The 51132-nt window shown below is 73.2% G+C and carries 53 protein-coding genes; 39 read left to right on the top strand and 14 right to left on the bottom strand.

Annotation, left to right across the window (positions count from 1 at the left end; genetic code table 11):
* Window positions 1–124: 124 nt before the first annotated feature.
* On the bottom strand, window positions 125–1381 hold the full coding sequence (locus tag ACFXGA_RS14330; RefSeq protein WP_378087802.1) for a DUF445 domain-containing protein: 1257 nt from the start codon (window positions 1379–1381) through the stop codon (window positions 125–127).
* Between the two features lie 29 nt (window positions 1382–1410).
* Here ACFXGA_RS14330 and ACFXGA_RS14325 point away from each other — a divergent pair, with 29 nt between their 5' ends.
* Window positions 1411–2583, top strand: coding sequence for a pyridoxal phosphate-dependent aminotransferase (locus tag ACFXGA_RS14325; protein WP_378087800.1), 1173 nt, complete (start codon window positions 1411–1413; stop codon window positions 2581–2583).
* Here the strand turns inward: ACFXGA_RS14325 and ACFXGA_RS14320 are convergent.
* Window positions 2572–4500, bottom strand: a complete 1929-nt coding sequence (locus ACFXGA_RS14320) for an NACHT domain-containing protein (protein ID WP_378087798.1) — start codon at window positions 4498–4500, stop codon at window positions 2572–2574. The two genes, ACFXGA_RS14325 and ACFXGA_RS14320, sit on opposite strands and share 12 nt — an antisense overlap.
* A gap of 73 nt (window positions 4501–4573) precedes the next feature.
* Between ACFXGA_RS14320 and ACFXGA_RS14315 the strand changes: the two genes are divergently transcribed.
* Complete coding sequence (locus tag ACFXGA_RS14315) at window positions 4574–5032, top strand: zf-TFIIB domain-containing protein (RefSeq protein ID WP_378087796.1); 459 nt, start codon at window positions 4574–4576, stop codon at window positions 5030–5032.
* 101 nt (window positions 5033–5133) lie between these two features.
* Here the strand turns inward: ACFXGA_RS14315 and tgmC are convergent, their stop codons facing one another.
* The gene (tgmC, locus tag ACFXGA_RS14310) at window positions 5134–6258 is read right to left on the bottom strand and encodes an ATP-grasp peptide maturase system methyltransferase (protein ID WP_378087794.1); all 1125 of its coding nucleotides are present in this window, start codon (window positions 6256–6258) and stop codon (window positions 5134–5136) included.
* 111 nt (window positions 6259–6369) lie between these two features.
* On the opposite strand from tgmC, the gene ACFXGA_RS14305 reads away from it, so the two are divergent.
* The 5 genes from ACFXGA_RS14305 to ACFXGA_RS14285 all read left to right on the top strand — a co-directional run bounded on the left by ACFXGA_RS14305 (window position 6370) and on the right by ACFXGA_RS14285 (window position 9096).
* On the top strand, window positions 6370–6780 hold the full coding sequence (locus ACFXGA_RS14305) for a helix-turn-helix domain-containing protein (RefSeq protein WP_378087792.1): 411 nt from the start codon (window positions 6370–6372) through the stop codon (window positions 6778–6780).
* 5 nt (window positions 6781–6785) lie between these two features.
* Complete coding sequence (locus tag ACFXGA_RS14300; protein ID WP_378087790.1) at window positions 6786–7475, top strand: hypothetical protein; 690 nt, start codon at window positions 6786–6788, stop codon at window positions 7473–7475.
* Window positions 7476–7591: 116 nt separating this feature from the next.
* Window positions 7592–7876, top strand: a complete 285-nt coding sequence (locus tag ACFXGA_RS14295; RefSeq protein WP_378087826.1) for a DUF2516 family protein — start codon at window positions 7592–7594, stop codon at window positions 7874–7876.
* Window positions 7870–8532: an alpha/beta fold hydrolase gene (locus ACFXGA_RS14290; protein ID WP_378087789.1), complete on the top strand. Its 663-nt coding sequence runs from the start codon at window positions 7870–7872 to the stop codon at window positions 8530–8532. Before ACFXGA_RS14295 ends, ACFXGA_RS14290 begins: the two co-directional genes overlap by 7 nt.
* 9 nt (window positions 8533–8541) lie before the next feature.
* Window positions 8542–9096 (top strand): type 1 glutamine amidotransferase domain-containing protein, encoded by a 555-nt coding sequence (locus ACFXGA_RS14285; protein ID WP_378087787.1) that lies wholly within the window; start codon window positions 8542–8544, stop codon window positions 9094–9096.
* A gap of 54 nt (window positions 9097–9150) precedes the next feature.
* Here the strand turns inward: ACFXGA_RS14285 and ACFXGA_RS14280 are convergent, their stop codons facing one another.
* Window positions 9151–9909: a TipAS antibiotic-recognition domain-containing protein gene (locus tag ACFXGA_RS14280; protein ID WP_378087785.1), complete on the bottom strand. Its 759-nt coding sequence runs from the start codon at window positions 9907–9909 to the stop codon at window positions 9151–9153.
* 71 nt (window positions 9910–9980) lie between these two features.
* Here ACFXGA_RS14280 and ACFXGA_RS14275 point away from each other — a divergent pair, with 71 nt between their 5' ends.
* The gene (locus ACFXGA_RS14275) at window positions 9981–10529 is read left to right on the top strand and encodes a YbaK/EbsC family protein (protein WP_378087783.1); all 549 of its coding nucleotides are present in this window, start codon (window positions 9981–9983) and stop codon (window positions 10527–10529) included.
* On the opposite strand, the gene ACFXGA_RS14270 is transcribed toward ACFXGA_RS14275, so the two are convergent.
* From ACFXGA_RS14270 to ACFXGA_RS14250, 5 genes are all read right to left on the bottom strand, one after another.
* The gene (locus tag ACFXGA_RS14270; protein ID WP_378087781.1) at window positions 10526–11593 is read right to left on the bottom strand and encodes an LOG family protein; all 1068 of its coding nucleotides are present in this window, start codon (window positions 11591–11593) and stop codon (window positions 10526–10528) included. The two genes, ACFXGA_RS14275 and ACFXGA_RS14270, sit on opposite strands and share 4 nt — an antisense overlap.
* Before the next feature lie 169 nt (window positions 11594–11762).
* Window positions 11763–12641, bottom strand: a complete 879-nt coding sequence (gene purU, locus ACFXGA_RS14265) for a formyltetrahydrofolate deformylase (protein WP_378087779.1) — start codon at window positions 12639–12641, stop codon at window positions 11763–11765.
* A gap of 12 nt (window positions 12642–12653) precedes the next feature.
* Window positions 12654–13394 (bottom strand): maleylpyruvate isomerase family mycothiol-dependent enzyme, encoded by a 741-nt coding sequence (locus tag ACFXGA_RS14260; RefSeq protein WP_378087777.1) that lies wholly within the window; start codon window positions 13392–13394, stop codon window positions 12654–12656.
* 10 nt (window positions 13395–13404) lie between these two features.
* Window positions 13405–14208 carry a class I SAM-dependent methyltransferase gene (locus tag ACFXGA_RS14255; protein ID WP_378087775.1) on the bottom strand — a complete coding sequence of 268 codons (804 nt, stop codon included), beginning with the start codon at window positions 14206–14208 and terminating at the stop codon, window positions 13405–13407.
* On the bottom strand, window positions 14187–14681 hold the full coding sequence (locus tag ACFXGA_RS14250) for a DUF2505 domain-containing protein (RefSeq protein WP_378087773.1): 495 nt from the start codon (window positions 14679–14681) through the stop codon (window positions 14187–14189). The genes ACFXGA_RS14255 and ACFXGA_RS14250 overlap by 22 nt, the downstream gene beginning before the upstream one ends.
* Here ACFXGA_RS14250 and ACFXGA_RS14245 point away from each other — a divergent pair.
* Window positions 14680–15789, top strand: coding sequence for a UDP-N-acetylmuramate dehydrogenase (locus ACFXGA_RS14245; protein ID WP_378087771.1), 1110 nt, complete (start codon window positions 14680–14682; stop codon window positions 15787–15789). The two genes, ACFXGA_RS14250 and ACFXGA_RS14245, sit on opposite strands and share 2 nt — an antisense overlap.
* Window positions 15790–15931: 142 nt before the next feature.
* Entirely contained in the window at window positions 15932–16930 is a 999-nt protein-coding gene (locus ACFXGA_RS14240) for a hypothetical protein (protein ID WP_378087769.1), read from the top strand.
* On the opposite strand, the gene ACFXGA_RS14235 is transcribed toward ACFXGA_RS14240, so the two are convergent.
* The gene (locus ACFXGA_RS14235) at window positions 16881–17615 is read right to left on the bottom strand and encodes an SDR family NAD(P)-dependent oxidoreductase (RefSeq protein WP_378087767.1); all 735 of its coding nucleotides are present in this window, start codon (window positions 17613–17615) and stop codon (window positions 16881–16883) included. The two genes, ACFXGA_RS14240 and ACFXGA_RS14235, sit on opposite strands and share 50 nt — an antisense overlap.
* A 91-nt stretch (window positions 17616–17706) precedes the next feature.
* On the opposite strand from ACFXGA_RS14235, the gene ACFXGA_RS14230 reads away from it, so the two are divergent.
* The 9 genes from ACFXGA_RS14230 to ACFXGA_RS14190 all read left to right on the top strand — a co-directional run bounded on the left by ACFXGA_RS14230 (window position 17707) and on the right by ACFXGA_RS14190 (window position 27653).
* Window positions 17707–18855 (top strand): Ig-like domain-containing protein, encoded by a 1149-nt coding sequence (locus tag ACFXGA_RS14230; RefSeq protein ID WP_378087765.1) that lies wholly within the window; start codon window positions 17707–17709, stop codon window positions 18853–18855.
* 402 nt (window positions 18856–19257) lie between these two features.
* Window positions 19258–20055 (top strand): alpha/beta fold hydrolase, encoded by a 798-nt coding sequence (locus ACFXGA_RS14225; protein WP_378087762.1) that lies wholly within the window; start codon window positions 19258–19260, stop codon window positions 20053–20055.
* Window positions 20052–21305: a D-inositol-3-phosphate glycosyltransferase gene (mshA, locus tag ACFXGA_RS14220; RefSeq protein WP_378087761.1), complete on the top strand. Its 1254-nt coding sequence runs from the start codon at window positions 20052–20054 to the stop codon at window positions 21303–21305. Before ACFXGA_RS14225 ends, mshA begins: the two co-directional genes overlap by 4 nt.
* Complete coding sequence (locus ACFXGA_RS14215) at window positions 21302–21784, top strand: YbjN domain-containing protein (RefSeq protein WP_378087759.1); 483 nt, start codon at window positions 21302–21304, stop codon at window positions 21782–21784. The genes mshA and ACFXGA_RS14215 overlap by 4 nt, the downstream gene beginning before the upstream one ends.
* Window positions 21785–21848: 64 nt before the next feature.
* Window positions 21849–22724 (top strand): DUF4349 domain-containing protein, encoded by an 876-nt coding sequence (locus ACFXGA_RS14210; RefSeq protein WP_378087757.1) that lies wholly within the window; start codon window positions 21849–21851, stop codon window positions 22722–22724.
* 394 nt (window positions 22725–23118) lie between these two features.
* A complete protein-coding gene (locus tag ACFXGA_RS14205; protein ID WP_378087755.1) occupies window positions 23119–24681 on the top strand; it encodes a 4-coumarate--CoA ligase family protein in 1563 nt (520 codons plus the stop codon).
* 242 nt (window positions 24682–24923) lie between these two features.
* Window positions 24924–26306, top strand: coding sequence for a pentapeptide repeat-containing protein (locus ACFXGA_RS14200; protein ID WP_378087753.1), 1383 nt, complete (start codon window positions 24924–24926; stop codon window positions 26304–26306).
* Between the two features lie 236 nt (window positions 26307–26542).
* Window positions 26543–26791 carry a hypothetical protein gene (locus ACFXGA_RS14195; protein ID WP_378087751.1) on the top strand — a complete coding sequence of 83 codons (249 nt, stop codon included), beginning with the start codon at window positions 26543–26545 and terminating at the stop codon, window positions 26789–26791.
* 115 nt (window positions 26792–26906) lie between these two features.
* Window positions 26907–27653: a phosphoglyceromutase gene (locus tag ACFXGA_RS14190; RefSeq protein WP_378087749.1), complete on the top strand. Its 747-nt coding sequence runs from the start codon at window positions 26907–26909 to the stop codon at window positions 27651–27653.
* Here ACFXGA_RS14190 and ACFXGA_RS14185 read toward each other — a convergent pair.
* A complete protein-coding gene (locus tag ACFXGA_RS14185; protein WP_378087747.1) occupies window positions 27650–28285 on the bottom strand; it encodes a DNA-binding response regulator in 636 nt (211 codons plus the stop codon). The genes ACFXGA_RS14190 and ACFXGA_RS14185 overlap by 4 nt on opposite strands.
* A gap of 99 nt (window positions 28286–28384) precedes the next feature.
* On the opposite strand from ACFXGA_RS14185, the gene ACFXGA_RS14180 reads away from it, so the two are divergent.
* The 13 genes from ACFXGA_RS14180 to ACFXGA_RS14120 all read left to right on the top strand — a co-directional run bounded on the left by ACFXGA_RS14180 (window position 28385) and on the right by ACFXGA_RS14120 (window position 39856).
* Window positions 28385–29167 carry an oxidoreductase gene (locus ACFXGA_RS14180; protein ID WP_378087824.1) on the top strand — a complete coding sequence of 261 codons (783 nt, stop codon included), beginning with the start codon at window positions 28385–28387 and terminating at the stop codon, window positions 29165–29167.
* 108 nt (window positions 29168–29275) lie between these two features.
* Complete coding sequence (locus ACFXGA_RS14175) at window positions 29276–30475, top strand: sensor histidine kinase (RefSeq protein ID WP_378087745.1); 1200 nt, start codon at window positions 29276–29278, stop codon at window positions 30473–30475.
* Window positions 30472–31152: a response regulator gene (locus ACFXGA_RS14170; protein WP_378087742.1), complete on the top strand. Its 681-nt coding sequence runs from the start codon at window positions 30472–30474 to the stop codon at window positions 31150–31152. Before ACFXGA_RS14175 ends, ACFXGA_RS14170 begins: the two co-directional genes overlap by 4 nt.
* Window positions 31153–31179: 27 nt before the next feature.
* Window positions 31180–32190: a hypothetical protein gene (locus ACFXGA_RS14165; RefSeq protein ID WP_378087741.1), complete on the top strand. Its 1011-nt coding sequence runs from the start codon at window positions 31180–31182 to the stop codon at window positions 32188–32190.
* Window positions 32190–33401 (top strand): hypothetical protein, encoded by a 1212-nt coding sequence (locus tag ACFXGA_RS14160; RefSeq protein ID WP_378087739.1) that lies wholly within the window; start codon window positions 32190–32192, stop codon window positions 33399–33401. The genes ACFXGA_RS14165 and ACFXGA_RS14160 overlap by 1 nt, the downstream gene beginning before the upstream one ends.
* Window positions 33398–34183 (top strand): sugar phosphate isomerase/epimerase family protein, encoded by a 786-nt coding sequence (locus ACFXGA_RS14155; RefSeq protein ID WP_378087737.1) that lies wholly within the window; start codon window positions 33398–33400, stop codon window positions 34181–34183. Before ACFXGA_RS14160 ends, ACFXGA_RS14155 begins: the two co-directional genes overlap by 4 nt.
* A gap of 147 nt (window positions 34184–34330) precedes the next feature.
* Window positions 34331–35251 carry a proline dehydrogenase family protein gene (locus ACFXGA_RS14150; protein ID WP_378087735.1) on the top strand — a complete coding sequence of 307 codons (921 nt, stop codon included), beginning with the start codon at window positions 34331–34333 and terminating at the stop codon, window positions 35249–35251.
* A gap of 8 nt (window positions 35252–35259) precedes the next feature.
* Window positions 35260–36066 (top strand): thioesterase family protein, encoded by an 807-nt coding sequence (locus ACFXGA_RS14145; protein WP_378087733.1) that lies wholly within the window; start codon window positions 35260–35262, stop codon window positions 36064–36066.
* 121 nt (window positions 36067–36187) lie between these two features.
* Window positions 36188–37000: a pyrroline-5-carboxylate reductase gene (gene proC / locus ACFXGA_RS14140; RefSeq protein ID WP_378087730.1), complete on the top strand. Its 813-nt coding sequence runs from the start codon at window positions 36188–36190 to the stop codon at window positions 36998–37000.
* 120 nt (window positions 37001–37120) lie between these two features.
* Window positions 37121–37324 carry a helix-turn-helix domain-containing protein gene (locus ACFXGA_RS14135; RefSeq protein ID WP_053722699.1) on the top strand — a complete coding sequence of 68 codons (204 nt, stop codon included), beginning with the start codon at window positions 37121–37123 and terminating at the stop codon, window positions 37322–37324.
* A 122-nt stretch (window positions 37325–37446) separates the two neighbouring features.
* Window positions 37447–37548 carry a 30S ribosomal protein bS22 gene (locus tag ACFXGA_RS14130; protein WP_015105422.1) on the top strand — a complete coding sequence of 34 codons (102 nt, stop codon included), beginning with the start codon at window positions 37447–37449 and terminating at the stop codon, window positions 37546–37548.
* A 208-nt stretch (window positions 37549–37756) separates the two neighbouring features.
* The gene (locus ACFXGA_RS14125; RefSeq protein WP_378087727.1) at window positions 37757–38794 is read left to right on the top strand and encodes an NAD-dependent epimerase/dehydratase family protein; all 1038 of its coding nucleotides are present in this window, start codon (window positions 37757–37759) and stop codon (window positions 38792–38794) included.
* Window positions 38795–38839: 45 nt separating this feature from the next.
* Window positions 38840–39856, top strand: coding sequence for a lysophospholipid acyltransferase family protein (locus tag ACFXGA_RS14120; RefSeq protein WP_378087725.1), 1017 nt, complete (start codon window positions 38840–38842; stop codon window positions 39854–39856).
* 141 nt (window positions 39857–39997) lie between these two features.
* Here the strand turns inward: ACFXGA_RS14120 and ACFXGA_RS14115 are convergent, their stop codons facing one another.
* From ACFXGA_RS14115 to ACFXGA_RS14105, 3 genes are all read right to left on the bottom strand, one after another.
* Window positions 39998–40882, bottom strand: coding sequence for an HAD family hydrolase (locus ACFXGA_RS14115; RefSeq protein WP_378087723.1), 885 nt, complete (start codon window positions 40880–40882; stop codon window positions 39998–40000).
* Between the two features lie 39 nt (window positions 40883–40921).
* The gene (locus tag ACFXGA_RS14110; RefSeq protein WP_378087721.1) at window positions 40922–42010 is read right to left on the bottom strand and encodes a DUF5667 domain-containing protein; all 1089 of its coding nucleotides are present in this window, start codon (window positions 42008–42010) and stop codon (window positions 40922–40924) included.
* A gap of 103 nt (window positions 42011–42113) precedes the next feature.
* Window positions 42114–42767, bottom strand: coding sequence for a sigma-70 family RNA polymerase sigma factor (locus ACFXGA_RS14105; RefSeq protein WP_378087719.1), 654 nt, complete (start codon window positions 42765–42767; stop codon window positions 42114–42116).
* Window positions 42768–42938: 171 nt separating this feature from the next.
* Between ACFXGA_RS14105 and ACFXGA_RS14100 the strand changes: the two genes are divergently transcribed.
* From ACFXGA_RS14100 to ACFXGA_RS14070, 7 genes are all read left to right on the top strand, one after another.
* Complete coding sequence (locus ACFXGA_RS14100) at window positions 42939–44414, top strand: AMP-binding protein (protein WP_378087717.1); 1476 nt, start codon at window positions 42939–42941, stop codon at window positions 44412–44414.
* A gap of 5 nt (window positions 44415–44419) precedes the next feature.
* Window positions 44420–44656: a glutaredoxin family protein gene (locus tag ACFXGA_RS14095; RefSeq protein ID WP_197289301.1), complete on the top strand. Its 237-nt coding sequence runs from the start codon at window positions 44420–44422 to the stop codon at window positions 44654–44656.
* Between the two features lie 60 nt (window positions 44657–44716).
* Window positions 44717–46213: a molybdopterin-dependent oxidoreductase gene (locus ACFXGA_RS14090; protein WP_378087715.1), complete on the top strand. Its 1497-nt coding sequence runs from the start codon at window positions 44717–44719 to the stop codon at window positions 46211–46213.
* 248 nt (window positions 46214–46461) lie between these two features.
* Window positions 46462–47247, top strand: coding sequence for a redox-sensing transcriptional repressor Rex (locus ACFXGA_RS14085; RefSeq protein WP_378087713.1), 786 nt, complete (start codon window positions 46462–46464; stop codon window positions 47245–47247).
* Window positions 47248–47281: 34 nt separating this feature from the next.
* A complete protein-coding gene (locus ACFXGA_RS14080) occupies window positions 47282–48604 on the top strand; it encodes a glutamyl-tRNA reductase (RefSeq protein WP_378087711.1) in 1323 nt (440 codons plus the stop codon).
* Window positions 48601–49542, top strand: coding sequence for a hydroxymethylbilane synthase (gene hemC, locus ACFXGA_RS14075; RefSeq protein WP_378087709.1), 942 nt, complete (start codon window positions 48601–48603; stop codon window positions 49540–49542). Before ACFXGA_RS14080 ends, hemC begins: the two co-directional genes overlap by 4 nt.
* A 14-nt stretch (window positions 49543–49556) precedes the next feature.
* A complete protein-coding gene (locus ACFXGA_RS14070) occupies window positions 49557–51089 on the top strand; it encodes a uroporphyrinogen-III synthase (RefSeq protein WP_378087707.1) in 1533 nt (510 codons plus the stop codon).
* Window positions 51090–51132: the final 43 nt, after the last annotated feature.

The following is a 51132-nucleotide window of genomic DNA, read 5'->3' as shown; positions in this document are numbered from 1 at the left end:
TGAGGGGCGCGCGGACCCGCGGGCCCCGGGGCGTTCGACACACGGGACCCCAACGCAGGACTCTCGCGTGAGTCCTACGTTCGGGACGCGCGTGTCCTGCGTTCGGAACACCCGAGTTGAACGCTCAGGTCAGCAGCTGGCCGACGGTGTAGATCGCCAGGCCCGCCAGCGCGCCCACCACGGTGCCGTTGATGCGGATGAACTGCAGGTCGCGACCGACCTGCAGTTCGATCTTGCGCGAGGTCTCCTCGGCGTCCCAGCGCTCGACGGTGTCGGTGATCAGCGTGGTGATCTCGTCGCGGTAGTTGGTCACCACGTACCCGGCCGCGCCCTCCAGCCACCCGTCGACCTTGGCGCGCATCGACTCGTCCTCGACCAGCCGCGTGCCGAACGACATCAGGCCCTCGCGCACGCGCCTGCGCAGCTCCGACGACGGGTCCTCGGCCGCGTCGAGCAGCATCTTCTTCGCCGTGCCCCACGCCGAGTCGATGAGCCGCTGCACGTCCGGGTGGTGCACGAGCTGCTGCTTGACCTGCTCGGCCCGCTGCATGGTCGCCGGGTCGGTGCGCAGGTCGTTCGAGAACTCGATCAGGAACTGGTCGACCGCGAGCCGCATCGGGTGGTTGACGTCGGTCTTCACCGCCCAGGCGAAGTTCAGCAGCTCGGTGTAGACCTTGTCGCCGAGCAGCGAGTCGACGAACTTCGGCGACCACGACGGCGCGCGGTCCGACACCACGCCCATGACCTTGTCGTAGTTGTCCCGCACCCAGTCGTAGGCCCGGTCGCACAGCAGGTCCACGAGCTTGTGGTGCGCGCCGTCGGTCAACACCTGACCCAGCAGCTTGCCCAGCGGCGGTCCCCACGGCCGGTCGACCAGCCGCCGCACCACGGCCTGCTCGATCACCGCCTGCACGTCCTCGTCCCGCAGCACGGTGACCGCGCCCTTGACCACGTTGGCCAGCTCGGACGTCACGCGCTCGGCGTGCTCCGGCCGGGCCACCCACTCGCCGAGCCGCCTGCCGATGCCCGCGCGGCGCAGCTTGTCCCGCACCACCGACTCGGACAGGAAGTTCGTCCCGACGAACGAGCCCAGCGCGTCACCGAAGCTGTCCTTGCGCGTCGGGATGATCGCCGTGTGCGGGATCGGCAGGCCCAGCGGCCTGCGGAACAGCGCGGTGACCGCGAACCAGTCGGCCAGCGCGCCCACCATGCCCGCCTCGGCGGCGGCGCGGACGTAGCCCACCCACGCCGGGCCGGAGTCCTCGAACAGCAGGGCGACCAGGAAGATCGCGGTCGCGGCCAGGAAGAACCCGGTGGCCACGAGCTTCATCCGGCGCAGCCCCTGGCGCTTCAGCAGGTCGGCGGGGGTCAGTTGCTCCACGCCGCCATTGTCCGTGAAGATGCGGGCTTGTGCGGGTACCAGCGCTAGTCCCCAGGATGAGGCCGTTCACCTCGACGATCTTCGCGGAGATGACCGCGTTGGCGAACCGGACCGGGGCGGTGAACCTCGGGCAGGGCTTCCCGGACACCGACGGCCCGGCCGGGATGCTGGAGGTCGCCAAGAACTCCATCGACGCCGGGATCAACCAGTACCCGCCGGGGCCGGGCATGCCGGAGCTGCGCCAGGCGATCTCCGAGCACCGGGCGCGGTACGGCACCCACTACGACCCCGACACGGAGATCCTGGTCACGGTCGGGGCCACCGAGGCCATCGCGGCGACGTTGCTCGCGCTGGTGGAGCCGGGCGACGAGGTCGTGCTGGTCGAGCCCTACTACGACTCGTACGCGGCGTCCGTGGCGCTGGCCGGCGCGACCCGCCGCACGGTGGGCCTGGTCGAGGAGCCGGGCACCGGGCGGCTGGGCCTGGACGTGGCCGCCCTGCGCGCCGCCATCGGGCCGAGGACCCGGGCGTTGCTGCTCAACTCGCCGCACAACCCGACCGGCACCGTGCTCAACCGCGACGAGCTGGCCGCCGTGGCCGCGCTGTGCGTGGAGCACGACATCGTGGCGATCACCGACGAGGTGTACGAGCACCTGGTGTTCGACGGCCTGGAGCACGTGCCGCTGGCCACGTTCCCCGGCATGGCGGAGCGGACCGTGACGATCTCCGGCGCGGGCAAGTCGTTCAACTGCACCGGCTGGAAGATCGGCTGGGCGTGCGGGCCCGCCGAGCTGGTCGGCGCGGTGCGCGCGGCCAAGCAGTTCCTGACCTTCGTGGGCGGCGCGCCGTTCCAGCCCGCCGTGGCGCACGCGCTGCGGCACGAGCTGGGCTGGGTCGAGGACCTGCGGACGTCGCTGCAGGACAAGCGGTCGCGGCTGGCCGACGGCCTGACCGACGCCGGGTTCGCGGTGCGGCCCAGCGAGGGCACCTACTTCATCACCGCGGACGTCCGGCCGTTGGGCTTCACCGACGGCGCGCAGCTGTGCCGCGAGCTGCCCGGCCGGATCGGCGTGGCGGGCGTGCCCGTGCAGGTGTTCACCGACCACCCGGACCGCTGGCGGCACCTGGTGCGGTTCGCGTTCTGCAAGCGCGACGAGGTGCTGGACGAGGCGATCGGCCGGCTGCGCAAGCTAGGCGTCTGAGGTCACCTGCGACGGGCGGTCGCCCGCCAGCCGGTCCTGCACCAGCGGGTGCCGGAACTGGTAGGCGGCGCCCGCCTGCCGCAGCACGCCGAGCTTGCGCGCGTCCTCCAGGAACACCATCAGCTCCCACGGCAGCCTGCCCCGGGCCGCGAGCCAGATCCGCGCCACGGTGAACCACCACCAGCGCAGGTGCAGCACGGACAGCGTGAAGCCGAGCAGCAGCCCGCAGGTCAGGCCGAGCCCCACCATGCCCGACTGGGTCGGCCCGAACACCAGGCCGGCGGCCGCGCCGAACACCACGGCCAGCACCAGCGACCCCGTCCACACCGCGATCCGGTCCCGCGCCATCGTCCACTTCGGACTCGACGGGTGGGTCAGCTCGGCGGTGCTGCCGAGGCCGAACCGCAGCGCCACCGCCACCGCGCTGCCCAGGCCGACGACCAGGCCCGCCGACAGCCCGTACAGCGCGCCGAACACCAGGCCCGCCGCCGTGCCGAGCACCCCGCTGACCACCACCAGGCTGCGCCACACGCCCAGCCGCGGCTTCGGCACGCGGCTCCCGGACGCGTGCAGGGCGGCCGCCGCCACCGCGAGGCCGGCGGCCAGCCCGGTGATCGGGGCGAGCTTCGGCGTGCTCGCGTAGGCCATCAGCCAGCCGACGCCGAACCCGCCGATCGCCCCCAGCGCGACCGCGCCGAGCAGCGCCAGCCAGGTGTTGGCGACCGAGCGGCGCAGGTCCCACCAGGCCAGCTCGCGCACGCCGCGCCGACGCATCTCGCCGGCCAGGAACGCGAGCCAGCGGGCCGCCTTCTCGCGCGGCCACACCTGGCTCGCGCGGGCCTGGTGCGCCACGCCGCGGTCGCCGAACGCGCCGTTGACCAGCAGGTCCGCCAGGTGGTTCTCGACGGCGTAGCGGTCCGGGAACCGCGACCGGTCGAGCAGCTCGCTCGGCTCGCCCGCGCCGTAGACCACGCCCGCGAGCCACACCGCGAGCGGCGTGGACAGCGCCTCGGCGAGCCGGCCGTCCGGCTCGTCGCGCAGGTGCAGGAAGACCGGTTCCCAGCGGGCCGCCGTGACCGGGTCCGACGCCGCGCGCAGGTAGCCGGCGACCTCCTCCACGTCCAGCGGTTGCAGGCACAGCACCTGCGCACCCGCCACCGGCCTGCCCAGCGCGGCGAACTCGTCCGACCGGCTGGTGAGCACCAGCGGCTGCGAGCCGGGGAACGCGCGGTTGATGCGGTCCAGCGCGGCGGCGCGCCGGTCCGGCGGGATCTGGTCGAGCCCGTCGAGCACCGGGAACACCCGGCGTTGCTCGACCAGCAGGTCCGCGGCGTAGCTGCCGTACAGCTCGGTGTTGCGCAGCGCCGGGTGGTCCTCGTAGAGCCGCCGGGTCATCCACGTGCGGACGTCCTCGACCTCCGGGTTCCACGTGGACAGCGGCAGCAGGAACGGCACCGGGCCGTCCGCGCGCCGGTCGAGCAGGCCGATGGTGAGCAGCATCACGGTGGTGCTCTTGCCCGCGCCCGGTTCGCCGACGAACACCATGCGCGGGTTGCGGCCGAACGCGCGCACCACGCCGTCGCTGTGCCCTGGTTCGCCGACGGCCGCGCTCCAGTGCAGGTCCAGGACGTTGTCGTGGAGGCCGCGGGCGCGGCACTCCTCGTTCCACTGGGCGTGCAGGGCGCGGGCGAGGGCGCTCTGGGCGGCGTCCAGGTTGTCGTCGGTGGCCAGGCCGGCGGCGCGCCTGCGGTGCAGCCACGGGTCCAGCGCGGCGAGCAGCGCCAGGAAGCCGAGGGCGAGGCCGGTCAGCCACAGGTCGGGGTCGATGCCGTAGTCGGTGACGAAGAGGCCGGCCGCGGCGAGCACGGCGGCCAGCACGCACCCGGTGAGCACGGCCCGCTGGCGGAATCTGGACACCACCGCATCATGACGGACCGGTCACGGTTGGTGGTGACACGGTCACCCCTGTGTCGTGCGTACCCTCGGGTATGTGATCTGTCCGAAATGCCAGGACCTCATGCGGACCATCAGCCGGGGCTCCGTGCACATCGAGCAGTGCGACAACTGCAAGGGCGTGTTCCTCGACGGCGGCGAGCTGGAGCAGATCATCGCCGCCGAGCGGGCGCACTACGCGCAGCCGTACCGGCCGGAGGGCGTGCCGGCGCCCGTTCCGGTCGTCGAGCCGACGACGGCCGTGCCCGTGGCGGACGTCGCGGCGGACGGAGAGCAGTCGACGCAGGTCACGCCCGCCGCGGGCCCGCCGCCGCCCTACCAGCCGCCGCCCGGCACGCAGCCCGCCGGCGCGCCGCCGCCGTACCAGCCACCGCCGGCGTACCAACCGCCGCCGGGCACGGTCGCGCCCGTGCCGCCGCCGGTCTACCCGCCGGGGTACTACGAACCGCACTACCCGCGCCGCAAGCGCAGCTTCCTGGAGGAGCTGCTCGACTGAACCGGCGGTTCCGAGCGTTGAATCCGGGTGTTCCGAACGTAGGACACACGTGTTCCGGACGTAGGACACGCGCGTTCCGGACGTAGGACACGCGCGGTCGCTCACGGGAGTGGCCAGGTCAGGGTGGTGCCCTCCAGGGCGAAGTGCTGCTCGGTGCGGGTGGCGGTGAAGGTGAACCGGTGGCGGCGCGGTCGGCCCAGCGCCTGCCACTGCCGGTAGGCGGCTTCGGCGACGTCCCACAGCGCCCGCGGCCCGCCCTGGTCCACGACCGCGCCGCGGTGCCGCACCCAGGAGCCGTCGGGGTGCGCCAGCCGGACCGGGTCGCCCGCCACCGCCACCCCGGGCAGCGCCAGCCCGGCGAAGAACTCGAACGCGCCGGCCGGGTCCAGCACGGCCCGCGCCGGCAGCAGCGTCGTGCGGGACGTCGTCGGCTCGGCCGTCAGGGCGGCCTCCAGCGCGTCGTCGGCCCACGCCTGGCGGTGCGCGCGCAGCGGCATGAACCGGCCGTCCTCGGCGAGCACCCGGCCGGTGGCCTGCCCGTCGCGGACGGTCAGCCGCAGCAGCCCGGCCCCGATGGGCCGGTTGAGCGTGGTCACGATCAGCCCGCCGGGGGCCGTCTGGTCGAGCCACGCCGTCGGCACGCGGGACACCGCGCACGTGCCGAGGATCCGGTCGTAGGGCGCGTGCGGCGGGCACCCCTGCTCGCCGTCGCCCGCCACGCACGTCGGGTGGTGGCCGGCCGCGCCCAGCCGCTCGCGCGCCCGCGCGAGCACGCCCCGGTCGACGTCGATCGAGGTCACCAGCGCGTCACCGAGCACGTGGCAGAGCAGGGCGGCGTTGTAGCCGGTGCCCGTGCCGACCTCCAGCACCCGGTCGCCCGGCGCGACCGACAGCGCCTCCAGCATGATCGCCATGATCGTCGGCATGCTCGACGAACTCGTGGGTACTCCCGTCACGGCCCCGGTGGCGAGTGCTTGCTCCCACACCCGGTCGTCGTGGTCGAGCTGGGTCACGCACACCTCGTCGCGGTAGACCAGGTCGAGGTGGTCCGGGTGGTCGGAGGTCACCGGCTCCCAGGCGCCGTCGGGGCGCTGGACGAAGCAGCCCGGCACGAACACGTGCCGCGGCACCTGCCGAAACGCCTCGACCCAGCGCGGGTCGCGCAGGACGCCCGCGGCCGGCAGCGAGTCCGCCAGCCGTGCCCGGAGGTGCGCCGCATGGTCCACCGGTCCACCGTAGCCCTGTGGGCGAGCCCACGTCCGGAACGCTAGCAGCGTGCTTGCAACTGCTAGCACCCACGCGTACCGTCGGAAGCGGATCGAGGAGGTGCCGCGAAGGTGGACAAGTCCGTCGACGAGGCGGTGGCCGATCTCGGCCGCGACATCGGGGAGTACATCCGCCGGCAGCGCAACACGGCGAAGATCTCGCTGCGGCAGCTGGCGAAGCTCGCCGGGGTCTCCAACCCGTACCTGAGCCAGATCGAGCGGGGCCTGCGCAAGCCGAGCGCGGAGATCCTGCAGCAGATCGCGAAGGGGCTGCGGATCTCGGCGGAGGCGTTGTACGTCGAGGCCGGGATCCTGCGGCAGCGGGAGGGCGGCGCCCTCGCCGACGCCATCGTCACCGCCCCCGACCTGACCGAGCGGCAGAAACAGGTGCTGCTCGACGTCTACGAGTCGTTCCGGCGGGAGAACACCGCCGGCGGAGCCGGTAATCCGACGACCGCCACCCAGCACACAACGGAGGAGTGATCTCCATGCCGAACCTGCCCACCACCGAGGAACTGCGCAAGGCGGGCGAGCAGGCCGTCGCCGCCGCCCGCACGCCGCTGCTGGCCGCCCTGGGCGCGGGTGACCTGGCCGCCAAGGCCGTCATCGAGGCGCTGAACAAGGCCCGCGAGCGCGCCGAGTCGGCGCGGACCGCTGCCGAGTCGGGCGACCTGCGCAAGGACCTGCGGGACCGGCTCGACCCGGCCGAGCTGCGCAAGGTCGTGGACGCCTACACCCAGTCCGCGCTGAACCTCTACCAGTTCCTCGCCCAGCACGGCGAGGAGGCGCTGGAGAAGCTGAAGACCCAGCCCGGCCTGCAGAAGGCGCTGCACCAGGTCGAGGAGGCCGTCGAGACGGCGCAGAAGCGCACCGGGTCGGCCGCCGCCGACGCCCGCGTGCTCGCCGACGACGTGCTCGGCAAGGTGACCCGCCGCACCCGCGCGGTCGGCGAGAAGGTCGCCGACGACGTGGACGACGCGAGCGAGAAGCTGGCCGAGGCGGTCGTCGAGGTCGGCGGCGACGTCGCCGCCGAGGTGCGCAGCACCGCCCGCAAGGCCGCCGCGCCGCGCAAGCCGGCCGCGACCAAGCCCGTCGCCACGGCCAGGCCCGCGGGCGGCGCGAAGGGCGCGACGACCCGCGCGACCACGGCGAAGAAGACCGGCGACGACGCCAGGTGACGGCACCGGCGCGGGGCGTCCCACCAGGGACGCCCCGTTTCCGCTGTACCGCGACGTCGCGACGCACGTAGGCTGGAGGCGTGTTGCCAACGTTCCCGGAGTTCAGCCCCCTCTACCTGGACGCCTGGGTCATGTTCGCGGCGTACTACGCCGCGCTGGTCATGGGCGTGTTCGCGTTCGCCCACGCGCTGTCGCAGCGGGCCGACGCCTACACCGCGGCCGAGCGCATGACCAAGCCCGCGTGGCTCGGCATCACCGGCGGCGGCGCGTTCGCGCTGCTGCTGTTCCACCCGTTCTCCGCCGGCGGCATGTTCTGGCTCGCCGGGCTGGTCGCGGTCACGGTGTACGTGGTCGACGTCCGGCCCCGGCTGATCGAGGTCCAGCGCGGCCCGCGGTGGTGACGCACCGGGGCTTCGGCTCCGGCGACCCCGTCACGCTCGTCGGCCACGGCCTCGGCGCGACAGCGGGTGAGGCCCGCCTGCCCACCTCCGGGCTGCCGGGCACGAAGGTCGTGGTCACGCTGCCCTCGCACGGCGACGCGCCCGACGCGCCGCCCGGCTACTGGGACTACCGGCGCATCGCCGCCGACCTGCGCGCCGTCGCCCGGGAGACCGGCGCGACGCGGGCGATCGGGGTGTCCCTGACCGCCGGCGCGCTGCTGGCGCTGCTCGCCGACGAACCCGACGCGTTCGACCGGGTGGCCCTGCTGCTGCCCGCCGTGCTGGACGAGCCCGGACGCGCGCTCGGCCGCGAGGAGACCATCGCCGCCGTCGGCGGACCGCCCGCCTACCAGGCGGAACGGCGGCGCGCGTTCGCCCGGCTCGACGGCGCGCTGGCCGAACTGCCCGGCCGCGTCGCGGTGCCCGACCCCGCGGTGCTGGCCCGGGTCACCGCCCCCGTGCTGGTGGTCGGCGCGACCGAGGACCCGCTGCACCCCGGGGACGTGGCCAAGCGGGTCGCGGCCGCGTTCCCGAACGGCAGGCTGGAGCTGGTGCCGTCGTGGCTGACCCACCGCGCGGAGGTCCGCGGGTGGTTGCTCGACTTCCTGGCCGGGTAGCCGAAGGGCATGGCCGAACAGAAGAAGATCGCATTCCTGGTCGACACGGAGGGCATCGAGCAGGTCGAGCTGACCGAGCCCTGGCAGCACGTGGAGAAGGCAGGCGCGGTGCCGAGGCTGCTCGCGCCCAAGCTGGGTCAGGTGCAGGCGTTCGACCACCTGACCCCGGCCGACAGGTTCGACGTGGACGTGCCGTTCGCGCACGCCGACCCGATGGACTACGACGGCGTGGTGATCCCCGGCGGGGTGGCCAACGCCGACTTCCTGCGCATGGACCGCGACGCGGTGCGGTTCGTCAAGCAGCACGTGGCCGCGGGCAAGCCGGTCGCGTCGATCTGCCACGGGCCGTGGCTGCTGGTCGAGGCCGACGTGGTGCGCGGCAAGATGCTCACCTCGTTCCCGAGCCTCGCGACCGACATCCGCAACGCGGGCGGTGACTGGGCCGACGAGGAGGTCCGGGTCTGCACCATGGGCGGCTGGACGCTCGTGACCAGCCGCAACCCGGACGACCTGCCCGCGTTCAACCGCGAGGCGATGAAGGCGTTCGGGCTGCACGACGTGTGACGGCGACCGGGTCCACGGGGATGTGCACCTCCCCGTGGGCCTGCGGGGCCGGCGTCAGAGCCGGGCCGACGCGTAGGCCGCGATGGCGTCGCGGACGTACTCGGCGAACCCCTCGGCGTGCGCGTCGAACTGCGCCTTGAACTCCGGCGAGTCGACGTACAGCCGCCCGAGCCCGGTGTAGGACTCGCGGTCCGGCGTCCAACTGCGGTTGATCCAGCGGTGGTGCCGGTCCGTCACCTCCAGCGCCCGCGGCGAGTCGACCGCGACGCCCGCGTCGAACAGCCCGGCGTAGGCGTCGGTGATGGCCCGCCACTCCGCCTGGAACTCCGCGGCGTCCGGCTTGGACCAGCCGCGCACGCGGCGCTTGCTCTCGTCCACGTGCTCCCGGACGCCCTCGCCGAACCGCTCCACCAGCTCCGCCTCGTAGCGGGCCTGGCGGTCGGCGTCGAAGCCGTCGAACAGCTCTTCCAGCTTCACCTCGTCACCTCCTTCCAGTTCCTCGATCGTGCGGGAGACGGTCCGCGCCAGCTTCGCCAGCCGCTCCTGCTCGGCGGCCAGCCACCGCGCGTGGTTGCGCAGCACGTCGACCTCCCGGTGCCGCCCGTCCAGGACCTCGGCCACGGTGTCGAGGCCGAGCCCGAGGTCGCGCAGCAGCAGGATCCGCTGGAGCCGCAGGAGCTGCTCGCGCTCGTAGTACCGGTAGCCGTTGCCGCCGATCCACGCCGGTTCGAGCAGGCCGATCGCGTCGTAGTGCCGCAGCGTCCGCGACGTCACCTTCGACATGCGCGCGACCTGCGCGATCGACCAGGCCATGACCGTGCTCCCTCCCTGTGCCGACCACGGTAGGGGTTGACGCTACGTCAACGTCAAGGCGAGCCGGCAGGATGGTTCCCGTGTGGACCATCGCTGGAACCCTGACCCCCGTGCCCGCCCTGGACCGGCTGGACCTGGTGGCCGACCCGGTCGCCGCCGCGCTGCGGTCGGTGGCGGACGCGTCCCGGTTCGCGGTCGCCGAGATCGACCCGTCGCTGGCGGACACGGCCGAGTTCTGCGCGCACTACGGCTCGCCGCTGGAGGCGTCGGCGAACTGCGTCGTCGTCGCGGGCAAGCGGGGCGACACCGTGCGGTACGCGGCGTGCGTCGTGCTCGCCACCACGCGCGCGGACGTGAACGGCGTGGTGCGGAGGCGGCTGGACGCGCGCAAGGCGTCGTTCGCGCCGATGGACGACGCGGTGTCGCTCAGCGGCATGGAGTACGGCGGCATCACGCCCGTGGGCCTGCCCGCCGACTGGCCCGTGCTGCTGTCGCCCGAGGTGGCGGCCGCGCCGGAGCTGGTGATCGGCAGCGGCGTGCGGGGCAGCAAGCTGCTCGTGCCGGGCGAGGTGCTGGCGAAGCTGCCGGGTGCGGAGGTCGTCGAGGGCCTGGCCCGCTAGGCCGCGTACGCCCGCAGGAAGCCGACCGCCTCGTCGGTGTCGTCGGTCACCAGGATCCAGCGCTCCGCCTCCCGGCCGCGGGCGAGCCGCCGGACCAGCGGCGCGGCGGGCACCTCGTCCACCCAGAACCGCTCGCCCAGGAACACCATGGGCGCGGCCGGGCCGACCGAGCCGTAGTGGTTCTGGCAGTAGTCCTGGAACACCTCCTGCACGGTGCCCGCGCTGCCCGGCGTGTAGATGATCCCGCCGGTGGCGACCGTGAGCAGGCCCTCCTCGCGGACGGAGTTGGCGAAGTACTTGGCGTGCAGCTCGCACGCCGGGTTGGGCGGCTCGTGGCCGTAGAACCAGGTCGGGATGCCGATCGTGCGCGGCCGGTCGCCGGTCGGCAGGTCCGTCGGGCACGCCGCGAGCCAGCGGCCGATGGACTCCGCGTCGCCGCCGAACCCCGGCGCGGCGGCCAGGTCCTTCAACGTCGGCTCGTCCACGCCGATCCGCACGCCCAGCGGCACGGCCTCCATCACCCCCGGCCCGCCGCCGGTCAGCACGGTGAACCCGGCCTCGCCGAGCGCCGCGCCCAGCTCCACGGCCCGCCGGTAGCCGTCGGTGTCGCGGCCCAGCGCGTGCCCGCCCATCACCGCGACCGGGCGTTCGGGCAGCACGTCCGCCAGCGCCTCGGTGATCGCGTGGTCGTGCAGGCGTTCGGCCAGCGCGTGCAGCGGGTCGGGGTTGTGGCCCTGCGCGCGGCTGTGCCGGTAGATCCGGGCGTCCGGGGTGTCGGCGTAGGTGGTCGGGTCGTCCGGGTCGAACCCGGCGAACAGCTCCGCCGGCGTGTAGAGGCGGGACCGGTACACGTCGTAGGGCAGGCCGGGGATCGCCGGGAACACCAGCGCGCCCGCCGCCGCGGCACGGCGTTGGGCGACCGGCGAGAGCGTGCAGCCGAGGAACAGCGCGCCGTCCATCGGCACGCGCAGCTCCTCCTCGCCCAAATCCAGCCCGACGAGGACGGCGTCCCGCAGGTCGGTCGCCGCGCGGACCCGGTCGAGGTCGGTGAACTCGGTGCGCACCGGCGCAGCCTACGTGCCACCCCGCGCCCCAACGCCGAATCCGCCAGACCCGAGCGTTCGACACACGGGTCCGGAGCGTTCGACACACGGGGCGCGAACGTAGGACTCTCGCGTGAGTCGTACGTTCAGGCCCCGAGAGTCGAACGCTCGGGACCCGTGAGTTCGACGTTCAGAAGATGACGGTCTGGTTGCCGTGCACCAGGACGCGGTCCTCCAGGTGCCACCGCAGGCCGCGCGCCAGCACGACCTTCTCGATGTCCCGCCCCTTACGCACCATGTCGTTGACCGAGTCGGTGTGGTCCACCCGGATCACGTCCTGCTCCACGATCGGGCCCTGGTCGAGGTCCGCGGTCACGTAGTGGCACGTCGCGCCGACCAGCTTCACGCCCCGGCTGTGCGCCTGGTGGTACGGCCGCGCCCCGACGAACGACGGCAGGAAGCTGTGGTGGATGTTCAGCGCCCGCCCGGCCCAGTCCGCGCACAGCTCCGCGGGCAGGATCTGCATGAACCGCGCCAGCACCACCGCGTGCGGCTCGTGCGCGTCCACGAGCTGCCGCAGCTGCGCGAACGCCGCCGCCTTGCCCTCCGGGTCGTTCGCCGGGAACGGCACGTGGTGGAACGGGATCCCGTGCGCCCGGGTGATCCCGGCCAGGTCCGCGTGGTTGCCGATGACCGCCGCCACGTCCACGTCCAGCTCGTGCGAGGCCACCCGGCCCAGCAGGTCGTACAGGCAGTGCCCCTCCTTGGACACCAGGATCACCACGCGCCGGCGCTCGCCCGAGTCGGTCACCCGCCACGAGCCGGGGTGCGCGCCCAGCTCCCGGGCCACCTCGGCGAACCGGGTCCGCAGCTCGTCCACGTCGAACGGCAGCGAGTCCGCCCGCACCTCCTGGCGGGTGAAGAACCAGTTGGTGGCCGGGTCGGTGTGGTAGGCCGCCTCGACGATCCACCCGCCGTGCTCGGCCAGGAACGAGGCGATCCTGGCCACGATGCCGGTGCGGTCGGGGCAGCCGAAGGTGATCACGTAGCGTCGTTCAGGCAGAGGCACGACGGGAAGTATCTACGGTCGGGGCAGCCCGTCCACCAGTGACCTGTCACCTGATGTGATGGCCCCGCTCGGCCTGCCCCACGCGGCCCGGTACAGCGCGTCCGCGGTGCCCGCCACGGTGGCGTCCTCGTCGGTCGCCGAGGCCGAGCCGCTGATCGGCCCCACCTCCGGCGGCTGCCCCGGCGTGAGCCGCAACTCCCAGGCGCGGCCCGCGTCGGCGGCGTGGAACAGCACCCGGCCGGCCCGCTCGACCGGCCTGCGCCGGGTGGTGTTGGTGAGCATCCAGGTCAGGAACTCGTCCACGCCGTCGGCCGCGAACTCCACGTCGAACAGCAGCGACGGCACGTCCGCGCCGTGCCGCGCGTGCTCGGCGTCCAGCCGGTGGATCGCCGTCTCGTGCGCCTGCCGGCGGGACCAGAACGCGAAGGTCTTCGGCCCCACGAACGTCCACGCGGGCGTGTTCGACGTGGTGCCCGCCAGCGTGTCGGCCAGCTCGGCGAACGTCTTCTCCGACCACACGAGCAGCTCGTCCCAGTCGGCGGGCCGGTCGTCGGGCCGCGGCCGGTCGCCGTCCACCGGGGTGTGCAGCGCGCGCAGCGCCCACGAGTGCGTGCGGCCCAGGTGGTCGACCAGGTCGTGCACCGTCCAACCGGGACAGGTCGGCACCGGCGCGTCCGGGCCGGCGGCGATCGCCGCGGCGCGCAGGGCGGCGTACTGGGTCCTCAGGTGCTGCACGAAGTCGGCGTGGTCCACCCCGCACACCCTAGGGACTCACGACGTCCCAGCGAAGCGTGATCTCCCCCAACCGCCACCGCTTCCGGTCGTCCAGCACGGGCCAGCCGCGCTCGGCCAGCAGCCGCACGGACTCCACCCACCGGGCCCGCGGCCCGTAGGGCGCGAACGGCGCGCACGTCGCCCAGCACGCGTCCAGCTCGCCGAGCAGGGCGTGCACCTTCTCGCCCGGCACGTTGTGGTGGATCAACGCCTTGGGCAGCCGCTCGGCCAGGTCGCTCGGCGTTTCCAGGTCGGCGGGCAGGCACGACATCGTGAACGTCCGGGGTCCCTCGGCGGTCAGCGCGACCCAGCAGCACCGGCGGCCGATCTCGTCGCACGTGCCCTCCACCAGCACGCCGCCGGGCGCGAGCCGGCCGACCATGGTGTCCCACGCCTCCGCCGCCTGCTCCTCGGTGTACTGCCGCAGCACGTTGAACGCGCGCAGCAGCAGCGGGCGCGCGCCGGCCAGCTCGAACCCGCCGCGCCGGAAGTCCAGCCGCGGCGGGTCGGCGACCTCCTTGCCCGCCGCCACGCGCTCGGCGTCGAGTTCCAGGCCCAGCACGCGGACGTCCGGGTTGACCGCGCGCAGCCGCGCGGCCAGCTCCACCGTGGTGACCGGCGACGAGCCGTAGCCGAGGTCGACGACCAGCGGTTCCGGCGCGGACAGCAGGTCGCGGTAGGTGTGCGCCACCCACCGGTCGACGCGGCGCAACCGGTTCGGGTTGGTGGTGCCCCGGGTGGGCAGGCCGAGCGCGCGGGCCCGGCCCGCGGCTAGGCGCGGCGTGCGAGCCATTCGGCGGTGAACTCGGTTTCCTTGTCGAGCAGCAGGGCGACCTGTTCGGCGATCAGCGCCTCCAGCTTGCCGCCCATGATCGGGATGCCCACCTTGACCTGACCCGTGAGGGTGAGTTCGCTCCCACCCGCGGTGTCGGCGAGCGTGATCGTGCCGTCCAACCGGCCCGGCACGCCGTTCAGCGTCACCTCCACGGTGCCCGCGTACCCGGCCTCCGTCCACGACTCGGCGCGGTCGATGACGAGGTCGCCGCCGAGCAGGCCGCGCGCGACCGACGGCAGCCGGTCCGCCGGGACACCCTGCCTGAGCTGGTAGGACGTGCTCTGCTCGGTGGTGGTGAAGGCGACCAGCTCGGGGTCGGTGCCACCGAGGGCGGCGAGCCGGTCGCGCAGGTACGACCGGTCCACCAGCGCGGCGTACACGTCCCGCGCGGGCCAGCGGGACGTGGTTCGGTGCTCGATGCGGCGTGCCATGGCGCGGAGGCTACCGTTCTCGGTCGTGACCACCCCGCCCTCCAGTGCCCGTGTGCCGCTGGCCGAGTGCACCACGCTGCGGCTCGGTGGCCCCGCGAAGAGCTTCACGCGCGCCACCACCGCCGCCGAGCTGGTCGAGGTCGTGCGCGAGCTGGACACGGCCGGCGAGCCGCTGCTGCTGCTCGGCGGCGGCTCGAACCTCGTGGTGTCCGACGCCGGCTTCCCCGGCACGGTCGTCGCGGTCGGCACCACCGGCCGCCGGCTCGACCCGCTGGGCGACGGCCTGGTGCAGCTCACCGTCGAGGCGGGCGAGGACTGGGACTCCGTGGTCGCCGAGGCGGTGGCGCAGGGGCTGGGCGGGCTGGAGTGCCTGTCCGGCATCCCCGGCCTGGTCGGCGCGACGCCGGTGCAGAACGTCGGCGCGTACGGCGTCGAGGTGGCGCAGGTGCTGACGTCGGTGGACCTGCTCGACCGCCGCACGGGCCGGGTGCACCAGGTGCCCGCCGAAGGGCTCGGGCTGGCCTACCGGACGAGCGTGCTGAAGGGCACCGACCACGCGGTGGTGCTGCGGGCGCGGTTCGCGCTGACCGCGGGCGGGCAGTCCGCGCCGATCCGGTACGCCGAGCTGGCCCGCGTGCTGGGGGTCGCGCCGGGCGACCGGGTGCCCGCCGACGCGGCCCGCAAGGCGGTGCTGGAACTGCGCCGCGGCAAGGGGATGGTGCTGGACGCGGCCGACCACGACACGTGGAGCGCGGGCTCGTTCTTCACCAACCCGCTGCTGGACGACTCCACGCTGGCCGGTGTGCTGATCCGGATCGCGGAACGGCTGGGGCCGCACGTGGACGTGCCGACCTACCCGGCGGGGCCGGGGCACGCGAAGCTGTCGGCGGCGTGGCTGATCGAGCGGGCCGGGTTCGGCCGCGGGCACCGCGGTCCCGGCGGCCGGGTGGCGTTGTCGGGCAAGCACACGCTGGCGCTGACCAACCGCGGCGGCGCGTCCACGGAGGACCTGCTCGACCTCGCGCGCGAAGTGCGCGACGGGGTGCGGGCGGCGTTCGGGGTGGAGCTGCGGCCGGAGCCGGTGCTGGTCGGGTGCGACCTGGGCTGACGCCGGGCGCTCGCGGCCTCCGCGGTCGGGCGGCCGGACCCGGCCCGCCACCGCGGGACAGGACGGCCGAACGGGTGACTCCGTGTGACGAATCCTCACTGCGCGCGTTTCATGGAGGTAGAGGCACCCGTTGGAGGTCGTCATGGCCTACCCCTACGACGATCGCGCGGCCGCCAGGCCGATCAAGAAGCTGGTCGAGGACGATTTCCTGAGCCGGCCCGGTGTGGTGGGTGTCGACCTGGGCGAGAAGACCGTGCGCGGCCGGGTGACCGGTGAGCTGGCGATCGTCGTGTACGTCCGCCGCAAGGGTCCCGCCGCCCAGTTCGCCATCCCGCCGGACGTGCTCGGCCTGCCGACCGACGTGGTGGAGGACACGTTCTGGCCGCACCACACCATCGCGTCGCCGGAGGGCGTGAGCGGGGCGGAGCGGCACGAGTCCCTGGCGGGCGGCATCGGGATCGGGCCCAGCCGGGCCGTCCGGCTCGTGCCGCCGGACGTGTCCGAAGCGGACGACTACGTGGTGGCCGGGACGCTCGGCGCGCTGGTCACGCCGCGCCGCCGGCACCTGGTGATGGCTCTCACGTCGTTCCACGTGGCCTGCGTGGACGACGCCTGGTCGGTCGGCGACCCGATGGTCCACCCGTCCCGCGTGGACGGCGGGCACCCGGTGCACGACCGGGTCGGCGCGCTGTCGCGGGCGGCGCTGTCGAGCCGGGTGGACGCCGCCGCGATCATGCTCACCACGCCGCGGGTGCGGCCCGAGGTGGTCGGCCTCGGGCCGATCACCGGCCCGGCGCGGGCGCGGGTCGGCGACCGGGTGCGCAAGCGCGGCCGGACCACCGCGGTCACGGTCGGCGTGGTGGCGTCCACCGACGCGGCGATCACGCTGGACTTCGGCGTGGGGCTGGGCGTGCGGACGCTGCACGACCAGATCCGCATCGAGTCGCCCCGGTTCGCCGACCACGGCGACTCCGGCGCGGTGCTGCTGGACGACGCGAACCGGGTGGTCGGGCTGTACTGCGGCGGCAGCCCGGACCGCGGGTTCGCGAACCCGATCGGCCCGGTGCTCGATCAGCTCGACGTGGAGCTGCTCACGTCGTCCGGTGCACCCGGGACGCCGACGCCTGCGCGCGGGGCTTGAGCACGATCCGGTCCAGGTTCACGTGCGGCGGCCGGGTCACCGCGAACGCGATCACGTCCGCCACGTCGTCCGCGGTGAGCGGCGTCACGCCCCGGTAGACGGCGGCGGCGCGCTCGGTGTCGCCGTCGAACCGGTTGACCGAGAAGTCCGTCTCGACCATGCCGGGCAGGATCTCCGTGACGCGCACCGGCTGACCGAGCAGCTCGCCGCGCAGCGTCCGGTGCAGCGCGGACTGGGCGTGCTTGGCGGAGGTGTAGCCGGAGCCGTTGTCGTACGCCTCGTAGGCGGCCACGGAGGTGACCGTGACGACGTGGCCGTCGCCGGAGGCGATCAGCTTCGGCAGCAGGCCCTTGGTGACGCGCAACGTGCCCAGCACGTTCGTCTCCCACATCCAGCGCCAGTGCTCCTCGTCGGCCTCCGCCACGGTGGCCAGGCCGCGCGCGCCGCCCGCGTTGTTCACCAGGACGTTGGCCTCGGGCACGGCGTCCAGGAACGCCGCGACGGACGGGGCGGAGGTGACGTCCAGCTCGACCGGGGTGCCTCCGATCTCATCCGCGATAACCTGGAGGCGGTCGACCCGCCGGGCGCCGAGCACGACGTGGAAGCCCTCGGCGGCGAGCCTGCGGGCGGTGGCCTCACCGATTCCCGCACTGGCTCCGGTCACGACTGCGATAGGACGGTTCACACGCGGGATCGTAGGTGTGTGATGCGGATCACTCGCACCGGAAGTCGTGTGGAGCGTCCTTCGATCGGGAGGTCGTAACGTGCGTCGTAACGTGCACAGCAGAGTGGTGGCGTCCTTGCTCGTCGGCTTGGCACTGCTGGCCGGCTGCTCGGCGAAGGTCGAGCCGGGCACGGCGAAACCGGTCGGCGGCGACAACCCGCCGGTGGCCAGGTTCACCACCGCGCCCGCGGACGGCGCGACCGAGGTGCCGGTCAACGTGCCGGTGCAGGTCACCGTGGCCGAGGGCACGATCGACCAGGTCACGGTCACCAACCCCGAGGGCAAGGCGGTGGCGGGCCAGCTCGCCGGGGACAAGCGGTCGTGGTCCAGCACCGAGCCGCTCGGGTTCGGCAAGACCTACGCCTACGCGGGCCGCGCCACCGGCACCGACGGCAAGCCCGTCGAGCTGAAGGGCGGGTTCACGACGGTGAACCCGGCGGCGCAGGTGCGCGCCACGCTGTTCCCCGGCGACAACCAGACGGTCGGCGTCGCCGTGCCGATCAAGGTCGAGTTCGACGCGGACGTCGCGGACCGGGCGACCGTGGAGAAGGCCCTGACCGTGACGAACTCCGCCGGCGTGCAGGGCAGCTGGGCGTGGCTGAACTCGCGCGAGGTGCACTACCGGCCGGAGAACTACTGGCCCGCGAACACCCAGGTCCACGTCGAGGCGAAGCTGTACGGCGTGCCGTACGGCGGCGGCGCGTACGGGCGCGCGGACGTGACCAGCGACTTCACCATCGGCCGCAACCAGGTCGTGAAGATCGACACGCCGACGCACCAGATGATCGTGCAGCGGGACGGGCAGACGGTGGCGACGTACCCGGCGTCGTTCGGCAAGGACGCGGACCCGGAGCTGACCACGCCGAACGGCACGTTCGTGGTGATGCAGAAGGACCCGCAGTTCAGCTTCGACAACCCGCGGTACGGGTACACCAACGTGGTCAAGAAGTGGGCCGTGCGGATCTCCAACCACGGCGAGTTCATCCACGAGAACAACGACAACGCGGCCAACATCGGGAAGAACAACACCTCGCACGGGTGCGCGAACCTGTTGGAGGCCGACGCGAAGGCGTACTACGACAGCGCGTTGGTCGGCGACCCGGTGGAGGTGACGGGGTCGATCACGACGTTGCCGCCGCAGTACGACTGGTACGACTGGCAGATCCCGTGGGCGCAGTGGCAGACGATGTCGGCGCTGTGAGGCGGTAGGGCTCGGTGGCGGGGTTCGCTGTGGTGGCGTCGGTCGCTGTGGGGGCGAGGTCCGCTGTGGGGCGCGCGTCCGGCTCGATTTGACATGGGGCCCTTACGGGTACCAGGGGCAGGCCAAAGCCGGCAGGCCCGGCGGGGAAAAGCGTCCCGCCAGGCCTGCCGGCTTCGTCCAGCCTAAGGCACCCGAACCCATGTCAAATCGAGCCTCGGTGGGGTGGTGGCGGGTCCGTTGTGGGTCGTTTTGGGTGTGTTGTGGGTGGTGTTGTCGGGGTTGGTGCACTGCGGGGAATTGTTTCGTGACTCGTGGTAGCCGGGTTTGTGGTGTTGGTGTGGTGGAGGACCGAAAATCACTTGCGTGGGAAGTGATGGGTTCGGTGGTGCGTTGTCCTAGGTCGTGCAGAACACTCTCCTCGACGCCGGGGGCGTCCGGCTGGCGGTTCGCGAGTCGGGTCCGGTCGACGGCCCGGCGGTCGTGCTGGTGCACGGTTGGGCGCAGTCCGGGGAGGTGTGGTCGCCCCACCCCTCGATGCGGTCGTACGCCTTGGACCTGCGTGGTCACGGTCTTTCCGAGGTGGCCGCGGGGGGTTATCGCGACTCGGCGGTGTGGGCGTCGGACCTGAAGGCGGTCGTGGACCACGTCGGGCGGCCGGTGGTGTTGGTCGGGTGGTCGTACGGCGGGTTGGTGGTGGTGGACTACCTGCGCGCGCACGGGACCGGGCTGGTCGACGGGGTGGTGTTGGTCGGCGCGATCACCGAGGTCGGGCGCGATCGGCCCGGTGGGGTGACCGGGCCGGTGATGCGGGCGGCGTTGCCGCGGGCGTTGTCGGACGACCCGGCGGTGGCCGTGCCCGCGTTGGCGGACTTCTGCCGCGACCAGTCGCCGGGGTTGCCCGGCGAGGTGGTGCAGCGGCTGCTGGGGACGGCGTTGCGGGTGCCGCCGAGGGTCCGCCGGGACCTGTTCCGGCGCGACGTGGACAGCGCCGCCGTGCTGAAGGCGGTCGACAAGCCGACACTGGTGGTGCACGGCACCGCCGACGAGGTGGTCGACCCGGCTGCCGCGGAGTACGCGGCGGCCCTGATCCCCGGAGCCGACTTGCGCCGTTACGACGGAACCGCGCACTCGCCGTTCCTGGAGCGGCCGGAGCGGTTCGCGGCCGACCTCGCCCGGTTCGTCGCGGAGGTCTCCCGGTGAGGCGGGTCGCGGTGTTGTCGGTGCACACCTCGCCGCTGGAGCAGCCCGGCACGGGCGACGCGGGCGGGATGAACGTCTACATCGTGCAGACCGCCACGCGGATGGCGCAGCGCGGCATCGCGGTCGAGATCTTCACCCGCGCCACGTCGTCGGAGTTGCCGCCGGTGGCCGAGTTGGCGCCGGGCGTGACGGTGCGGCACGTGGTGGCCGGGCCGTTCGAAGGGCTGGGCAAGGAGGAGCTGCCCGGCCAGCTCTGCGCGTTCACGGCGGGCGTGCTGCGGGCCGAGGCGCGGCACGAGCCGGGGCACTACGACGTCGTGCACTCGCACTACTGGCTGTCCGGGCAGGTCGGGTGGCTCGCCCGGGAGCGGTGGGCGGTGCCGCTGGTGCACACCGCGCACACGCTGGCCAAGGTGAAGAACCTGGCGCTGGCGGCGGACGACACGCCGGAGCCCCGGATGCGGGTGATCGGCGAGGAGCAGGTCGTGGCCGAGGCGGACCGGCTGGTCGCGAACACCGAGGTGGAGGCGTCCGAGCTGGTGGACCTGTACGCGGCCGACCCGGCGAAGGTGCTGGTCGTGCCGCCCGGGGTGGACCTGGAGCGGTTCACGCCGGGTGACCGGGAGGGTGCGCGGGCGGCGTTGGGGCTGCGGCCCGAGTCGGTGGTGCTGGCGTTCGTGGGGCGCATCCAGCCGTTGAAGGCCCCGGACGTGCTGCTGCGCGCGGCGGCCGAGATGGTGGCGCGCGACCCGGGGCTGCGGTCGCGGCTGGTGGTGCTGGTCGTGGGCGGGCCGTCCGGGTCCGGCTTGAAGACGCCGGACGAGCTGGTGCGGTTGGCGGCCGAGCTGCGGATCTCCGACGTGGTGCGGTTCCTGCCGCCGCAGGGCGGCGAGGCGCTGGCGCGGGTGTACCGGGCCGCCGACGTGGTGGCCGTGCCGAGCCACAACGAGTCGTTCGGCCTGGTCGCGCTGGAGGCGCAGGCGTGCGGCACGCCGGTGGTCGCGGCGGCGGTGGGCGGGTTGCCCGTCGCGGTGCGCGACGGGGTGTCCGGGGTGCTGGTGGACGGGCACGACCCGAGGACGTGGGCGCGGGTGCTGTCCGACATCGCGCTGCTGCCCGCGTGCCGGGAGGAGCTGGCGAGCAACGCCGTCGGCCACGCCCGCCGGTTCTCGTGGGACCGGACGACTGATTCACTCCTCGCCGGGTACGCCGAGGCACGGGACGTGTTCCGCGAGGAGGTCTTCGCTTGAGCCTGGACGACGTCATCCGGTCGACGCTGGACGACCGCGAGCTGCGCTACGACCACAAGGGACCCGGTCGGTTCTTCGTGACCCTGCCCGGCGCGAAGAAGCTCCAGACGAACTGCTGGCTGGTGGTCGGCAGGCACGCGCTGGTGGTGGAGGCGTTCGTGTGCCGCAAGCCGGACGAGGCGCACGAGGACGTCTACCGGTTCCTGTTGCGGCGCAACGCCAAGCTGTACGGCGTGCACTACACGATCGACACGACCGGCGACATCTACCTGGTCGGCCGGATCGCGCCGCACGCCGTGACGCCGGACGAGCTGGACCGGGTGCTCGGGCAGGTGGTGGAGGCCGCCGACGGCGACTTCAACACGCTGCTGGAGATCGGCTTCGCCGGCGCCATCCGGCGCGAGTGGGACTGGCGCGTCTCGCGCGGCGAGTCGCTGGCCAACCTCCAGGCGTTCCGGCACCTGGTGTCCGAATCGTGATCACGCCCGCGCAACGGCCCTGAGGCCCGGCCCCGTCCCTGCGGTGACCACGAGGGAGGGGCACATGGGCAGACGGGTGGGGCTGGTGGCCGCCGCGTTCGCGGTGGTGGCGCTGGCCGGGTGCGGGGCGAACGGGTCCGGCGAGTCGTCGGCGGCGGATCGGGCGGCCGTCGCGCCGGAGGTCGCGTCGCCGCAGCAGGGCGGCACGCCGCCCGCGCGGGACTCGTCGGGCGAGGCGCGGCAGGCCGACACCGCGTCGGCTCGGGACGGCAGGCAGCTCGTGCGCACGGCGACGGTCGAGCTGCGCGCGGCCGACTCGTCGGCGGTGATGGGCAGGGTCACGGACCTGGTCGGGGGCGAGGGCGGGTACGCGGCGCAGGAGAAGTCGCAGCCGGACCGGGCGACCGTGACGTTCAAGGTGCCCGGTGACCGGCTGGACCGCGTGCTGACGGCGATCGCCGCGCTGGAGGGCGTGCAGGTCGTCAAGCGGGAGCTGACGACGGAGGACGTGACCGAGCAGATCGTGGACGTCGAGGCGCGGCTGGCGAACCAGCGGGCCAGCGTGGAGCGGGTGCGGGGGCTGCTGGAGCGGGCCACGACCACCGCGGAGATCACCGACGTCGAGGCCGAGCTGACCAAGCGGCAGGCGGAGCTGGAGTCGTTGCAGCGCCGGTACGAGACGCTCAAGGGCCAGGTCGCGCTGTCCACGTTGACCGTCACGGTCTCGGCGGCGGGCGCGTCGGTGGTCGTCGAGGAGGAGGACGACTTCCTGAGCGCGTTCGCCGGTGGCTGGCACGCGCTGGTGGACGCGTTCGCGTGGCTGCTGGTGGTGCTGGGCGCGGTGCTGCCGTTCGCGGTGGTGCTGGGGCTGCCGGTGCTCGGCTACTGGTGGCGTCGCCGTCGGCGCCGGGTGGCCGCGCCCGCGACGGGCGCCTCGTAAGACGCACCGCTCTACCGAGAGCAACATCCGCGCGGAGCGCGGGGCGGCTTGGGAGAGAGGGGGAGTCGCGAGTTCAAGCCGCCCCGCGTCGGTCCCCGCGTCAGGCGGATCCGGGCGGGGGGAACCCGGGATTCCGCGCGGGGCGCGGTTCGACGGGGGGATGCGAACCGCGGGTGTGCCGCGCAGGTCGTCGGAGTGCGTGGGAGCCGACCCGCGAGGCCCTGCCAACTTGGCAGATGGCCGGTGATCCCCACAAGGGCCGGCGCTACTCCATTCGTGTTGTTCTTAGCCGAGTTAAGTAACGCTGGAGCGTGACGAGCGACTGCCTTGACCCGCGATGTGGCTTGACTCACGATGGCGGGATCCCGGCCCCCTGGATGAATGAGGCAGCCGCATGGTCTTCCGCAGTCCGTTCCCCGATGTCGTGGTCCCGGACGTCTCGCTGCACGAGTTGCTGTTCGCCGACCTCGGCGACCGCGCCGACCGGGTCGCGCTGGTCGATGGCACCTCGGGCGCGTCGCTGACCTACCGACAACTGGCCGGCGCGGTCGACCGCCTGGCCGCCGCGCTGGCCGCGCGGGGGATCGGCAAGGGCGACGTCGTCGGCATCCTGAGCCCGAACACGCCGTACTACGCGGTGGTGTTCCACGGCATCCTGCGGGCGGGGGCCACGGCGACCACTGTCAACGCCCTCTACACCGCCGACGAGGTCGCGCACCAGCTCACGGACGCGGGCGCGAAGATGTTGTTCACGGTGTCCGCGCTGCTGCCCAACGCCGCGCCCGGCGCGGAGAAGGCGGGCATCTCCGACGTGGTGGTGCTCGACGCCGCCGAGGGCTACCCGAGCCTGTCGTCGCTGCTGGCCAACTCCGACCCGGTGCCCGAGGTGGCGGTCGACCCGGCCGAGGACGTGGCCGTGCTGCCGTACTCCTCCGGGACCACCGGCCGGGCCAAGGGCGTGATGCTGACGCACCGCAACCTGGTCGCCAACATCGTCCAGTGCGGGCCGCTGCTGGAGGTCGGCGAGGACACCAAGATCCTCGCCGTGCTGCCGTTCTTCCACATCTACGGCATGCAGGTGCTGATGAACAACGGCCTGCACGTCGGCGCGACCGTGGTGACGATGCCGAAGTTCGACCTGCCCGAGTTCCTGCGGGTGATCCAGGACCACCGCACCGACCGCGTCTACATCGCGCCGCCGGTGGCGGTGGCGCTGGCCAAGCACCCGCTGGTCGACCAGTACGACCTGTCCGGCATCGACACCATCTTCTCCGGCGCCGCGCCGCTCGACGTGGACCTCGCGGCGGCCGTCGCCAAGCGGTTGGGCTGCCGCGTCTCCCAGGGCTACGGGATGACCGAGATGAGCCCGGTCAGCCACGCGATCCCGGACGGCCGCGACGACATCTCCGTCGGCACGGTCGGGGTGATCGCGCCGAACATGGAGTGCCGCTTCGTGGACCCGGCCACCGGCGAGGACGTCGGCGTGGGCGAGCGCGGCGAGCTGTGGTGCCGCGGCCCGAACGTGATGAAGGGCTACCTGAACAACCCCGACGCCACCGCCGCCACGCTCGACGCCGACGGCTGGCTGCACACCGGCGACGTCGCCGTGATCGACGAGAACGGCCTGGTCAGCATCGTGGACCGGGTCAAGGAGCTGATCAAGTACAAGGGCTACCAGGTGCCGCCGGCCGAGCTGGAGGCGGTGCTGCTGACCCACCCGGCGATCGCCGACGCGGCCGTGGTCGGCGTGCGCGACGAGGAGGGCGAGGAGGTGCCGAAGGCCTTCGTCGTCCGCCAGCCCGGCACCGACCTGGACGAGTCGGGCGTGATGGAGTTCGTGGCGTCCCAGGTCGCGCCGCACAAGAAGGTGCGGGTGGTGGAGTTCATCGAAGCCATCCCGAAGTCCGCGTCGGGCAAGATCCTGCGCAAGGACCTGCGCGCCCGCGAGGCTCACTGATCGCGTGAGCGATTGGCGCAGGTGAGCCGCTAGAACCATGGCTCACCTGCGCCAACTGCGTCGGCAGTGAAGTTGAGCATCTGTCATCTCGTGCAGAACGCGCTCGCCACGCGGCAGGTCTCCCAGGATGTCGAAGGGCAGCGCGAGTTCGCGTACCAATGCGGCCGGAATGGCATGGAGCCCTTCGGGTCGACTCGGCGAACCCGGTTGTAACCGCGTGGTCGACCAACGATCCTCTTCTCGTGGGAGAACAGCGGGGCCGGCCGACCTACAAGGTCCTCTCCACCAGGGCCATCGTGTGGTTCGGGGTGGCGCTCGTAGTGGTCGGGGCGGGGGTGGCGACAGCGCTGCTCTTGGCTTACGGCAACGGCACGGAGGCGGACAGGGCGCGCTTGGACGCGATCAGGACGGCCGGGACCATTGTCGTCGGCACAGGGGGAGCGGCGGCGTTGTGGCTGGCGGCCCGGAGGCAGCAGGCTGCGGAGATAGCACTGCGGCAGAAGGACGTCGACCAAGCGCACCAGGAGCAGGACGCCACCGAACGACGGGTGACCGAGTTGTACACCAAGGCGGTGGAGCAACTCGGTTCGGAGAAGGCACCGGTGCGCCTGGGCGGGATGTACGCCCTCGAACGGCTGGCGCAGAACGTACCGGACCAGCGACAGACCGTCGTCAACGTGTTGTGCTCCTATCTCCGGATGCCCTTCCAACCGCCGGTGGCCCCGGATCTCGTGTCCACCGCGTCCGCAGCAGTCGACGCCCTCATCGCTGCCCCGCAGTGGGACAAGCAGGCGACCGGCGAGCAGGCGGGGCCGATCGTGGATCGCGCCGAGAACGAGGGCCGCATGCAGGAGCGCGAGGTACGACTCACCGCGCAACGCATCATCACGAAGCACCTCCACCCGGGAGACGATGCCGATCGGCCGGCGAGAACCTTCTGGGAAGACATCGATCTCGACCTCGCCGGTGCGACGCTCACCGCATTCGACCTCGGAGGTTGCCACGTCCGGGTGGCTCGGTTCAGCGAGGCGACGTTCGAAGGGGACGCGGAATTCCGCGGGGCGACGTTCGGTGACACCGCTGTCTTCCAGAGGGCGACGTTCAAGGCGGACGCGGTGTTCCACGGGGCTACGTTCAGGAAGGACGCCGTGTTCGACGGGGTTGCGTTCGAGAAGGCGGCCGTGTTCGGCCGGGCGGTGTTCGGGAACGCTGCTTGGTTCGGTGGGGTGAGGTTCGGGAAGGTCGCCTGGTTCGACGGGGTGACGTTCAACGGGTCCACCGGCTTCGACGGGGTGGTGTTCCAGGGGAACGCCTGGTTCGACGGAGCGACGTTTGAAGACGACGTGGTATTCGGCGGGGTCAAATTCGAGGAGGCCGCCGGCTTCGACCGGGTGATCTTCGGGAAAGACGTTTGGTTCGACGGGGCGACGTTCGGCAAGGGGGTCGAACTCGACAGCGTGCGGGTTCGGCTCGACGTGGTTCCAGCGCCGAACAGGAACTGGCCTGACGGATTCTCCGTGGTCGATCCTGATCCACCACGGGAATCAGCCCTGGCGGAGCGGGACGGGGTATGGGGTCATCTCGTGCCGGTCCGCGACAGTGACCGGACAGGCGAGGGCGGCTGAGGAGTCGCGTACGCACGCAGCCCGAACCGCATGACACCGAAGGCGCTCCGCGCACATCGCGAGGCCGGCGCGTCCGGCGGAGCGGACCCGGCGGCGGTACCGCTGTCGAGGGTCCCGTCACGGGGAGGTGGGCGACCACCCGATGGTGTTGTTCACGGCTACTGGGCGAGCCGGACCCGTCACGCTCCACAACCATGTCGGGTGCACATCGACACCGGACATCGGAGAGCACACGCATGCGCATCCTCGGGAAGCTGGCCGTCGCGGCCGGCGCCACCGCCGTCATCCTGCTCGCCTCGCCGGCCGCCAACGCGTCGGCGATGGACAACGTCCCGCGCACCAGCCCGCTGACCGCCGTGCAGACCGCGCTCGGCGCGGTGCTGGGGCAGACCACCTCGGGCCTCGGCAACGGGCTGGGCGGCGGTGCCCTCGGCGGCCTCGGGGGCGGCCTCGGTGGTGGGGCGCTCGGGGGCCTCGGCGGCTGATCGGGCGTCGGGTCGGGCCCGCGCGTGGCCCGGCCCGGCCCGTCGGGCTGCACCGATCAAGATCACACCTACCACGGGCGTGAGCCCGCCCGACCCATCTGGCAGGCTGACGCCCATGGCTGTCGGAACCCTGGTGCTGCTCCGCCACGGCGAGAGCGTCTGGAACGCGGAGAACCTGTTCACCGGCTGGGTGGACGTCCCCCTCTCGGAGAAGGGGGTGGAGGAGGCCAAGCGGGGCGGCGTGCTGCTGCGCGAAGCGGGCGTGCTGCCCGAGGTCGTGCACACGTCGCTGCTGCGGCGGGCCATCGGCACCGCCAACCTCGCCCTCGACGCGGCCGACCGGCACTGGATCCCGGTCCGCCGGGACTGGCGGCTCAACGAGCGCCACTACGGCGCGTTGCAGGGCAAGAACAAGAAGCAGACGCTGGAGCAGTTCGGCGAGGAGCAGTTCATGCTCTGGCGCCGCTCCTACGACACCCCGCCGCCGCCGATCGAGCCCGGCACCGAGTTCAGCCAGGACAGCGACCCGCGCTACGCCGACCTCGGCCCCGAGCTGCCGCTCACCGAGTGCCTGCTGGACGTGGTCAAGCGGATGATCCCGTACTGGGAGTCCGCCATCGTGCCGGACCTGCGCACGGGCCGGACGGTGCTGGTCGCCGCGCACGGCAACTCGCTGCGCGCCCTGGTCAAGCACCTCGACGGCATCTCCGACGAGGCGATCGCCGGCCTGAACATCCCCACCGGCATCCCGCTGCGCTACGACCTGGACGACGAGCTGAAGCCGCTCAAGCCGGGCGGCGAGTACCTCGACCCGGACGCGGCGGCCGACGCGATCAAGGCCGTGGCCAACCAGGGCCGCTAGACCAGGCCCAGCTCGCGGGCGCGCGCCCCGGCCTGGAACCGGGACGACGCGCCGAGCGCGGTCATCAGCTCCGCCACGCGACGGCGGTACGTGCGCAGGGACACACCCAGCGCGCGTGCCGCCGTCTCGTCCGTCCAGCCCCGGTTCAACGCGTCCAGCACGCCCGGCGCGGCCAGGCGCAGCTCGGCCATGTCCGCCTCGTGCAGGGCCAGCGGGGTGCCCGCCCGCCACGCCGCCTCGAACAGCGACGTGATGCCGTGCACCAGCTCCGGCCGGGTGATCACGCTGTAGCTGCGCGGGCCGTGCGACTCGTCGCCCGCCAGGATCGCCACCCGGCCGTCCAGCACGATCGTCTCGTTCACGTCGTGGTTGGCGACCCGCACGTCCGCGCCGTGCTCGGCCATGTGCCGCGCGTGGTCGGCCCACGTCGGGTCGAGCATGGTGCTCAGCCGGAACAGCTTGCGGATCCGCAGCCCCGGCGGGTGCGCCATGACGTCGGCGCGCGGATGGGCGCTCATCCACGTGCGCAGCGCGTTCGCCGCGCACAGCAGCTCGGTCGTGGTCGCCGCGAACAAGTGGGCCGTCCGCTCGAACAACTCGGCCTCGCCCCGCACCACGGTCACCGTCTCCACACCACGAGCATGGCAGCAAGCTGCCAATCCCGGCGGCCGTGATCGCCGAGGGCGATCGTGGAACCCGTGCTGAACCTCAACCGCGTCGGTTACGGCGCCATGCAGCTCGCCGGTCCCGGTGTCTTCGGCCCGCCCGCCGACCCCGAGAACGCCAAGGCGGTGCTGCGCCGCGCCGTCGAGCTGGGCGTCGACCACATCGACACCAGCGACTTCTACGGCCCGCACGTCGTGAACGAGCTGATCAAGGCCGCCCTGCACCCCTACCCGGAGCACCTGACGATCGTCACCAAGGTCGGCTACCGGCGGACCGGGACCGGCGACTGGGTCCCCGCGCGGGAACCGCGGGAGCTGCGCGACGCCGTGCACGACAACCTGCGCCGGCTCGGCCTGGAGCGGCTGGACGTGGTCAACCTGCGCGTCGGCGGCGAGCAGGACCCCGAGTCGGTCGAGGAGCCGTTCACCGTGCTCGCCGAGCTGCGCGAGCAGGGCCTGATCCGCGACCTCGGGCTGAGCAACGTCGCCGCGCACCACCTCGACCAGGCGCGGGCGATCGCGCCGGTGGTGTGCGTGCAGAACCTCTACAACGTCACCGAGCGCGGTGACGACAAGCTGCTCGACCGCACCACCGCCGAGGGCATCGCCTACGTGCCGTTCTTCCCGCTGGGCGGCTTCACGCCGTTGCAACACGACACGCTGGCCGAGGTCGCCGCCCGGCACGGCTCGACCGAGCGCCAGGTCGCCCTCGCCTGGCTGCTGCACCGGGCGCCGAACGTGCTCCTGATCCCCGGCACGTCCTCCACTCGTCACCTGGAGGAGAACCTGGCGTCCGCCCGGCTGCACCTGTCCGAACACGACCTGACTCAATTGGACACGATTGGGTGAACGCAGGTCGTCTCGCGGGAAAACATCGGTCCCGGACGGTGTCGCGGGAGTCACGAAGCGGGCTCCGACACTAGGCCGCACCCGCCTTGACCTGCTTACGATGCGCTCGTGACCGCAACGGGTTACCTCGTCCTGTCGATCGGCGCTCTGCTGATCGGCGGCGGCGCCTTTCTCGCCGGCCGGTCCACGGCCCGCGCCCGCGACCAGCGACCGCGCGGCCTGACCGTCGCCGACCTCATGGCCAAGGTCGTCCACTCCTCGCCCGACGGCATCGCCGTGCTCAACGGCTTCGGCGACGTCGTGCTGCACAACGCCCGCGCCGAGGAGCTGGGCGTGGTGCGCAACAACCGGGTGGACGACCGCGCCAGGCGCGCCGCCGAGATGGCCCGCCGCGACGGCGGCGTCATCGCGGTGGACCTGTCGTCGCTGGAGGTCATCAAGGGCCGCCAGCCGCAGGCGGTGCACGCCACGGTCAAGGTGCTCACCGGGGACTTCGTCGTGGTGGACGCCTCGGACGAGTCGGAGTCCGTGCGGCTGGAGGCGACCCGGCGCGACTTCGTCGCCAACGTGAGCCACGAGCTGAAGACGCCGGTCGGCGCGCTCGCGCTGCTGGCCGAGGCGGTGCTCGACGCCGCGGACGACCAGGACGAGGTCCGCCGGTTCAGCGCCAAGATCATGCAGGAGGCGACCCGGCTCGGCACGCTGGTCACCGAGCTGATCGCGCTGTCGCGGTTGCAGGGCGCGGAGAAGCTGCCCGAGCTGAGCCGGGTCGAGGTCGACGTGGTCGTCGACGAGGCGCTGAGCCGGTCGCGGCTGTCGGCCGAGTCCGCGGGCATCGCGATCACCACCGACGAGCCGAGCGGCCTGGAGGTCGAGGGCGACCGGACGCTGCTGGTCACCGCGTTGAGCAACCTGCTGGAGAACGCGGTCGCGTACTCGCCGCCGGGCAGCCCGGTGTCGGTCAGCCGCAAGCTCGTGGACGGGTTCGTCGAGATCGCCGTGACCGACCGCGGCATCGGGATCGCCGAGGACCAGCAGACCCGCGTGTTCGAGCGCTTCTACCGGGTCGACAAGGCCCGGTCGCGCGCCACCGGCGGCACCGGCCTCGGCCTGGCGATCGTCAAGCACGTCGCGAACAACCACGGCGGCGAGGTGAAGCTGTGGAGCCTGCCGGGCACCGGCTCCACCTTCACGCTGCGCATCCCGGCCCACCCCGACCAGGACGAGCCGACGAAGGGCCTGTCCACGCAGGAGCTGGCGAGCCCCGTGCCGAGCGGCGCGGGCGGCAACCACGGAGGAGAGCTGTGACCAGGGTGCTCATCGTGGAGGACGAGGAGTCCTTCTCGGATCCGCTCGCTTTCCTGTTGCGCAAGGAGGGCTTCACCGCGGCGCTCGCGGCCAACGGCCAGGAGGCGCTGGAGGAGTTCGACCGCAACGGCGCGGACATCGTGCTGCTCGACCTCATGCTGCCCGGCATGAGCGGCACCGACGTGTGCAAGCAGCTCCGCGCCCGGTCGGCCGTGCCGGTGATCATGGTGACGGCGCGGGACAGCGAGATCGACAAGGTCGTCGGGCTGGAGCTGGGCGCGGACGACTACGTCACCAAGCCGTACTCGGCGCGCGAGCTGATCGCCCGCATCCGCGCCGTGCTGCGCCGCGGCGGCGAGTCCGAGGAGCTGCTGCCGCAGGTCCTGGAGGCGGGGCCGGTGCGGATGGACGTCGAGCGGCACGTGGTGACCGTGGACGGCGCGGAGGTGAGCCTCCCGCTCAAGGAGTTCGACCTCCTAGAGTACCTGCTGCGCAACGTCGGCCGGGTGCTGACCCGCGGCCAGCTCATCGACCGGGTGTGGGGCGCGGATTACGTCGGGGACACCAAAACCCTGGACGTGCACGTCAAGCGCCTGCGGTCGAAGATCGAGCCCGACCCGGCGGCCCCGCGCCACCTGGTCACCGTGCGCGGACTGGGATACAAGTTCGAATCCTGATCATCCCGACCAGGTACGGTGCACCGCGTGCGCCTCGGGGTGCTTGATGTCGGGTCCAACACCGTCCACCTCTTGGTGGTGGACGCTCATCGGGGTGCCCACCCGACGCCGATGAGTTCGGAGAAGTCGGTGCTGCGCCTCGCGGAGCAGCTCGACGGCTCCGGGATGCTCGGCCGCGCGGGCGCCGACCGGCTGGTGCGCTCCGTCGCCGCGGCCAAGGCGGCGGCGGAGCGGCTGGGCTGCGAGGACCTGATGGCGTTCGCCACGTCCGCGGTGCGCGAGGCGGGCAACTCGGCCGAGGTGCTGGACCGGGTGCGCGCCGAGACCGGCGTGGACCTCCAGGTGCTGAGCGGCGAGGACGAGGCGCGGTACACGTTCCTCGCGGTGCGCCGCTGGTACGGCTGGTCGGCGGGCCGGCTGCTGTGCCTGGACATCGGCGGCGGGTCGCTGGAGCTCGCGATCGGCGTGGACGAGGAGCCCGAGGGGGCTTTCTCGGTGCCGCTGGGCGCGGGCCGGCTGACCCGGACCCGGTTCCGGCACGACCCGCCGACCCGGGCCGAGGTGCGCGAGACCACCGAGTGGCTGACCGAGCAGCTGTCGCCGGTGGCGAAGAAGATCCTCCGAACGGGTGCTCCCGATCGTGTGGTCGCGACGTCGAAGACGTTCCGCACGCTCGCCCGGCTGACCGGCGCGGCGCCGTCGTCGGCCGGTCCGCGGGCGCGGCGCGTGCTCACCGACTCGGGCCTGCGGCAGCTCATCGCGTTCATCTCCCGGATGTCCGCGGCCGACCTCGCCGAGCTGGAAGGGGTGAGCGCGAGCCGCGCCCACCAGCTCGTGGCGGGCGCGTTGGTGGCGGAGGCCACGATGCGAGCCCTGTCACTGGTCGAGCTGGAGATTTGCCCCTGGGCGCTGCGGGAAGGTGTCATCCTGCGTCGGCTGGACCACACTAATGGCTCGGACCTGGACACCCCGCCGGACCGCACCCGCCGGACGGGTGACACTGGACGGACTGGCCGCCACGGGGCACGGTGGAGTTGATGAGTCGAGAGAGCGAGTCGGAGCAGACCCAGCGCACCGTCGCGGAGTTGCTCGCCCAGTACGGCGGGGGCTCCGGCGAGGTGACGCCGCGTCGGCGACGGCGCCGCGCCGAGGAGGCCGCGTCGGACACCGCTCCGCAGGCCATCATCGACCGGGTCAACTCCGACAGCGGTCGGTTGCGCGCGCTCCGCGACGAGCCGGAGCCGCCCGCCGCGCCGCTGCCCCAGCGGCAGCGCGCCGCCGACCCCGAGCGCACGACCTACCAGCCGCCGGTCGCGCCGCCGCCCGCGCCGCCGTCCCGGCCGGAGCCGCCCGCCGCGCGGGCCGAGCCGCTGTCGCGGTCGGACCTCTCCCGGCCCGACCTGTCGCGGCTGGAGCCGCCCGCGTCGCGGCTGGAGCCGCCGAAGAAGCCCGAAACCGGCCGCAGACGCGCGCCCGAGGTCAACGCGGCCGAGGAGACCCGGGTCGTGCCGCCGATCGTGGCCGACTTCCAGGGCGAACCGCCCCGGCCCGGTCCGCCGGCGCCGCCGCCGGTCAAGCCCGAGCCGCCGCGGACGAAGATCGTGCGGCCCGTGACGCCGGCCACGCCCCCGGTGCGGGAACCGGTGACCGAGGTGATGCCGCGCATCACCGACAAGCTGACGCCGAACGTGCCGCTGGAGTCGTTGCCGACCGAGTCGGTGCTGATCGTGCCGCCCGCGCCGCCGCGGCTGCCGGACCCGCTGCCCGACCAGACCGCCGAGGACTGGTTCGGCGACGACGAGCCCGACGACGCGGTGGTCGAGCAGGAGAGCACCGCCTTCCACCCGTACGTCGACCTCGACGAGGAAGACGAGGACGACGACTACCCGCGGCGCGACTACCAGCGCCGCGACCTGGACGACGAGGAACCCGCCGGCCTGGCCGACCTCGACGACGAGGAGGAGGCCGAGGCGCCGGCCGACCGCTCGGCGGGCAAGGAGTGGCTGGTCATGATCGGCCAGCTCGCCGTCGGCGTCATCGGCGGCGCGGCGCTGTGGCTCGGCTTCAACTTCCTGTGGCGCACCGCCGCGCCCGCCGCGCTGGTGGTGGCGCTGGCGGTGACCGTCGGCCTGGTGATGATGGTCCGCAAGATCCGCCGCGCGGACGACCTCCAGACCACCGTCCTGGCCGTGCTCGTCGGGTTGATCGTGACGGTCTCGCCGGCGGCCATGCTCCTGGTGAAGTCTTGACCCCGGTCGGGCTGTCCACCGCGGCCGTGTGGCCGCAACCCGCCGGCGCGGCGTTCGAGGCGGCGGCGGAGCTGGGCTACGACGGCGTCGAGCTGATGGTGTGGGCCGACCCGGTGAGCCAGGACGTGAACGCGGTGCGGCGGCTCTCGCAGCGCTACGGCGTGCCGGTGCTGGCCGTGCACGCGCCGTGCCTGCTGATCAGCCAGCGGGTGTGGTCGCCGGACCCGGTCGAGCGGTTGCGGCGCAGCGTGCGCGCGGCGGGCGAGCTGGGCGCGCGCACGGTGGTGCTGCACCCGCCGTTCGTGTGGCAGCGGCGGTACGCGGACGGGTTCGCCGAGCTGGTGGCGTCGTTGGAGGACGAGAGCGGCGTGGCCATCGCGGTGGAGAACATGTTCCCCGTGCGCCGACCGCTGGGCCGGGGGCGATCGGTGCAGGTCACGGCGTTCCGGCCGTCGATCGACCCGACCGACGTCGGGCACCGCAACTACACGCTGGACCTGTCGCACGCGTCCGCCGCGCACGTGGACGCGATGGAGCTGGCCAAGCGGATGGGCGAGGGGCTGACCCACGTGCACCTGGCCGACGGTTCCGGGTTGCCGAAGGACGAGCACCTGGTGCCGGGCCGGGGCACCCAGCCGTGCGCCGAGCTGCTGGGCCACCTGACCCGCACCGGCTTCACCGGCCAGGTCGTGCTGGAGGTCAACACCCGACGCGCCCGCACCGCCGCCGAGCGCACGGAACTCCTCGCGGAGTCCCTCCTCTTCGCCCGCCTCCACCTCTGACCCCCGCGTCCCTCCCTCCAAAACGCGCGTGTCCTACGTTCAGAACGCGTGAGTCCTACGTTCGGGACCCCCGAGTTCAACGCTCAGGTCACCCGACCCGTGAACTCGCGGCCGCTCCCGCGCCGGTCAGCGGTTAGGGTCTTGATCGTGAACCCGTTGCGCACGTTGATCCTCGCCGCCGCGGGCAACGACGCGGTGCGCCGGGTCGTCGCGACCGCGCCGGTGAGCCGTGACGTGGTGCGCCGGTTCGTGGCGGGCGAGACGACCGCCGACGCGATCGGCGCGGCCGGCCGGCTGATCGGCGACGGCCTGCGCGTCACCCTCGACCACCTCGGCGAGCACACCACCGACCACGACACCGCCGAACGGACCGTGCGCGCCTACCTGGAGCTGCTCGACCGGCTCCACGACGTGGGCCTCGCCGCGGACGCCGAGGTCAGCGTGAAGCTGTCCGCCGTCGGCCTCGGCCTGGGCGAGACGCTCGCGCTGGACAACGCCTCCCGCGTCTGCGCCGCCGCCGAGCAGGCGGGCACCACGGTCACGCTCGACATGGAGGACCACACCACCACCGACGCCACCCTGCGGGTGCTCGCCGAGCTGCGCCGCCACTGGCCGTCGACCGGCGCGGTGCTCCAGGCGTACCTGCGCCGCACCCTGGACGACGTGCGCGAACTCGCCGGCACGCGGGTGCGGCTGTGCAAGGGCGCGTACGCCGAACCGCCGTCGGTGGCCTTCCCCGACCGGCACCAGGTCGACCTGAACTACGTGCGCTGCGCCAACGTGCTGCTGGCCGGCTCCGGCTACCCGATGTTCGCCACCCACGACCCGCGCCTGATCGAGATCGTCTCCGAACGCGCCCGCTGGTACGGCCGGTCGCTCGACGACTTCGAGTTCCAGCTGCTCCACGGCGTCCGCCCCGCCGCGCAGCGGCACCTCGCCGCGGAGGGGCACGTGGTGCGCGTGTACGTGCCGTACGGCGAGCAGTGGTACGGGTACCTGATGCGGCGGCTCGCCGAGCGACCGGCCAACGTAGCGTTCTTCCTGCGCTCGCTCGTCAGCCGTTCGTGAGGAGCCCTGTGTCCTTCTCGGTAGCCAGCTCCGTCCGCCCCCTGGGTGACGGCACGTACACCGCGTCCCTGCCCGCCGCGTGGACGATCGGGCCCAAACCGCACGGCGGGTTCCTGCTGGCCCTGGCCGCGCGGGCGGCGGTGGACAGCGCGCGGACCGCGGTGCCGGGCCTGGACGACCTCGCCCCGCTGGCGGTGAGCGCCCAGTTCCTGCGCGCCCCGGAGGTGGGCCCGGTGCTGGTGCGGACGCAGGTGCGCAAGGCCGGGCGGACGGCGACCGTGGTGACGTCCACGGTGGAGCAGCGCGGGCGCGGCTGCGTGGAGGCGGTGGTGACGGTCGGGCGGATGCCCGCGGCCGCGCCGGACTACGCCGACCTGCCGGAGATGCCCGCCGCGCCGCCCCCGGACGCGATCGACCTGGCGTCCCTCGGGTCCGACGGCGTGTACAAGCTCGGCGCGGTGTGCGACGTGCGGTTGGACCGGGAGGGCGCGGGGTTCCTGAACGGCCGGGTGGGCGACCCGCTCGTGCTGCGGCTGTGGGCGCGGCCGTTGGCGGAGCGGCCGGACCCGTTCTTCGCGCTGGTCGCGGGGGACGTGTCGATGCCCGTGACGTTCAACCTGGGCCGGTTCGGGTGGTCGCCGACCGTGCAGCTCACGGCGTTGCTGCGGGCGAACCCCGCGCCGGGGTGGCTGCGCGTGCGGGTGTCGTGCAGCGCGGTGCACGGGCAGTGGTTCGACGAGGACGCCGTGGTGATCGACTCCACCGGGCGACTGGTGTGCCAGGCGCGGCAGTTGGCGCTGACGCCGGCGACCTGAGCGTTGAACTCAGGTGTCCTGAACGTAGGACTCACGCGACCTGAACGTAGGACTCACGCGTTCCGGAGGTAGGACACGGGTGTTCCGGAGGTAGGACACGCGGGCGTGGCAGGCTTGGGCCATGACGACCATCGCCGTGCTGGGGGCTGGCAAGATCGGTGAAGCCCTGCTCTCCGGGTTGCTGCAGGGCGGCCGCCGGGCCGACGATTTGCTGTTCACCGAGAAGCACCCGGACCGGGCCGCCGCGCTGACCGAGCGCTACGGGGTGGAGGGCCTCGACGTGCCCGGCGCCGCGCAGCGCGCCGACGTGCTCGTGGTCGCGGTCAAGCCCCAGGACATCGAACCGCTGCTGGACGAGCTGGCCCCCGTGCTCAAGCCGGGCACGCTCGTGGTGTCGCTGTGCGCGGGCCTGCCGACGTCGCTGTTCGAGCGCCGGCTGCCCGACCACACGCCCGTCGTCCGGGTCATGCCGAACACCCCGATGCTGGTCGGCCAGGCCATGAGCGCCATCTCGGCGGGCGCGCACGCCACCGACGAGCACATGGACCTGGTCGAGGAGCTGCTGAGCACCGTCGGCCAGGTCGCCCGCGTGCCGGAGAGCCAGCAGGACGCCGTCACCGCGCTGTCCGGCTCCGGCCCCGCCTACTTCTTCTACCTGGTCGAAGCCATGATCGACGCGGGCATCCTGCTCGGCATCCCGCGCGACCTGGCCGGTCGGCTGATCATCCAGTCCGCGGTCGGCGCGGCCACCATGCTGAACGAGGGCGACCAGCACCCGGTCATCCTCCGGGAGGCCGTCACGTCCCCCGCCGGCACCACCATCATGGCCATCCGGGAGCTGGAGAAGCACGGCGTGCGCGCGGCGATGCTCGCCGCGATCGAGGCGGCGCGCGACCGTTCGGTGGAGCTGGGACGCGGCCACGAGGTGGACTGATACCGCCATTGGCCGTCGCACCAGTCCCAGGAGTCCCGTTACCCTCAGGGGAGCACGTGCGTGTCGAACCGTCGGTGGGGAAGCCGACGGCACGACGCGTGTCGAAGGACGCGGTGATCCATGCCAGCGGAGGAGAAGTCGCTCGGTCAAGTCAGGTTCATGACGGTCGCCGAGGTCGCGCTGATGATGCGCGTGTCGAAGATGACGGTGTACCGCCTGGTCCACTCCGGTGAGTTGACGGCGGTGCGCGTGGGCAAGTCGTTCAGGGTGCCGGAGAAGGCGGTGCACGAGTACCTGCGCAACGCCTACTTCGACGCCGGGTGAGGGCGCGTGCGGGCCGCCGGGTAAACTCATAGGCCGTTCGTGCCTGGTGTCGGCGCGCCCCTTGACGGGTGTCTCCACCGGCGCGTGGAGAACCACCGACGTCTACTAGTGAAGGATCCCGCATGGGCTCGGTCATCAAGAAGCGCCGCAAGCGCATGTCGAAGAAGAAGCACCGCAAGCTGCTGCGCAAGACGCGGGTTCAGCGCAGGAAGCGCGGCAAGTAACCCCTGCGGGTTTCCACACCGCCAGTCCCCGGCGCACGCCGCGGGACTGGCGGTGTCCTCGTCCCGGCGCGGGCACGCGTCGAGCCGCCATCCGGGTGATTCCCCGGTAAAGCCACGGTGACCTGCGTCAAGACGGCGTTCCGCGGCCGATCCCGGCGGCGGATCCCGGTTAGCCTGGTCGAGTCGCACCACCCGCACAGGGAGTCGCATGGCGCCCAAGGTCGTCCTCGTCACCGGTTGCAGCCGTTACCTCGGCGGGCACCTCGCCGCGCGCTTCGCGGCGAACCCGGACGTCGAACGGGTGCTCGGCGTGGACACCGAGCCGCCCTCACCCGACCTGCGTCGCCGGATGGGGCGCGCCGAGTTCGTGCGCGCCGACATCCGCAACCCGCTCATCGCGAAGGTCATCGCCACCGCGCACGTCGACACCGTCGTGCACGCGTCGCTGACCGCGAACCCGGCCGGCCCGTCCGGCCGCACCGCGATGAAGGAGATGAACGTCATCGGCACGATGCAGCTCCTGGCCGCGTGCCAGAAGTCGCCGCACGTGCGCAAGCTCGTGGTGAAGTCCACCAGCGCGGTGTACGGGTCGAGTTCGCGCGACCCGGCGGTGTTCACCGAGGACATGGGTCCGAAGGACCTGCCGTCCAGCGGGTACGCCAAGGACGCGGTCGAGGTCGAGGGCTACGTGCGCGGCTTCGCCCGCCGCCGGCCGGACGTCGACGTCACCACGCTGCGGTTCACCAACTTCATCGGCCCGCGCATCGACACCGTGATGACCCGGTACTTCGCCCTGCCGGTCGTGCCGACCGTGCTGGGGTACGACGCGAGGGTGCAGCTGCTGCACTCCGAGGACGCGCTGGCCGTGCTGGAGCGGGCCACGCTGCACGACCTGCCCGGCGTCTACAACGTGGGCGGCGACGGCGTGCTGATGCTGTCGCAGGCGATCCGCCGCGCGGGCCGGGTGAGCCTGCCCGTGCCCAGCGCCGCCGTGCCCGCGGTGGGCCGGTTCTTCCGCAGCGCCCGGCTGGTGGACTTCTCGCCGGACCAGATGCGGTTCCTGAACTGGGGCCGGGTGGTGGACACGACCCTGCTGAAGCGCGAGTTCGGCTTCACCCCGCGGTGGACGACGCAGCAGGCGTTCGACGACTACGTGAGCGGGCGCGCGCTGCGCCCGGTCATCGACCCGGAGCTGGTGGCGTCGGTCGAGCGCGGCGTGCTCGGCCTGGCCGCCAGGCTCCGCTAGACGGCACGCCGGCGGGGTCGGCACTCGGACGGAGGAGGTGGACACGTGGCAGAGGCACGGGTGATCCCGCTGCGGGGTGCGGACCGGGAGGAGCCCCGACGACGGCACGGCGCGACTCCGGGACCGACCGCGGTGCCCGATCCGCCGGTGGCGGGGACCGGGCCGGGGCCCGAGGCGGGAGTCGGGTCGGAGGCCGGGTCGCAAGGCGGGTCGGACGCGGCCGGCTGGGAGCGGCGGCTGGCCGACCTGCTGGCCTTCGCGCGCCGGCGCATCCAGGGCGACTACCAGGTGGACGAGTTCGGCTTCGACCCGGACCTCACCGACCACGTGGTGATGCCGCCGCTGCGGCCGCTGTACGAGAAGTGGTTCCGGGTGGAGACGATCGGCATGCACAACGTGCCGGGCGAGGGCGGCGCGCTGATCGTCGCCAACCACTCCGGCACGCTGCCGCTGGACGCGACGATGACCGCGTTCGCCGTGCGGGCGGACCACCCGAAGCGCCGCCACCTGCGGATGCTGGGCGCGGACCTGGTGTTCAAGACGCCGGTGCTGGGCGCGTTGGCGCGCAAGTCGGGGCAGACGCTGGCGTGCAACCCGGACGCGGAGCGGCTGCTCAGGTCCGGTCAGCTGGTCGGCGTGTGGCCGGAGGGCTTCAAGGGCATCGGCAAGCCGTTCAAGGACCGGTACAAGCTCCAGCGGTTCGGCCGGGGCGGGTTCGTGTCGGCGGCGCTGAACACCGGCGTGCCGATCATCCCGTGCTCGATCGTGGGCGCGGAGGAGATCTACCCGAAGATCGGCGACATCAAGGCGCTGGCCAGGCTGTTCGGCTTCCCCTACTTCCCGGTGACGCCGTTCTTCCCGCTGCTGGGCCCGCTGGGCGCGATCCCGCTGCCGTCGAAGTGGTACATCGAGTTCGGCGAGCCGATCCGGACGGACGTGTACGGCGCGCACGCGGCGGACGACCCGATGCTGGTGTTCAACCTGACCGACCAGGTGCGGGAGACCATCCAGCAGACCCTGTACCGGCTGCTCACGCAGCGGCGGAACGTCTTCCTGGGCTGACGCGCGCCCGGCCGGCCGCGGCGGAGCCGAGGTCGGGCGGAACGGGTCGGGCGCGGTGGGCCGAAGGCGGTCGAGCGGGGCGGGGTGGGCCGAAGGCGGTCGGGTCGGGCGCGGTCGAGCGGGTGGAGGTCAGGGGCGCGGTCAGCGGACGCGGCGGCGGTAGGCCAGGGTGGCGGCGACCGCGCCGGCCAGGGCGCCGGCGCCCAGGACGGACGGGACGCCGATCTTCGCCGCCTTGCGGCCCGTGCGGAAGTCGCGGATCTCCCAGCCGCGCTTGCGGGCCGTCTCGCGCAGGCCCGAGTCCGGGTTCACGGCGACCGCCGTGCCGACCACCGACAGCATCGGCACGTCGTTCACCGAGTCCGAGTACGCCGTGCAGCGCCGCAGGTCCAAGCCCTCCTTCGCGGCCAGCGCCCGCACCGCGTGGGCCTTCGCCCGGCCGTGCAGCAGGTCGCCGACCAGCCGCCCGGTGTAGATGCCGTTCTCGCTCTCCGACACCGTCCCCAGCGCGCCGGTCAGCCCGAGCCGGCGCGCGATGATCTGCGCCAGCTCCACCGGCGTCGCGGTCACCAGCCACACCCGCTGCCCGGCGTCGAGGTGCATCTGCGCCAACGCCTGCGTGCCCGCCCAGATCCGGTCCGCCATCAGCTCGTCGTAGATCTCCTCGCCGAGCGAGATCAGCTCCGCCACCGAACGGCCCGCCACGAACGACAGCGCCTGCTCGCGCGACGCGGCCACGCTCTGCGGGTCCTCCCGGCCGCCCACCCGGAACTTGAGCTGCTGCCAGGCGAACCCGGCGAGGTCGGAGTTCTTGAAGTACTTGCGCGCCGCCAGCCCGCGGGCGAAGTGGAAGATCGACGCGCCCATCATCATCGTGTTGTCGACGTCGAAGAACGCGGCGGCGGTGAGGTCGGTGGGCGCGCTCCCGGTCGGCAGGCTCAGGGCGGCCTCGGCCGAGGCTTCACCGGCCAGCGCGGCGCGCCTCTCCCGCTCTGCCGAGTCCTCCACCACACGCCTTTTCACCACGTCAGCGCCTCCCGCGGTCCGATGGGGACAGGGTAGCGATCAGCCGCCGAGGCCGGGCAGTGGCAGCGACGGCAGCGTCAACGTGGGCAGGGGGAGCAGCGGACCGCCGGTCGTGGTGGTCGGCGCGGGCGGCGTCGTGGGCGGGGTCGTGGTGCGGGGCTGCCGCTCGTCGGGCGCGCTGGTGGGCGCGGGCGCCTGCCCGGACGTGGTCGGCACGACGGCGGTCGTGGCGGTCGGCACGGGCGGCGACGCGCTCTGCGGCACGTTCGGGTCGACCGACGGCGGCACGCACCCGGCGTCGGCGGGCAGCGGGCCGATCTCGTCGACCCGGCCCGACGTGACGGGACCGCAGTCGCCCCGGGCGCGCAGCGCGGACGCCCGCTCGCCGATGCGCCGCAGCAGGTCCAGCGACGTGCCCGCGCGGTCGGCCGCCTCGGCGGGCAGCGACGGGCGCAGCCCCTCCAGGCGGTCGGCCTGGGCGCCGGCCCAGTCGCGCAGGTCGTCCAGGGCGCGCTGGTCCGAGTTCGAGCCGAGGGCGGCCAGCACGCGGGAACCGGCCGCGGCGTCGGCGTCGAAGTCGGTCAGCGCGGTCAGGTAACCACCGAGCGGCCCGCCGCCGGAGTCGCGGTACCGGTCGACCAGCGTCTCGATCTCGGCGACGCGCGCGGCGGCGAACTCCAGGCGCTTGTAGCCCTTCGACTCCTCGTCGAAGGTGAGGCCGAGCGAAGCCGACTCGGCGGTGCGCTTGACGCCGTACAGCGCGTCGCCCGGCAACGCGTCCCGGCTGAGCAGCAGGCTCATCCCGGCCAGCGAGAACACCAGGCACAGCGCCGCGGCGAGGGCCACCGCTAATCGCCCGCGGGCTCCGCCGCGACGCTCCCGCACGACCAGGTCGAGCTTCGTCGGCGGCGGTTCGGCGGCGCCGAGGACCCTGGCCCGCATCCGGGCGCGGGCGGCCTCGTCCGGCCCCGCCGTGACTGCGGCTTCCCGCAGCAGGGCGACCACGGCCAACTCGTCGGCGAACTCCGCGGCGTCGGCCGGCTCGGCCCCGGGATGCGCGTCGACGGCGCGAGCGAACCGCTCGCGCTGCCTGTGACGCCCTGGCGGCGTGATCCCTTTGCCTACCATCCCGCGTGGCCAACCATCCCGCACCGTTTCGAGCGATCCTGCCCCGAACAACGAACCGGGTGGTCCCGGGGTTACGCGAACGCCGCGTCGTGCGACGGCGGTCTCACCGCAGCCAGGCGGGCAGCAGTTGGGCCAACCGGCGCACCGCTCGGTGCTGGAGGGCCTTGATCGCGCCCTCGTTGCGCCCCATCCTCGCGGCCGTCTCCGCCACGGACAAGCCCTGGATGAAGCGCAGGGTGATGCATTCGCGCTGGTCGTCACCCAGTTGGGCGACACAGCGGAGCAGTTCGGCGTTGGTGGCGTCGGTCAGCACTTCCTGTTCGGGACCGTCCGTGACCTCGCGGTTGTCCGCCAGTTCCGCGGTGGTGACCTCCAGCCGGTAGCGGCTGGACTTCACGTGGTCGAACACGATGTTGCGCGCGATCGTGACGAACCAGGCGCCGACGTCGCGGCCCTGGTAGCTGATCGAGCCGATGCTGCGCAGCGCCCGGAGGAACGTCTCGCTCGTGACGTCCTCGGCCAGCGTGCGGTCGCCCACCCGGAAGAGCACGTACCGGTACACCACGTCGACGTACCGGTCGTAAAGCGCGCCGAACGCGTCCGTGTCGCCGCCCTGAGCGGCGCGGACCAGGTTCCACGGCTCCTCGGCCGCGTTGCTCTCCACGCTCCCGATCGTGCTGGACTGCCCTCCCGCGCTCCACCTCGACCGGAGCGTCCGGATGGTTCGGACGGAGTTCTCGCGTGCCCGTGCGGTCATCGGCTCGCGGCACCTCCACAGGGTCGCCGTGCCGGCAGCATACGTGTTGTTACTCCGTAGTAGGTAGCGGCAAGTGGTCTCGAATCTGCCACGCGGATGGAGGCACTGCGTGACGCCACCCGCCCGTGACAGACTGCGCTGAGGTCCGTTGTGGTTCACCAGGAGGTCGCGTTGACCGCTTCCGCAAGCAACATCGCCGACCTGGTTCGCGCCTCCGCGCACCGTGGACCCAAGCACGCCGCGCTGGTCGATGTCACGGCCTCCGGCGCGGACACCCGCACCTGGGCGGAGCTGGACGCGGCGGTGGACGGCGAGGCGCACCGGCTGGTCCGCGCGGGCCTGGCGCCGGGCGACCGGGTGGTGGTGCGGCTGCCCACCGGGGCCGCGTTCTGCGTCGCCGTGTTCGGCGTGCTGCGGGCGGGCGGCGTGCTGGTGCCCGCCGGACCCGGCCAGCCGGCCCGCGAGCTGGAGCGCCTGGTCGCCGACAGCGGCGCGAAGCTGCTCGTCGGCGACGCCGGCGGCGTGGACGTCGAGGCGCTGCCCGCGCCGACCCTGGAACCGGGCGAGGAGTTCGCCGCGATCGGCTCGGGCGAGGACCTGGCCGTGCTCGGCTACACCTCCGGCACGTCCGGTTCGCCGCGCGGCGCGATGCTGTCGCACCGGGCGCTGCTCGCCAACGTCGCGCAGTGCGCGTCCCTGCGGCCCGCCCCGGTGACCGCGGGCGACCGGGTGCTGCTGGCGCTGCCCCTGTTCCACGTCTACGGGCTCGGTCCGGGCCTGTTCCAGGTGGCCGGCGCGGGCGCGACGGCCGTGCTGCTGGAGCGCTTCGACCCCGACCTGGCGCTGACCGCGATCCGCGAGCACCGGGTGACCACGGTGGTCGGCGTGCCGCCGATGTACTCGGCGATCCTGGCCCACCCGGTCGAGCGGCTGCGCGAGGACCTGGCCACGGTGCGCCTGTTCACCTCCGGGGCCGCGCCCCTCGCGCCGGGCCTGCTGGACGCCATGCGGGAGGCGGTCGGCCTGCCCGTCTACGAGGGCTACGGGCTGACCGAGACCGGTCCGGTGCTCACCACGACCCTGGCGGGCGGCGCGCCCAAGCCCGGTTCGGTCGGCCGCCCGCTGCCCGGCGTGCAGGTCCGGCTGGTCGACACCGACGGCCGGCCGCTGGACCCGGACGAGGACGAGCCCGGCACCGGCCTGGTCGCGGCGAAGGGCGACAACCTGTTCGGCGGCTACTGGCCGGACGGCGCGCACGGCCCCGACGCCGACGGCTGGTTCCGCACCGGCGACGTCGGCTACCTCGACGCGGACGGCGACCTGCACCTGGTGGACCGGGCGGGCGACCTGATCATCGTCAACGGCTTCAACGTCTACCCGCACGAGGTCGAGCAGGTGCTCGCCGAGCTGGACGGCGTGGCCGAGGCGGCGGCGGTGGGCGTGCCCGACCCGAGGACCGGCGAGTCGGTGAAGGTCGTCGTGGTGCCCGCCGAGGGCGTCGAGCTGACCGAGGACGCGGTCAAGGACCACTGCGCGGGGCGGCTGGCGAAGTTCAAGGTGCCGACCGTGGTCGAGTTCGCCGAGGCCCTGCCGCACTCGCCGACCGGGAAGCTGGCGCGGGCCCGGCTGCGGCTGCCCCTAGCCTGAACGGCGTGAGCCACCACGTCACCTTGATGAGCCGGGTCGACTGCCACGCCTGCGAGCAGGCCAAGGCGGACCTGGAGCGGATCTGCGGCGAGCTGGGCGTGCCGTGGGACGTCCGGGACGTCGACGCCGACCGCGAGCTGCGCGCCGAGTACGGGGACCGGGTGCCGGTGATCCTGGTCGACGGCGAGGAGCACGGCTACTGGTCGGTCGAGGAGGACCGCCTGCGCGCCGCCCTGCGCTGACCGGTTACCGCCCCATTACGGAATCGGCGGACCGGGCCGCGGCGGGTGTCGAATCGAACCATGACGCGCCTGACCGCGGCCCTCGTCGGCCTCCTCGCCGTGGCCGCCGCCCTCGCGGCCGGACACCTCGTCGCCGGGGTGGTCGGCCCCTCGGCCTCGCCGTTCCTCGCGGTGGGCGACGCCGCGGTGGACCTCGCGCCGACGCCGGTGAAGGACTTCGCGATCCGCGCCTTCGGCACCCACGACAAGCTCGTGCTGCTGCTGGGCATGGCGGTCGTGCTGGCGGCCGTCGCGGTCGCCGCCGGGCTGCTGTCCCGGCGCTCGCCCCTGCCGGGCACGGTCCTGGCCGTGGGGCTCGGCGTCGTGGGCGTCGCCGCCGTCCTCTCCCGGCCCGACCTCGGGCAGCTCGGCGTCCTCGCCCCCGTCGCCGCCCTGGCGGCGGGCCTCGCGGTGTTCCGCCTGCTGCACGCGAAGGCCGCCGCCGGGACCGACGAGCACCGGCGCGCGTTCCTCGTCGCCTCGGGCGCCGCGGCGGTCGGCGCGGGCCTCGCCGCGCTGGTCGGCCAGGCGGCGGGCGGCCGGGTGGACGTCGAGGCGTCCCGGCGGGCCGTCGGCGCGCTCGACCCCGCCTCGCCCGCGCCGCCGCTCCCGCCGAACGCGGACTTCGCCGCCGCCGGCACGCCCCCGTTCATCACGCCGAACGCCGACTTCTACCGGATCGACACGGCCCTGAGCGTGCCGCGCCTGCGCGCCGAGGACTGGGCGCTGCGCGTGCACGGCATGGTCGACCGGGAGCTGACCCTGCGCTACGCCGACCTGCGCCGCCGCGACCTGGTCGAACGCACCGTCACGATGGTGTGCGTGTCCAACGAGGTCGGCGGGCCGTACGTGTCCACGGCCGACTTCGTCGGCGTGCCCCTGCGCGACGTCCTGCTCGAAGCCGGCGTCCGCCCCGGCGCCGACCAGCTCTTCTCCACCAGCGCCGACGGCTGGACCGCGGGCTCGCCGGTCGACGTCGTGCTGGAGGAGGACCGCGGCGCGCTCATCGCGCTCGGCATGAACGGCGAACCCCTCCCCGCCGAGCACGGGTTCCCGGCCCGCCTGGTCGTGCCCGGCCTCTACGGGTACGTCTCGGCCACCAAGTGGGTGGTCGACCTGGAGCTGACCACGTTCGACGCGAAGCGCGGCTACTGGCTGGAGCGCGGGTGGGCGCAGCGGGCGCCGGTCAAGGTGATGTCCCGGATCGACCGCCCGGCGCGGCGGTCCACGGTGTCCGGCCGGGTCGTGGCGGCCGGCGTGGCGTGGGCCCAGCCGACCGGCGTCCGGCGGGTCGAGGTCCGGGTCGACAACGGCCCCTGGCGCGACACGACCCTGTCCGACGAGGTCAACCGCTCGACGTGGCGGATGTGGCGGGTCGAGCTGGACCTGGCCCCCGGCGGCCACACGATCGAGGTGCGCGCCACCGACGAGGCGGGTCTCACCCAGCCGCAGGCCCGGGTCGCCCCGATCCCGGACGGCGCGACCGGCTGGCACTCGGTCTTCTTCACCGTCGCCTAGGCCGGTCCCCCACCCCTCCGCCGGGGTGCGGTGACACGCCCGGTGACCGCGAATTCACCCCATGGTGGCCGCCTCCGCGTATCCACGCGCGGGCAGGGCTCACCATTACGTGAAAGGGGGGTCCGCCCGGCGGTCGGGCGTCCGGTCGTCAACTTTGTGCAAGCGTTCACAAGCGGTACGGTGGGGGCATCACTCCGCTGGTGGCGGTACCCGGCGGGTCAGTGCGACGGATGTCGAGGAGTTCCAGCGTGGCGGCTCAGCGGGGCGAGGGTGACGGTGTCGTGACCCGCCCGGAAGGGACCAGCACGGACGGGACCGCCCCCGAAGCGCCCGCCGACGTCCGGGAGCGGGCGCGCGCGATCCCCGAGGCCGCGGTGGCGCGCCTCGCCGTGTACCTCCGCGTCCTCTCGGGCATGGTCGAGCAGGGCGTGACGACCATCTCCAGCGAGGAGCTGGCGGGCGCGGCCGGGGTCAACTCGGCGAAGCTCCGCAAGGACCTGTCCTACATCGGCTCGTACGGCACGCGTGGCGTCGGTTACGACGTCGAGGTGCTCGTGAGCCACATCGAGCGCATCCTCGGCCTCACCCGCAAGCACTCGGTGGCGGTCGTCGGGATCGGTAATCTTGGTCACGCGCTGGCGAACTACGGCGGCTTCCCCAGCCGCGGCTTCCCGGTCGCCGCGCTGTTCGACATCGACCCGGACCTGACGGGAGTGCCGGTAGGCGGCATACCCGTCAACCACATCGACGACATCACGTCCGTCTGCGCCGAGCGGGAGGTCTCGATCGGCGTCATCGCGACGCCCCCGCAGGCAGCTCAGGCCGTCTGCGACCGTTTGGTATCCGCCGGAGTCCAGTGCATCCTGAACTTCGCACCCGTCGTGCTCCAAGTGCCGGACTACGTCGAAGTGCGCAAGGTCGACCTGGCGGTCGAGATGCAGATCCTGTCGTTCCACGTCGCGCGACGGGCTGACGAGGCCGCCGGGGACGTGGTCAACGGCATCGGTGTGGACGGGGTGGTGATTCGCCCGTGATCGTGCGGGTAGTGAGCCGGTCGGTGGTGCGCGCATGAGCGTTCTCGTCGTCGGGCTGTCCCACCGGACCACCCCGGTTCCCGTGCTGGAGCGCGTCGCGGTGGCGGACGCCGACCGCGGCAAGGTCCTCGACCAGCTCCTCTCGGCCCCCAGCGTGTCCGAGGCCGTGCTGCTGTCGACCTGCAACCGGGTCGAGGTGTACGCGGTCGTCGAGACCTTCCACGGCGGCATGAACGAGGTCGTCGAGGTGCTGGCCCACCAGGCCGGCGCCGAGCCCGCCGACCTGTTCGAGCACCTCTACGTGCACTACTCCGCCGCCGCGGTCGAGCACCTGTTCTCCGTGGCGGGCGGCCTGGACTCGATGGTCGTCGGCGAGGCCCAGATCCTCGGCCAGCTCCGCACCGCCTACAACGCCGCCGACGAGCGGGGCGTGGTCGGCCGCACCCTGCACGAGCTGGCCCAGCACGCGCTGCGGGTCGGCAAGCGCGTGCACACCGAGACCGACATCGACCACGCCGGCGCGTCCGTCGTGTCCGAGGCCCTCTCCGACGCCGCGACCGCCCTGGGCGGCCTCGCCGGCCGCCGGGCCCTGATCGTCGGCGCGGGCTCGATGGGCGGCCTCGCCGCCGCCCACCTGCGCCGCGCCGGCATCGGCGAGGTCGTCATCGCCAACCGGACGCCCGCCAACGGCGAGCGCCTGGCCTCGGCGCTGCGCGCGGACGGCGTGCCCGCCGGCTCCACCGGCCTGGACGCCCTGGCCGACGCGGTCGCGGTCGCGGACGTGCTGTTCGCGTGCACCGGCTCGGTCGGCACGGTCGTCGGCGCGGAGCACATCGGCGACCGCGCGCCGGACCGGCCGCTGGTCGTCTGCGACCTCGGCCTGCCCAAGGACGTCGACCCGGCCGCGACGCTGCTCGACAACGTCCGCGTGGTCGACCTGGAGACCCTGCAGCGCAGGCTGTCCGACGCCCCGACCGGGCAGGGCACGCTGCGCGCGGCGGAGATCGTGGCCGAGGAGGTCCGCGCCTACCTGGCCGGGCAGCGCTCGGCCGGGGTCACGCCCACCGTGACGGCACTGCGCAAGCGCGCCGCCGAGGTCGTGGACGCCGAGCTGCTGCGGTTGGACTCGCGGCTGCCCGAGCTGCCCGCCCCGGTCCGGGACGAGCTGGCCAAGACCGTGCGCCGGGTGGTGGACAAGCTCCTGCACACCCCCACCGTGCGGGTGAAGGAGCTGGCCGCGGCGCCCGGTGGCGCCGGCTACGCCGAGGCGCTGCGCGAGCTGTTCGGGCTCGACCCGCAGGCGCCGTCCGCCGTCAGCACCCCCCAATCGACGAAACCCGAAGGTGAGAAGCGGTGAACCGCACCCTGAGGATCGGCACCCGCGGCAGCGCCCTCGCGCTCGCGCAGACCGGCCACGTGGCCGACGCGCTGCGCGAGGCGGGCGCGAACGTGGAGATCGTCACGATCTCCACGCCCGGTGACCGCTCGTCCGCACCCATCGCCGAGATCGGCATCGGGGTGTTCACCTCGGCGCTGCGGGACGCGCTCGCCAACGGCGAGGTCGACGTCGCCGTGCACTCGTACAAGGACCTGCCCACGGCGCGCGACCCGCGCCTGTCGCTGGCCGCCGTCCCGCCCCGCGAGGACCCGCGTGACGCGCTCGTCGCCCGCGACGGCCTGACCCTCGGCGAGCTGCCCACCGGCGCGAAGGTGGGCACCGGCTCGCCGCGCCGCGCCGCGCAGCTCACCGCGCTCGGACTGGGGCTCGAGGTGGTCGCCCTGCGCGGCAACGTCGACTCCCGCATCCGCAAGGTCGTCGACGGCGAGCTGGACGCCGTCGTGCTGGCCCGCGCCGGCATCGCCCGCCTCGGCCGCACGGCCGAGATCACCGAGACCTTGGAGCCCATCCAGATGCTCCCCGCGCCCGCGCAGGGCGCCCTCGCAGTGGAGTGCCGGGTCGACGACGTCGACACCGAACACCTCCTCCAGTCCACTTTGGACGACTCGGCCAGCAGGGCCGCTGTCGCTGCCGAGCGCGCCATGCTGGCCGCGCTCGAAGCAGGCTGCAGCGCGCCGGTCGGCGCACTGGCCGATGTGGTGGAAGACCTCGGCGACGACGGGACCGCGGTGCTCCGCCTGTCCCTGCGCGGGGTCATGGCGACGGAGGACGGCGACCTCCTCCGTGCGTCCGCCACCGGTGACTTGACCGCAGCAGAGGAACTCGGCCGCGCGCTGGCCGCCGAGTTGCTCGACCTCTCCGGCCACGCCACCGCGTCGCCGGCGAGGCGTAGTTGATGGGGAGTGCCCTGATGACCCGCGCACGCAAGACCCCCGGCCGAGTCGCGTTCGTCGGCTCGGGTCCGGGCGACACCGGGCTGCTCACGGTCCGGGCCCGCGACCTGCTCCACAAGGCGGAGCTGGTGGTCACGGACCCTGACGTCCCGGCCGAGGTGGTGGCGCTGGTACCCGACGGCGTCGAGGTACGACCCGCCGTGGGCGATCCCGCCGACGTGGCGAAGGACCTGGTCGCCGAGGCGAAGAACGGCAACGCCGTCGTCCGCCTCGTCGCGGGCGACCCGCTGACGCTGGACTCGGTGGTGAAGGAGGCGCAGGCCGTCTCCAAGACCACGATCGCCTTCGACGTGGTCCCGGGCGTCCCCGCCGGCACCGCGGTGCCCGCCTACGCGGGCGTCGCGCTGGGCGCCGTGCACACCGAGGCCGACGTCCGCGGCGTGACCGACTGGGCCGGCCTGGCCGCCGCGCCCGGCACGCTCGTGCTCCACGCCACCGGCAGCCACCTGGCCGAAGCCGCGTCCTCCCTGGTGGAGAACGGCGTCGCGCCGCAGACCCCGGTCGCGGTGACCTGCGACGGCACCGGCTTCGGCCAGCGCACCGTCGACACCACCCTGGCCTCCCTCGCCGCCGACGCGGGCGACCTCGGCGGCCCGCTCGTGGTCACCGTGGGCGCGGCCGTCGCCGGCCGGGCGAAGCTGTCCTGGTGGGAGTCCCGCGCCCTCTACGGCTGGCGCGTCCTCGTCCCGCGCACCAAGGAGCAGGCCGGCGCGATGAGCGACCGCCTCCACTCCCACGGCGCGATCCCGGTCGAGGTGCCGACGATCTCCGTCGAGCCGCCGCGCAGCCCCGCGCAGATGGAGCGCTCGGTCAAGGGCCTGGTCGACGGCCGCTACCAGTGGGTCGTCTTCACCTCGACCAACGCCGTCCGCGCGGTCTGGGAGAAGTTCCGCGAGTTCGGCCTGGACGCCCGCGCCTTCTCCGGCGTCAAGATCGCCTGCGTGGGCGAGTCCACCGCCGCCAAGGTCCGCAGCTTCGGCATCATCCCGGAGCTGGTCCCGTCCGGCGAGCAGTCCTCCGAGGGCCTCCTCGCGGACTTCCCGCCCTACGACGACATCCTGGACCCGGTGGACCGCGTCCTGCTCCCGCGGGCCGACATCGCCACCGAAACCCTCGCCGCCGGCCTGCGCGAACGGGGCTGGGAGATCGACGACGTCACGGCCTACCGCACCGTCCGCGCCGCCCCGCCGCCCGCGGACACCCGCGAGATGATCAAGTCGGGCGGCTTCGACGCCGTCTGCTTCACCTCGTCCTCCACGGTGCGCAACCTGGTCGGCATCGCCGGCAAGCCGCACGCCCGCACCCTGGTCGCGTGCATCGGCCCGCAGACCGCGGAAACGGCCCGCGAGTTCGGCCTGCGGGTGGACGTCCAACCGGAGGACGCCAACGTCCCCGCGCTGGTCGACGCCCTGGCCCAACACGCCGCCCGCCTGCGCGCCGAAGGCGCCCTGCCCCCACCCCGCAAGACCAAGCGCCTCCGCCGTTCCTGAGCACGGACCGAACCGGTGGATCGGCCGCCCGAGCCGAACCACC

The organism is Actinosynnema sp. NPDC059335 (assembly GCF_042752395.1).
Lineage (GTDB): Bacteria > Actinomycetota > Actinomycetes > Mycobacteriales > Pseudonocardiaceae > Actinosynnema.
This window is presented reverse-complemented; position numbering and strand designations above follow the sequence as displayed.

Coding starts and splice junctions, on each gene's coding strand:
- ACFXGA_RS14300 (WP_378087790.1), top strand. CDS start 6,786: ATGCCGAACCTGCCCACCACCGAGGAACTGCGCAAGGCGGGCGAGCAG.
- ACFXGA_RS14285 (WP_378087787.1), top strand. CDS start 8,542: ATGGCCGAACAGAAGAAGATCGCATTCCTGGTCGACACGGAGGGCATC.
- ACFXGA_RS14280 (WP_378087785.1), bottom strand. CDS start 9,909: ATGGCCTGGTCGATCGCGCAGGTCGCGCGCATGTCGAAGGTGACGTCG.
- ACFXGA_RS14275 (WP_378087783.1), top strand. CDS start 9,981: ATGGTTCCCGTGTGGACCATCGCTGGAACCCTGACCCCCGTGCCCGCC.
- ACFXGA_RS14255 (WP_378087775.1), bottom strand. CDS start 14,208: ATGGCTCGCACGCCGCGCCTAGCCGCGGGCCGGGCCCGCGCGCTCGGC.
- ACFXGA_RS14245 (WP_378087771.1), top strand. CDS start 14,680: ATGGCGCGGAGGCTACCGTTCTCGGTCGTGACCACCCCGCCCTCCAGT.
- ACFXGA_RS14250 (WP_378087773.1), bottom strand. CDS start 14,681: ATGGCACGCCGCATCGAGCACCGAACCACGTCCCGCTGGCCCGCGCGG.
- ACFXGA_RS14240 (WP_378087769.1), top strand. CDS start 15,932: ATGGCCTACCCCTACGACGATCGCGCGGCCGCCAGGCCGATCAAGAAG.
- ACFXGA_RS14210 (WP_378087757.1), top strand. CDS start 21,849: ATGGGCAGACGGGTGGGGCTGGTGGCCGCCGCGTTCGCGGTGGTGGCG.
- ACFXGA_RS14205 (WP_378087755.1), top strand. CDS start 23,119: ATGGTCTTCCGCAGTCCGTTCCCCGATGTCGTGGTCCCGGACGTCTCG.
- ACFXGA_RS14195 (WP_378087751.1), top strand. CDS start 26,543: ATGCGCATCCTCGGGAAGCTGGCCGTCGCGGCCGGCGCCACCGCCGTC.
- ACFXGA_RS14190 (WP_378087749.1), top strand. CDS start 26,907: ATGGCTGTCGGAACCCTGGTGCTGCTCCGCCACGGCGAGAGCGTCTGG.
- ACFXGA_RS14180 (WP_378087824.1), top strand. CDS start 28,385: ATGCAGCTCGCCGGTCCCGGTGTCTTCGGCCCGCCCGCCGACCCCGAG.
- ACFXGA_RS14160 (WP_378087739.1), top strand. CDS start 32,190: ATGAGTCGAGAGAGCGAGTCGGAGCAGACCCAGCGCACCGTCGCGGAG.
- proC (WP_378087730.1), top strand. CDS start 36,188: ATGACGACCATCGCCGTGCTGGGGGCTGGCAAGATCGGTGAAGCCCTG.
- ACFXGA_RS14135 (WP_053722699.1), top strand. CDS start 37,121: ATGCCAGCGGAGGAGAAGTCGCTCGGTCAAGTCAGGTTCATGACGGTC.
- ACFXGA_RS14130 (WP_015105422.1), top strand. CDS start 37,447: ATGGGCTCGGTCATCAAGAAGCGCCGCAAGCGCATGTCGAAGAAGAAG.
- ACFXGA_RS14125 (WP_378087727.1), top strand. CDS start 37,757: ATGGCGCCCAAGGTCGTCCTCGTCACCGGTTGCAGCCGTTACCTCGGC.
- ACFXGA_RS14110 (WP_378087721.1), bottom strand. CDS start 42,010: ATGGTAGGCAAAGGGATCACGCCGCCAGGGCGTCACAGGCAGCGCGAG.
- ACFXGA_RS14105 (WP_378087719.1), bottom strand. CDS start 42,767: ATGACCGCACGGGCACGCGAGAACTCCGTCCGAACCATCCGGACGCTC.
- ACFXGA_RS14090 (WP_378087715.1), top strand. CDS start 44,717: ATGACGCGCCTGACCGCGGCCCTCGTCGGCCTCCTCGCCGTGGCCGCC.
- ACFXGA_RS14080 (WP_378087711.1), top strand. CDS start 47,282: ATGAGCGTTCTCGTCGTCGGGCTGTCCCACCGGACCACCCCGGTTCCC.
- ACFXGA_RS14070 (WP_378087707.1), top strand. CDS start 49,557: ATGACCCGCGCACGCAAGACCCCCGGCCGAGTCGCGTTCGTCGGCTCG.